At 71.1% G+C, this 46,757-nt stretch carries 44 protein-coding genes and 1 pseudogene; 31 read left to right on the forward strand and 14 right to left on the reverse strand.

Annotated elements, in window-relative coordinates; translation table 11 throughout:
- From ABZZ04_RS35210 to ABZZ04_RS35220, 3 genes are all read left to right on the forward strand, one after another.
- On the forward strand, positions 1 to 1,017 hold a 1,017-nt coding region (locus tag ABZZ04_RS35210), incomplete at its 5' end, for a vitamin B12 dependent-methionine synthase activation domain-containing protein (RefSeq protein ID WP_356936306.1).
- A 116-nt stretch (positions 1,018 to 1,133) separates the two neighbouring features.
- Entirely contained in the window at positions 1,134 to 1,835 is a 702-nt protein-coding gene (locus tag ABZZ04_RS35215; RefSeq protein ID WP_356936307.1) for an HAD family phosphatase, read from the forward strand.
- Positions 1,836 to 2,197: 362 nt separating this feature from the next.
- Positions 2,198 to 3,796 (forward strand): ABC transporter substrate-binding protein, encoded by a 1,599-nt coding sequence (locus tag ABZZ04_RS35220; protein WP_356936308.1) that lies wholly within the window; start codon positions 2,198 to 2,200, stop codon positions 3,794 to 3,796.
- A gap of 81 nt (positions 3,797 to 3,877) precedes the next feature.
- Here the strand turns inward: ABZZ04_RS35220 and ABZZ04_RS35225 are convergent, their stop codons facing one another.
- Positions 3,878 to 4,549: a response regulator transcription factor gene (locus ABZZ04_RS35225; RefSeq protein ID WP_148833656.1), complete on the reverse strand. Its 672-nt coding sequence runs from the start codon at positions 4,547 to 4,549 to the stop codon at positions 3,878 to 3,880.
- Positions 4,550 to 4,559: 10 nt separating this feature from the next.
- Positions 4,560 to 5,405 carry a PD-(D/E)XK nuclease family protein gene (locus tag ABZZ04_RS35230; protein WP_356936339.1) on the reverse strand — a complete coding sequence of 282 codons (846 nt, stop codon included), beginning with the start codon at positions 5,403 to 5,405 and terminating at the stop codon, positions 4,560 to 4,562.
- Positions 5,406 to 5,576: 171 nt separating this feature from the next.
- Here ABZZ04_RS35230 and ABZZ04_RS35235 point away from each other — a divergent pair, with 171 nt between their 5' ends.
- The 3 genes from ABZZ04_RS35235 (at position 5,577) to ABZZ04_RS35245 (ending at position 8,658) form a co-directional block, all read left to right on the forward strand.
- Entirely contained in the window at positions 5,577 to 6,827 is a 1,251-nt protein-coding gene (locus ABZZ04_RS35235; RefSeq protein WP_356936340.1) for a site-2 protease family protein, read from the forward strand.
- Between the two features lie 62 nt (positions 6,828 to 6,889).
- Positions 6,890 to 7,798 (forward strand): tRNA (adenine-N1)-methyltransferase, encoded by a 909-nt coding sequence (locus ABZZ04_RS35240; RefSeq protein WP_148833652.1) that lies wholly within the window; start codon positions 6,890 to 6,892, stop codon positions 7,796 to 7,798.
- A gap of 275 nt (positions 7,799 to 8,073) precedes the next feature.
- Positions 8,074 to 8,658 carry a hypothetical protein gene (locus tag ABZZ04_RS35245; protein WP_356936309.1) on the forward strand — a complete coding sequence of 195 codons (585 nt, stop codon included), beginning with the start codon at positions 8,074 to 8,076 and terminating at the stop codon, positions 8,656 to 8,658.
- 39 nt (positions 8,659 to 8,697) lie between these two features.
- Here ABZZ04_RS35245 and ABZZ04_RS35250 read toward each other — a convergent pair whose 3' ends face one another.
- Positions 8,698 to 9,009 carry a ferredoxin gene (locus tag ABZZ04_RS35250; protein WP_356936310.1) on the reverse strand — a complete coding sequence of 104 codons (312 nt, stop codon included), beginning with the start codon at positions 9,007 to 9,009 and terminating at the stop codon, positions 8,698 to 8,700.
- A 242-nt stretch (positions 9,010 to 9,251) separates the two neighbouring features.
- On the opposite strand from ABZZ04_RS35250, the gene arc reads away from it, so the two are divergent.
- The 6 genes and pseudogenes from arc to prcA all read left to right on the forward strand — a co-directional run bounded on the left by arc (position 9,252) and on the right by prcA (position 15,070).
- Positions 9,252 to 11,018 (forward strand): proteasome ATPase, encoded by a 1,767-nt coding sequence (arc, locus tag ABZZ04_RS35255; RefSeq protein WP_356936311.1) that lies wholly within the window; start codon positions 9,252 to 9,254, stop codon positions 11,016 to 11,018.
- Positions 11,019 to 11,255: 237 nt separating this feature from the next.
- Complete coding sequence (dop, locus tag ABZZ04_RS35260; RefSeq protein ID WP_356936312.1) at positions 11,256 to 12,767, forward strand: depupylase/deamidase Dop; 1,512 nt, start codon at positions 11,256 to 11,258, stop codon at positions 12,765 to 12,767.
- 121 nt (positions 12,768 to 12,888) lie between these two features.
- Positions 12,889 to 13,107 carry a ubiquitin-like protein Pup gene (locus tag ABZZ04_RS35265; RefSeq protein ID WP_016325855.1) on the forward strand — a complete coding sequence of 73 codons (219 nt, stop codon included), beginning with the start codon at positions 12,889 to 12,891 and terminating at the stop codon, positions 13,105 to 13,107.
- Positions 13,108 to 13,208: 101 nt separating this feature from the next.
- A pseudogene (locus ABZZ04_RS35270) lies at positions 13,209 to 13,399 on the forward strand (endonuclease domain-containing protein); the annotation flags it as partial.
- Positions 13,351 to 14,196 (forward strand): proteasome subunit beta, encoded by an 846-nt coding sequence (gene prcB / locus ABZZ04_RS35275; RefSeq protein ID WP_356936313.1) that lies wholly within the window; start codon positions 13,351 to 13,353, stop codon positions 14,194 to 14,196. The pseudogene ABZZ04_RS35270 and the gene prcB, both read left to right, overlap by 49 nt.
- 58 nt (positions 14,197 to 14,254) lie before the next feature.
- Positions 14,255 to 15,070 carry a proteasome subunit alpha gene (gene prcA, locus ABZZ04_RS35280; protein WP_148833640.1) on the forward strand — a complete coding sequence of 272 codons (816 nt, stop codon included), beginning with the start codon at positions 14,255 to 14,257 and terminating at the stop codon, positions 15,068 to 15,070.
- A gap of 52 nt (positions 15,071 to 15,122) precedes the next feature.
- Here prcA and ABZZ04_RS35285 read toward each other — a convergent pair whose 3' ends face one another.
- Positions 15,123 to 16,148, reverse strand: a complete 1,026-nt coding sequence (locus ABZZ04_RS35285; RefSeq protein WP_356936314.1) for a LacI family DNA-binding transcriptional regulator — start codon at positions 16,146 to 16,148, stop codon at positions 15,123 to 15,125.
- Positions 16,149 to 16,283: 135 nt separating this feature from the next.
- Here ABZZ04_RS35285 and ABZZ04_RS35290 point away from each other — a divergent pair, with 135 nt between their 5' ends.
- From ABZZ04_RS35290 to ABZZ04_RS35345, 12 genes are all read left to right on the forward strand, one after another.
- A complete protein-coding gene (locus ABZZ04_RS35290) occupies positions 16,284 to 17,543 on the forward strand; it encodes an MFS transporter (protein ID WP_356936315.1) in 1,260 nt (419 codons plus the stop codon).
- 9 nt (positions 17,544 to 17,552) lie between these two features.
- Positions 17,553 to 18,914, forward strand: coding sequence for a Pup--protein ligase (gene pafA, locus ABZZ04_RS35295; protein ID WP_093894153.1), 1,362 nt, complete (start codon positions 17,553 to 17,555; stop codon positions 18,912 to 18,914).
- 127 nt (positions 18,915 to 19,041) lie between these two features.
- Positions 19,042 to 19,995, forward strand: a complete 954-nt coding sequence (locus tag ABZZ04_RS35300; protein ID WP_356936316.1) for an FKBP-type peptidyl-prolyl cis-trans isomerase — start codon at positions 19,042 to 19,044, stop codon at positions 19,993 to 19,995.
- Positions 19,996 to 20,038: 43 nt separating this feature from the next.
- Positions 20,039 to 20,413, forward strand: coding sequence for an FKBP-type peptidyl-prolyl cis-trans isomerase (locus ABZZ04_RS35305; protein ID WP_356936317.1), 375 nt, complete (start codon positions 20,039 to 20,041; stop codon positions 20,411 to 20,413).
- Positions 20,414 to 20,526: 113 nt separating this feature from the next.
- Positions 20,527 to 21,480, forward strand: a complete 954-nt coding sequence (locus ABZZ04_RS35310) for a WYL domain-containing protein (RefSeq protein ID WP_356936318.1) — start codon at positions 20,527 to 20,529, stop codon at positions 21,478 to 21,480.
- Positions 21,481 to 21,497: 17 nt separating this feature from the next.
- The gene (locus ABZZ04_RS35315; protein WP_356936319.1) at positions 21,498 to 22,454 is read left to right on the forward strand and encodes a WYL domain-containing protein; all 957 of its coding nucleotides are present in this window, start codon (positions 21,498 to 21,500) and stop codon (positions 22,452 to 22,454) included.
- Positions 22,455 to 22,472: 18 nt separating this feature from the next.
- Positions 22,473 to 22,748: a hypothetical protein gene (locus ABZZ04_RS35320; protein ID WP_356936320.1), complete on the forward strand. Its 276-nt coding sequence runs from the start codon at positions 22,473 to 22,475 to the stop codon at positions 22,746 to 22,748.
- Between the two features lie 84 nt (positions 22,749 to 22,832).
- Complete coding sequence (locus tag ABZZ04_RS35325; protein ID WP_148833624.1) at positions 22,833 to 23,030, forward strand: hypothetical protein; 198 nt, start codon at positions 22,833 to 22,835, stop codon at positions 23,028 to 23,030.
- Positions 23,031 to 23,303: 273 nt separating this feature from the next.
- Complete coding sequence (gene tatA, locus ABZZ04_RS35330; RefSeq protein WP_356936321.1) at positions 23,304 to 23,597, forward strand: Sec-independent protein translocase subunit TatA; 294 nt, start codon at positions 23,304 to 23,306, stop codon at positions 23,595 to 23,597.
- Positions 23,598 to 23,661: 64 nt separating this feature from the next.
- Positions 23,662 to 24,612 (forward strand): twin-arginine translocase subunit TatC, encoded by a 951-nt coding sequence (tatC, locus tag ABZZ04_RS35335; RefSeq protein ID WP_356936322.1) that lies wholly within the window; start codon positions 23,662 to 23,664, stop codon positions 24,610 to 24,612.
- Between the two features lie 17 nt (positions 24,613 to 24,629).
- A complete protein-coding gene (locus ABZZ04_RS35340) occupies positions 24,630 to 25,538 on the forward strand; it encodes a diacylglycerol kinase (protein ID WP_356936323.1) in 909 nt (302 codons plus the stop codon).
- A 45-nt stretch (positions 25,539 to 25,583) separates the two neighbouring features.
- The gene (locus ABZZ04_RS35345) at positions 25,584 to 28,418 is read left to right on the forward strand and encodes a DEAD/DEAH box helicase (protein ID WP_356936324.1); all 2,835 of its coding nucleotides are present in this window, start codon (positions 25,584 to 25,586) and stop codon (positions 28,416 to 28,418) included.
- A 198-nt stretch (positions 28,419 to 28,616) separates the two neighbouring features.
- On the opposite strand, the gene ABZZ04_RS35350 is transcribed toward ABZZ04_RS35345, so the two are convergent.
- The 4 genes from ABZZ04_RS35350 to ABZZ04_RS35365 form a co-directional block, all read right to left on the reverse strand.
- Positions 28,617 to 29,060, reverse strand: coding sequence for an SPW repeat protein (locus tag ABZZ04_RS35350; RefSeq protein ID WP_356936325.1), 444 nt, complete (start codon positions 29,058 to 29,060; stop codon positions 28,617 to 28,619).
- Between the two features lie 76 nt (positions 29,061 to 29,136).
- Positions 29,137 to 30,138, reverse strand: coding sequence for an ADP-ribosylglycohydrolase family protein (locus ABZZ04_RS35355; protein ID WP_356936326.1), 1,002 nt, complete (start codon positions 30,136 to 30,138; stop codon positions 29,137 to 29,139).
- Positions 30,135 to 30,608, reverse strand: a complete 474-nt coding sequence (locus ABZZ04_RS35360; protein WP_356936327.1) for an ABA4-like family protein — start codon at positions 30,606 to 30,608, stop codon at positions 30,135 to 30,137. The genes ABZZ04_RS35355 and ABZZ04_RS35360 overlap by 4 nt, the downstream gene beginning before the upstream one ends.
- Positions 30,605 to 31,603, reverse strand: a complete 999-nt coding sequence (locus ABZZ04_RS35365) for a hypothetical protein (RefSeq protein ID WP_356936341.1) — start codon at positions 31,601 to 31,603, stop codon at positions 30,605 to 30,607. Before ABZZ04_RS35365 ends, ABZZ04_RS35360 begins: the two co-directional genes overlap by 4 nt.
- Before the next feature lie 184 nt (positions 31,604 to 31,787).
- On the opposite strand from ABZZ04_RS35365, the gene ABZZ04_RS35370 reads away from it, so the two are divergent.
- Positions 31,788 to 32,618: a MerR family transcriptional regulator gene (locus ABZZ04_RS35370; RefSeq protein WP_356936328.1), complete on the forward strand. Its 831-nt coding sequence runs from the start codon at positions 31,788 to 31,790 to the stop codon at positions 32,616 to 32,618.
- Between the two features lie 103 nt (positions 32,619 to 32,721).
- On the opposite strand, the gene ABZZ04_RS35375 is transcribed toward ABZZ04_RS35370, so the two are convergent.
- Positions 32,722 to 33,564 (reverse strand): siderophore-interacting protein, encoded by an 843-nt coding sequence (locus tag ABZZ04_RS35375; protein ID WP_356936329.1) that lies wholly within the window; start codon positions 33,562 to 33,564, stop codon positions 32,722 to 32,724.
- A 47-nt stretch (positions 33,565 to 33,611) separates the two neighbouring features.
- Positions 33,612 to 34,520: a 5'-3' exonuclease gene (locus tag ABZZ04_RS35380; RefSeq protein ID WP_356936342.1), complete on the reverse strand. Its 909-nt coding sequence runs from the start codon at positions 34,518 to 34,520 to the stop codon at positions 33,612 to 33,614.
- Positions 34,521 to 34,850: 330 nt separating this feature from the next.
- Here ABZZ04_RS35380 and ABZZ04_RS35385 point away from each other — a divergent pair, with 330 nt between their 5' ends.
- The 4 genes from ABZZ04_RS35385 (at position 34,851) to ABZZ04_RS35400 (ending at position 39,982) form a co-directional block, all read left to right on the forward strand.
- Positions 34,851 to 35,924 carry a glycine betaine/L-proline ABC transporter ATP-binding protein gene (locus ABZZ04_RS35385; RefSeq protein ID WP_356936330.1) on the forward strand — a complete coding sequence of 358 codons (1,074 nt, stop codon included), beginning with the start codon at positions 34,851 to 34,853 and terminating at the stop codon, positions 35,922 to 35,924.
- A complete protein-coding gene (locus ABZZ04_RS35390) occupies positions 35,917 to 38,550 on the forward strand; it encodes an ABC transporter permease/substrate binding protein (RefSeq protein ID WP_356936331.1) in 2,634 nt (877 codons plus the stop codon). The genes ABZZ04_RS35385 and ABZZ04_RS35390 overlap by 8 nt, the downstream gene beginning before the upstream one ends.
- A 149-nt stretch (positions 38,551 to 38,699) precedes the next feature.
- Positions 38,700 to 39,245 carry an XRE family transcriptional regulator gene (locus tag ABZZ04_RS35395; RefSeq protein WP_356936332.1) on the forward strand — a complete coding sequence of 182 codons (546 nt, stop codon included), beginning with the start codon at positions 38,700 to 38,702 and terminating at the stop codon, positions 39,243 to 39,245.
- 11 nt (positions 39,246 to 39,256) lie between these two features.
- A complete protein-coding gene (locus ABZZ04_RS35400) occupies positions 39,257 to 39,982 on the forward strand; it encodes a helical backbone metal receptor (protein WP_356936333.1) in 726 nt (241 codons plus the stop codon).
- Here ABZZ04_RS35400 and ABZZ04_RS35405 read toward each other — a convergent pair.
- Complete coding sequence (locus ABZZ04_RS35405; protein ID WP_356936334.1) at positions 39,900 to 41,051, reverse strand: TDT family transporter; 1,152 nt, start codon at positions 41,049 to 41,051, stop codon at positions 39,900 to 39,902. The two genes, ABZZ04_RS35400 and ABZZ04_RS35405, sit on opposite strands and share 83 nt — an antisense overlap.
- Positions 41,052 to 41,123: 72 nt before the next feature.
- Between ABZZ04_RS35405 and ABZZ04_RS35410 the strand changes: the two genes are divergently transcribed.
- Positions 41,124 to 42,053 carry a LysR family transcriptional regulator gene (locus ABZZ04_RS35410; protein WP_356936335.1) on the forward strand — a complete coding sequence of 310 codons (930 nt, stop codon included), beginning with the start codon at positions 41,124 to 41,126 and terminating at the stop codon, positions 42,051 to 42,053.
- Positions 42,054 to 42,225: 172 nt separating this feature from the next.
- Here the strand turns inward: ABZZ04_RS35410 and ABZZ04_RS35415 are convergent, their stop codons facing one another.
- The gene (locus ABZZ04_RS35415; protein WP_356936343.1) at positions 42,226 to 42,945 is read right to left on the reverse strand and encodes a gamma-glutamyl-gamma-aminobutyrate hydrolase family protein; all 720 of its coding nucleotides are present in this window, start codon (positions 42,943 to 42,945) and stop codon (positions 42,226 to 42,228) included.
- A gap of 152 nt (positions 42,946 to 43,097) precedes the next feature.
- A complete protein-coding gene (locus ABZZ04_RS35420) occupies positions 43,098 to 43,826 on the reverse strand; it encodes an FCD domain-containing protein (protein ID WP_356936336.1) in 729 nt (242 codons plus the stop codon).
- Between the two features lie 120 nt (positions 43,827 to 43,946).
- On the opposite strand from ABZZ04_RS35420, the gene ABZZ04_RS35425 reads away from it, so the two are divergent.
- A complete protein-coding gene (locus ABZZ04_RS35425; protein WP_356936337.1) occupies positions 43,947 to 44,915 on the forward strand; it encodes a DUF2510 domain-containing protein in 969 nt (322 codons plus the stop codon).
- Between the two features lie 58 nt (positions 44,916 to 44,973).
- Here ABZZ04_RS35425 and ABZZ04_RS35430 read toward each other — a convergent pair whose 3' ends face one another.
- Positions 44,974 to 46,176 (reverse strand): amino acid deaminase/aldolase, encoded by a 1,203-nt coding sequence (locus ABZZ04_RS35430; protein WP_356936338.1) that lies wholly within the window; start codon positions 46,174 to 46,176, stop codon positions 44,974 to 44,976.
- Positions 46,177 to 46,757 lie beyond the last annotated feature (581 nt).

The raw sequence follows: 46,757 nt of genomic DNA on the forward strand, positions 1-46,757 counted from the left end.
GAACAGGACCTCCACGAACTCTACGAGGGCGAGGTCCGCTACGCCCGCGACGCCTTCGAGGGACTGCGCCTGATGGACGCACTGGTCGCGGTCAAGCGCGGCGTCCCGGGCGCGGTGCTGCCCGAGCTGAAGCAGCGCCGGGTGCCCAAGCGGGACACCGCGGTACTGGAGGTGGACGAGCCGCAGGAGGGCGTCCGCTCCGACGTCGCGGTCGACAACCCCGTCCCCACGCCCCCCTTCTGGGGCACCCGGGTCATCAAGGGCATCCAGCTCAAGGAGTACGCCTCCTGGCTCGACGAGGGCGCCCTCTTCAAGGGGCAGTGGGGACTCAAGCAGGCCCGCGCCGGCGACGGACCGACGTACGAGGAGCTGGTGGAGACCGAGGGCCGCCCCCACCTGCGCGGCTGGCTCGACAAGCTCCACACCGAAAACCTCCTGGAAGCGGCCGTGGTCCACGGCTACTTCCCCTGCGTCTCCAAGGGCGACGACCTGATCCTGCTCCACGAGGACGGCTCCGAACGCACCCGCTTCACCTTCCCCCGCCAGCGCCGGGGCCGCCGCCTGTGCCTCGCCGACTTCTTCCGCCCAGAGGAATCCGGACAGACCGACGTCGTCGGCCTCCAGGTCGTCACCATCGGCTCCCGCATCGGCGAGGAAACCGCCAAACTCTTCGAGGCCAACTCCTACCGCGACTACCTCGAACTCCACGGACTGTCCGTCCAGCTCGCCGAAGCCCTCGCCGAGTACTGGCACGCCCGAGTCCGCGCCGAACTGGGCTTCGGCGGCGAGGACCCCGACGACGTCGAGGACATGTTCGCGCTGAAGTACCGCGGCGCGCGCTTCTCCCTGGGCTACGGGGCCTGCCCCGACCTGGAGGACCGGGCGAAGATCGCCGAACTGCTCCGGCCGGAGCGGATCGGGGTGCACCTCTCCGAGGAGTTCCAGCTGCACCCCGAGCAGTCCACCGACGCGATCGTCATCCACCACCCCGAGGCCAAATACTTCAACGCGCGGTAAGACGATGTTCGACGCGCGGTAGCAGGACAAGTCGTACACTTGTCGGCCCAGTGCAGGCCGGTCGCCTTTCCCACGGGAAAGGCGACCGGCCTCTCGTCCCTCACGGAGGTGTGCCGATGACCAGTACGGTCCCCGCGTCCTTGACCCGCACGGCCGAAGACGCCGCGCTCCAGGCCGTTCTGCTCGACATGGACGGCACCCTCGTCGACACCGAGGGCTTCTGGTGGGACGCCGAGGTGGAGGTCTTCGCCGAACTCGGGCACCGGCTCGACGAGGCGTGGCGGGACGTGGTGGTCGGCGGGCCGATGACCCGCAGCGCCGGCTACCTCATCGACGTCACCGGCGCGGACGTCACCCTCGACGAACTCACCGTGCTGCTCAACGACCGCTTCGAGAAGCGCATCGGCCGGGGCGTACCGCTGATGCCGGGCGCGGCACGGCTCCTGGACGAGCTGGCCAGGCACGAGGTCCCCACCGCCCTGGTCTCCGCCTCGCACCGGCGGATCATCGACCGGGTGCTCGACTCGGTGGGGCACCACCACTTCGCCCTCACCGTCGCGGGCGACGAGGTCTCCCGCACGAAGCCGCACCCGGAGCCCTACCTCACCGCCGCCTCCGGCTTCGGCGCCGCCCCCGAGCGCTGCGCCGTCATCGAGGACACCGCGACCGGTGTCGCCGCCGCGGAGGCCGCCGGCTGCCGGGTGGTCGCCGTGCCGTCCGTCGCCCCCATCGCCCCCGCTTCCGGCCGGGTGGTCGTGAACTCGCTGGAGGAAGTCGACCTCGCTTTCCTCCGGGAACTGGTCACGGGAATGCAGTGATTCATGCACCGAGAGTGTTTCTGTGAATGAAAGGAAAAGCTCTCGGTGATGATTGTGTGCTTTCTGTCGCGCGCACGTGTGCGGGGGCGTGCGTGTGACAGGGATTGCAAATACAGGAAATCGTGAGCTTTGTCACTCGATAAATCCTGAAAATTGTTCAGGATCCACCCGCGTGCCCGTTTTGTGGTAGTGAAAAGTCCTGATTGGTGACGATTCGAACGAACCCTTCCGGGCGCAGGGAAACGGTGCGTGGTTATTCCCTTCCGCCGCCCGATCGCGCGGCGGAACTTCTCTGCACGGCATTGCCGACAGTGCCTACTAATGTCGCTCTCTCGATACCGGGATGAGGGAGAGCGTCCAAGATGAACCGCAAGACTCTGGTGCTGCCGGCCGTCGTCGGCCTGCTCGCACCCGTACTCGCCGCCTGCGGCGCGTCGGGCGGGGGCGGCGGCGGGGACGCCGTCGTCGTCGGCACCACGGACCAGTTCGTCGCCTCGAAGGACAACCCCGCGCCGTTCGACCCCGCCGTCGCCTATGAGGCCGGTGCGTGGAACGTGCTCCGGCAGACCGTGCAGACCCTGATGCACGTGCCGCGCGGCGGTGGCCTGCCGGTGCCCGAGGCGGCCGAGAGCTGCTCCTTCACGGACACCCAGAACGAGAGCTACCGCTGCGAACTGCGCAGCGACCTCAAGTTCACCAACGGCAGGAGGATCACGTCCGACGACGTGAAGTACTCCGTCGACCGGGTCATCCGCATCGACACCCCCAACGGGCCCGGCGCCCTGCTCGCCAACGTCGACACGGTCGAGACGCCGAACGAGCGGGAGGTCGTCTTCCACCTCCGCACACCGGACGCCACGTTCCCGTACAAGCTCTCCACCCCCGTCGCGGGGATCGTGCCGCGGACCGAGTACGACGCGAAGTCCGCACGGACCGGGTTCCAGGTGAACGGCTCCGGCCCGTACACCATGAAACCGGAGGTCGAGCACGACAAGGTCGTCAAGGTCGTCTTCACCAGGAACCCCCTCTACAGGGGAGACCTGAAGGTGCGGAACGAGGAGGTCGAGCTGGCCCTCCTCCCCGACGCGAAGGCGATGGAGAAGGCCTTCGACAGCAAGAAGATCGACATGATGACCCGCACCATGACGCCCGAGCAGGCCCGGCGGATGCTGGAGAAGCCGAAGGAGGACGTCAAGCTCACCGAGATGCCCGGGCTCGCCATCCGCTACCTCGGCTTCGACACCGACGACGAGACCGTGAAGAGCCGGGCGGTCCGCCAGGCCATGGCGCAGGTCGTCGACCGCGGCGAGATCGCGAGCGAGGTGTACGGCGCCACGGCCGAGCCGCTGTACTCGCTGATCCCGTCCAGCATCACCGGACACGCCAACTCGTTCTACAACAAGTACGGCGAGCCCAGCACCGCCAAGGCGGAGAAGATCCTGCGGGCCGGGCGCATCGACACCCCGGTGAAGCTCACCCTGCACTACACGACCGACCACTTCGGCACCGGGACGGCCGAGGAGTTCCGGACGCTGAAGAAGCAGCTCGACGACACCGGGCTGTTCGACGTCACCGTCAAGGGCACCCCCTGGGCGAAGTTCCGCCCCGCCCAGGTGCGCGGCGACTACGCCGTCTACGGCATGGGGTGGTTCCCCGACTTCCCGGACCCGGACAACTACACGGCGCCGTTCCTCGACAAGAACAACTTCCTCAACTCGCCCTACAAGTCGACCCTGGCGCAGAAGAAGCTCATCCCGGAGTCCCGGCGCGTGACCGACCGCAGTGCCGCGGCCGGAACCTTCGAGAAGCTCCAGGACCTCGTCGCCACCGACGTCCCCGTACTGCCGATCTGGCAGGGCAAGCAGTACGCCGCCTCCCGCGAGGGCCTCGTCGGGGTCGAATGGGCGCTCAACTCCTCCGGCGAACTCCAGCTCTGGGAACTGGAGGAGGGCACCACCTGACCGCCCCGCCGCCCGGGCGCCCCGCGAGGGCGTCCGGGCGGCGGCACGTCACCGCAGGCCGGGCCCGTGCCCGGCACCGCCTCACTGGGCCCCGGGGCGCACCAGGCCGCTCTCGTACGCGTACACGGCGGCCTGCACCCGGTCGCGCAGCCCGAGCTTGGTCAGCACGTGCCCGACGTGCGTCTTCACCGTCGTCTCGCTGACGAACAGATCCGCGGCGATCTCCGCGTTCGACAGGCCGCGGGCCACCAGCTTCAGCACCTCGACCTCGCGGTCGGTCAGCGTGTGCAGCGTGTCGGGCACGGGATCCTCGCCGGACGGCAGGTGGTCCGCGTACTTGTCGAGCAGCCTGCGGGTGATGCTCGGGGCGAGCATCGCCTCACCCGCCGCGACCACCCGGATGGCCTGCACCAGCTCATTGGCCGGGGCGTCCTTCAGCAGGAAGCCGCTGGCGCCCGCGCGCAGCGCCTCCACCACGTACTCGTCGAGGTCGAACGTGGTCAGCACCAGCACCTTCGCCGGACCGTCCCGGCCGGGACCGGTGATCTGGCGCGTCGCCTCCACACCGTCCATCCGCGGCATGCGGATGTCCATCAGCACCACATCGGGCTGCAGCGCCCGCACCTGGTCGAGAGCTTGGAGACCGTCACCGGCCTCGCCCACCACCGCGAGATCCCCCTCCGCCTCCAGAATCATCCGGAAGCCGGTGCGCAGCAGCGGTTGATCGTCGACCAGTAGGACGCGGATAGCCACAGGGTCTCCTTCAGGGTCCTTCGGGGGCCACAGGCCGGCCGGCCTCAGTGCGGACCGGGTCCATTCTGCCCTGCTCCTCCGGCTCGGACCCGGCCGGGCGGACCGACAGCGGATACACCGGGGGAGTGCCACCGAATTCGGGACAGACCGACTGGTGGTCGCACCAGCCGCAGAGCTTCGTCGGCCGGGGCCGCCACTCGCCCGTCTCCGTGGCCAGCCGGATCGCGTCCCAGAGGGCCAGCAGCTTGCGCTCCACCCGCTCCAGGTCCGCCACCACCGGGTCGTACGTCAGGATGTCCCCGCTGCCGAGGTAGACGAGCTGGAGCCGGCGCGGCACCACGCCCTTCAGCCGCCAGATCACCAGGGCGTAGAACTTCATCTGGAACAGCGCACCCTCCGCGTACTCCGGACGCGGGGCCTTGCCCGTCTTGTAGTCGACGATCCGGACCTCACCCGTCGGCGCGACGTCGATCCGGTCGATCACCCCGCGCAGCCGCAGCCCGGACTCCAGCTCCGTCTCGACGAACAGCTCACGCTCGGCGGGCTCCAGCCGCGTCGGGTCCTCCAACGAGAACCACCGCTCCACCAGGTCCTCCGCCTGGGAGAGCCAGCGCGCGAGCCGCTCGCCCCCGGTGTCCCCGGCGAACAGCTCGGCCAGCTCCGGCCTCGACTCCAGCAACCGGTCCCACTGGCCGGGCACCAGCGCCGTGGCCCGGCCGGCCGTGCGCTCCGCCGCGGGATTGTCGAAGAGCCGCTCCAGCACGGCGTGCACCAGCGTGCCCCGGGTGGCCGCCTCGCTGGGCTTCTCCGGCAGCTTGTCGATGACCCGGAAGCGGTACAGCAGCGGACACTGCATGAAATCGCTCGCCCGCGACGGCGACAGGGACGAGGGCGGCTGGGGGGACCGCGACAGGGAGGTCATGTCGCAGACCCTACGGCCCGCCACCGACAGTCGGCGGCATACCATCGACCACACACCCTCGAACACTGCATGATCGTGCCGCAGGGCACCGACCGAAGGGACCTCGTGGACGAGAGCGGCGACAGCGGGCGGTCGCAGCCCGGTGCCGGGGGAACGGCACCAGGGACCGGCCCCGACGGAGGCCGGCCGCAGCGCCCCGAAGAGCCCGGAGGCGGCCTCCTCATGGGCCGCCCCTTCGGCGTGCCCGTGTACGTGGCACCCAGCTGGTTCCTCGTGGCCGCACTGATCACCTGGGTCTTCGGCGGGCAGCTCGACCGGGTGCTGCCGGAGCTCGGCGCGGCGCGCTACCTGGTCGCCCTCTTCTTCGCCATCGCCTTCTACGCCTCCGTGCTCGTCCACGAACTCGCGCACACGGTCATGGCGTTGCGCTACAAGCTGCCGGTGCGCCGCATCCAGCTCCAGTTCTTCGGCGGCGTCTCCGAGATCGAGAAGGAGTCCGAGACCCCCGGCCGGGAGTTCCTGCTCGCCTTCGTCGGTCCGCTGCTCTCCCTGGTGCTCGCCGGCCTGTTCTACCTCGGGATGATGTTCGTCGAGCCCGGCACCGTGCCCGGTGTCCTGCTCGCCGGCCTGATGATCTCCAACCTCCTGGTGGCCGCCTTCAACCTCCTGCCCGGCCTCCCGCTCGACGGCGGACGCATGCTCCGGGCCGTCGTCTGGAAGATCACCGGACGCCCGATGAGCGGCACCGTCGCCGCCGCCTGGGTCGGCCGCGCCCTCGCCGTCGTCACCCTGATCGGCCTGCCGCTGCTCACCCACAGCGGATCCTTCGGCAACGACCCCGCCGAGCTCAGCGGCATGGACACCGTCACCGACGCGCTGCTCGCCGCCATCCTCGCCGCGATCATCTGGACCGGGGCGGGCAACAGCCTGCGCATGGCCCGGCTGCGCGAACACCTCCCCGAACTGCGCGCCCGCACCCTCACCCGCCGAGCCGTTCCGGTGGAGGCCGACACCCCGCTCTCCGAGGCCCTGCGCAGGGCCAACGAGGCGGGTGCCCGCGCCCTGGTCGTCGTCGACGGCCACGGCGAGCCGAAGGGCCTCGTCCGCGAGACCGCCATCGTCTCCGTGCCGGAACACCGCCGCCCCTGGGTCGCCGTCGGCGGCCTCGCCCAGGACCTCACCGACGGCATGCGGGTCTCCGCCGAACTGTCCGGCGAGGCACTCCTGGACCGGCTCAAGGCCACCCCGGCGACCGAGTACCTCGTCGTCGAGGAGACCGGCGAGATCTACGGAGTGCTCTCCACGGCCGACGTGGAGCGGGCCTTCGTCGCAGCCCTGGCCCGGCCCGCCGCCTGAACGCCCGCCGTCCGCCCCGGGCTCGCGGTCGGAGGCCGGGGAATCACCGGTACGCTGGTCACATGTCTGAACCGACCGGTGCCGCCCGCCGACGCGGGCCCTTCAAGGTCGGGGACCAGGTCCAGCTCACCGATCCCAAGGGACGCCACTACACCTTCACGCTCGAAGCAGGGAAGAACTTCCACACCCACAAGGGTTCTTTCCCGCACGACGAGCTGATCGGTGCCCCCGAGGGCAGTGTGGTCCGAACCACGGGAAACGTCGCCTACCTCGCGCTGCGTCCCCTGCTCCCCGACTACGTCCTGTCCATGCCCCGCGGCGCCGCCGTGGTCTACCCCAAGGACGCGGGGCAGATCCTGGCCTTCGCCGACATCTTCCCCGGCGCCCGCGTCGTGGAGGCCGGTGTCGGCTCCGGCTCGCTCTCCACCTTCCTGCTGCGCGCCATCGGCGACCAGGGCATGCTGCACTCCTACGAGCGCCGCGAGGACTTCGCCGAGATCGCCCAGCAGAACGTGGAGCGCTACTTCGGCGAGCCGCACCCCGCCTGGCAGCTCACCGTCGGCGACCTCCAGGACAACCTCTCGGACACCGACGTCGACCGGGTCATCCTCGACATGCTCGCCCCCTGGGAGTGCCTGGAGGCCGTCTCCAAGGCGCTGGTGCCCGGCGGCATCCTCTGCGCCTACGTCGCCACCACCACCCAGCTCGCGCGGACCGTCGAGTCCATCCGTGAGATCGGCTGCTTCGCCGAACCGCAGCCCTGGGAATCGATGATCCGCAACTGGCACGTCGAGGGCCTGGCCGTCCGTCCGGACCACCGCATGATCGGCCACACCGGCTTCCTCGTCACCGCCCGCCGCCTGGCCGACGGTGTGGAGCCCCCGCTGCGCCGCCGCCGGCCCGCCAAGGGCGCCTACGGCGAGGACTACGACGGCCCCGGCAGCCAGAGCGGCTCCTCGTCGCGCGGCTGACCCGTACGCGGCCGACCCGCTGCAACGCACCGGCGCCGCCGCCGAGTTCCCGGAGCGACCCGGGAACCGGACGGCGGCGCCTCTTCGTTGTCCGTGGGGGAAACCGCCCGTGGGGGAAACCGCCCCCGCGGGCCCGGATCCGTACCGACCCCACCGTTCCTCCGCCCTGTGAGGTGTGGCACGATGCTGGCCCACCCACGCCACCGCAGAAGACCCACCGGCGCACCGCCCGTCCAGGCATCCTCGAACCACAGGAACCACAGGAGACATCCCGCGTGCAGACCTCCGAGCTCCCGGACCTCGCGCACACCGACACCAAGCCGCTGCACTGGCTCGCCACCGCGACGGCCATGGCCGCCGTCATCGCGGCCGCCGGCGCGCTCCAGCCGGACCCCGTGGCCTCGGCGTCGGCCTCGACCCCGCACCGCACGGCGACGCAGCACGGCACACCGGCCGCCACCGCCCCCGATCCGGCACGGGCGACCTTCCCCCTGGACTGCGCGGGGCGGGACAGCACCGTGGCCAAGCAGGCCACCGGCGACCTCGACGGCGACGCACGCCCCGAGACCGTCGCCGTGGTCCACTGCGCGGCCGGCTCGGGCACCCCGCCCAGCGGCGTCTACGTCCTCACCAACGGGACCGGGACCACACCCCGGGTCGTGGCGACCCTGGTGGACCCTTCCCAGAAGATGAGCATCGGTGATTTCGGGGTGCGTGACGGAATCATTTCCGCCACTCTGCTCGGCTATTCCTCGATGGAGGTGCCGAGCTGCTGCCCGGACCAGCGGGAAGAGGTCACGTGGCAGTGGCGGGGCGGCGCGTTCGTCCGCGCCACCGCCCCGGCCCCGGCCGGTGTCTGAGCGATCACCGCACGTGCCCCCGGGGCCCGGTCCGCCGGATCAGGCGGCCTCGGGGCCGTACACCTCGACCCTGTCCGAAACGCGACGCACATGGATGCAGTCGCCCGGGCACTCCTTGGCCGAGTCGACGACGTCCTGGAGGAGCGGCAGCGGCACCGGCGTCGTCGCGCCCCTGTCCTGCAGCAACTCGTCGTCGGCGCTCTTCACGTACGCCAGGCCGTCGATGTCCAGCTCGAACACCTCGGGGGCGTACTGGACGCAGATGCCGTCTCCCGTGCAGAGGTCCTGATCGATCCAGACCTCCAGATCCTGTGCGTCGCCACCGTTGGGCGCGTCCTGCTGCACGGTCATTTCTCCTGCCGTTCCCTGCGTATACGAACCAAAAGAAGCCAGCCCCGACGGGTGTTGGACGGTCCGACGATACAACTGGCCGCTTTCCGATGTTGAAGGGTGGGTATTCCCCCTGACACGAGGGGGAACGCAAGGGTGAAGATCGGACACGCCCCGCAGTCTTTGTGATCTAGGGGTTTCAATCATCACCCACCCAGGTAGGGTCAGGAAGCGTCCAGCTCCCCTTGGAGGAGGTGAGGACCGTGGCAGCCCACGACGACGACATCAACCGCGGCATCCGGCCCGGACGGGGGTCCGAAGACCCAGCCGGCCAGGTCGCCTATCTCGAGCAGGAAATCGCCGTCCTGCGACGTAAGCTCGCCGACTCTCCGCGCCATACGAGGATTCTCGAAGAGCGGATCGTCGAGTTGCAGACCAACCTGGCGGGCGTGTCCGCGCAGAACGAGCGGCTCGCCAACACACTCCGTGAGGCCCGCGACCAGATCGTGGCCCTCAAGGAAGAAGTCGACCGGCTCGCACAGCCGCCGGCCGGATTCGGTGTGTTTCTGCAGGGCAATGAGGACGGCACCTGCGACATCTTCACCGGAGGCCGGAAACTCCGGGTGAACGTCAGTCCCAGTGTTGAGCTCGAAGACCTCCGGCGCGGCCAGGAAGTCATGCTCAACGAAGCGCTCAACGTGGTCGACGCCATGGAATTCGAGCGGGCCGGGGACATCGTCACCCTCAAGGAAGTCCTCGAGGACGGCGAGCGGGCCCTGGTCATCGGGCACACCGACGAGGAGCGGGTGGTGCGGCTCGCCGAGCCGCTGCTGGACATCACCATCCGCCCCGGCGACGCCCTGCTGCTCGAACCCAGGTCCGGCTACGTCTACGAAGTGGTCCCCAAGAGCGAGGTCGAGGAACTCGTCCTCGAAGAAGTGCCGGACATCGACTACGACAAGATCGGTGGCCTGGGCGACCAGATCGAACTGATCCGGGACGCGGTCGAACTCCCCTATCTCCACCCCGACCTCTTCAAGGAACACGAACTGCGGCCGCCGAAGGGCATTCTGCTCTACGGTCCGCCCGGTTGCGGCAAGACGCTCATCGCCAAGGCCGTCGCCAATTCCCTCGCCAAGAAGGTCGCCGAAGTCACCGGCCAGCCGGCGGGCAAGAGCTACTTCCTCAACATCAAGGGTCCGGAACTCCTCAACAAGTACGTCGGCGAGACCGAGCGGCACATCCGACTGGTCTTCCAGCGTGCTCGTGAGAAGGCGAGCGAGGGCACTCCCGTCATCGTCTTCTTCGACGAGATGGAATCCCTCTTCCGCACCCGGGGATCCGGTGTCAGCTCGGACGTGGAGAACACCATCGTCCCCCAGCTGCTCGCCGAGATCGACGGTGTCGAGGGCCTGGAGAACGTCATCGTCATCGGCGCCTCCAACCGCGAGGACATGATCGACCCCGCGATCCTGCGCCCCGGCCGCCTCGACGTGAAGATCAAGATCGAGCGTCCGGACGCGGAGGCCGCGAAGGACATCTTCGCGAAGTACCTCACGCCTTCGCTGCCGCTGCACGCGGACGACCTCGCGGAGCACACCGGCTCCAAGGAGGCGGCGGCCCAGGCCATGATCCAGTCCGTCGTCGAGCGGATGTACACCGAGTCCGAGGAGAACCGCTTCCTCGAAGTCACGTACGCCAACGGCGACAAGGAAGTCCTGTACTTCAAGGACTTCAACTCCGGCGCGATGATCCAGAACATCGTCGACCGGGCCAAGAAGATGGCCATCAAGGCCTTCCTCGAGCAGGGTCAGAAGGGCCTTCGCGTCTCCCATCTCCTCCAGGCCTGCGTGGACGAGTTCAAGGAGAACGAGGACCTGCCGAACACCACCAACCCGGACGACTGGGCCCGTATCTCCGGCAAGAAGGGCGAGCGGATCGTCTTCATCCGTACGCTCGTCACCGGAAAGCAGGGCGCGGACACCGGCCGTTCCATCGACACGGTGGCGAATACCGGCCAGTACCTGTAGAGCGCGGTCCGGCTGCGGATGCCCGGCCCGGGCATCCGCAGCCGGTTGCTTTTCCGGACAGCTCGCGCGACACCGCGGCAATGACGTAATTGATCTCCCCGTCGGCACAGAGGCGCTCTAGGCTCTTGCGTACCGCCCGGTCGCGCAGTGCGTGGACGGGCCGTGCACGCGCACCGACAAGCAGCGGTATTTGAGCGCCGCCCCCCGAGGGGAGCGCCGCCGGGCAAGGAGGGCCGCATGACCGTACGTCGAGTAATGGGCATCGAGACGGAGTACGGGATCTCCGTCCCCGGCCACCCCAACGCCAATGCCATGCTCACCTCGTCCCAGATCGTCAATGCCTACGCGGCGGCGATGCACCGGGCGCGCCGCGCCCGCTGGGACTTCGAGGAGGAGAACCCGCTGCGGGACGCGCGGGGCTTCGACCTCGCGCGCGAGTCCGCCGACTCCAGCCAGCTCACCGACGAGGACATCGGCCTCGCCAACGTCATCCTCACCAACGGCGCCCGTCTCTACGTGGACCACGCGCACCCGGAGTACAGCTCCCCGGAGGTCACCAATCCGCGGGACGCCGTCCTCTGGGACAAGGCCGGCGAACGGATCATGGCCGAGGCGGCCGAACGGGCGGCCCAGCTGCCCGGCGCCCAGCCGATCCACCTCTACAAGAACAACACCGACAACAAGGGCGCCTCGTACGGCACGCACGAGAACTACCTGATGAAGCGGGAGACGCCGTTCTCCGACATCGTGCGCCACCTGACCCCGTTCTTCGTCTCCCGCCAGGTGGTCACCGGGGCGGGGCGCGTGGGAATCGGCCAGGACGGCCACGAGCACGGCTTCCAGATCAGTCAGCGCGCCGACTACTTCGAGGTCGAGGTCGGCCTGGAGACCACCCTCAAGCGCCCCATCATCAACACCCGGGACGAGCCCCACTCCGACGCGGAGAAGTACCGCCGGCTCCATGTGATCATCGGCGACGCGAACCTCTCGGAGATCTCCACCTATCTCAAGCTCGGCACCACCGCCCTGGTCCTGTCCATGATCGAGGACGGCTTCATCAACGTGGACCTCGCGGTGGACCAGCCGGTGCGCACCCTGCACCACGTCTCCCACGACCCGACCCTGCAATACCTCGTCACGCTGCGCAGCGGCCGCACCCTCACGGCGGTCCAGTTGCAGATGGAGTACTTCGAGCTGGGCCGCAAGTACGTCGAGGAGCGGTACGGGGCGGACGCCGACGAGCAGACCAAGGACGTCCTGGTCCGCTGGGAGGACACTCTCAACCGGCTGGAGAACGACCCGATGAGCCTGTCCGGCGAGCTCGACTGGGTCGCCAAGCGGGAGCTCATGGAGGGCTACCGCCGCCGGGACGGCCTGGACTGGGACGCGGCGCGCCTGCACCTGGTGGACCTCCAGTACGCCGACGTGAGGGCCGAGAAGGGGCTCTACAACCGTCTGGCGGCCCGCGGGAAGATGAAGCGCCTGCTGGACGAGGGCGAGGTCGAGAAGGCCCGTACGAAGCCTCCGGAGGACACCAGGGCCTATTTCCGGGGCCGCTGCCTGGAGCAGTACGCCGACGACGTGGCCGCGGCCTCCTGGGACTCGGTCATCTTCGACCTCCAGGGACACGACTCGTTGCAGCGGGTGCCCACCCTGGAGCCGCTGCGCGGGACCCGTGAACACGTCAAGGACCTCCTGGACCGCTGCCGCACGGCGGAGGAGCTGGTCCAGGTGCTGTCCGGCGGCTGAAAGGGCCGGGATCGGGGAATCATCGGGATGACCCCCGGACGTTGAGGGAAAGTACCGGGCCGATGTCGGAGCCCGTGGGTAGGGTCTGATCAAGTGCTTCGAACCGAGCGGGGTGAGCTATATGGCGACCAAGGACACCGGCGGCGGACAGCAGAAGGCGACGCGTTCCACCGAGGAGGTCGAGGAGCAGGCGCAGGACGCGCAGGCGTCCGAGGACCTCAAGGAGCGCCAGGAGAAGCTGAGCGACGACGTCGACTCGGTCCTGGACGAGATCGATGACGTGCTCGAGGAGAACGCCGAGGACTTCGTGCGTTCGTTCGTCCAAAAGGGCGGACAGTAATTCACAAGTGTGAACGCGGGGGAGTGGGAAGCGGTACGCGCGGTACGGGCCCGGTCGGCCCGTACCGCGCGGCCACAAGCGGCACCGCGAGCCGTGCAGCTGCCCCCGCGGTTCATGTGGATCACCGCCACGGGACGGGTAGGGTCCGTGGCGTAACCGCATCAACTGCAATTCGGCCGTCGGCGAGTTGGGAGACGATCCCGACATCCGGTTCGGGGCCGTCGCTTACCTGGAGGGAAACGCGTGGAAGCCAACACTCGTAGCACCGGGCGTCTACCAGCTGCCTTCCTGACGCCGGGATCCTCTTCGTTCATGGACTTCCTGTCCGACCAGTCCCCGGAGCTGCTCCCGGGCAACCGCAGCCTGCCGCCCCTCCAGGGGGCCGTCGAGGCGCCGCACGGGACGACCATCGTCGCGGTGACCTTCCCCGGCGGGGTGGTCCTGGCCGGTGACCGGCGGGCGACCATGGGCAACGTGATCGCGCAGCGCGACATCGAGAAGGTCTTCCCGGCCGACGAGTACTCCTCGGTGGGCATCGCCGGCACGGCCGGGCTGGCCGTGGAGATGGTCAAGCTGTTCCAGCTGGAGCTGGAGCACTTCGAGAAGGTCGAGGGCGCCCAGCTCTCGCTGGAGGGCAAGGCGAACCGGCTCTCCACGATGATCCGCAGCAATCTGGGGATGGCCATGCAGGGCCTCGCCGTCGTGCCGCTCTTCGCGGGCTTCGACATCGACCGCGAGAAGGGACGGATCTTCTCGTACGACGTGACCGGCGGCCGTTCGGAGGAGCACGGGTACGCGGCCACCGGCTCGGGATCGGTCTTCGCCCGCAGCTCGATGAAGAAGCTCTACCGCGACGACCTGACGGAGCAGGAGGCGCTCACCCTGGTCGTACAGGCGCTGTACGACGCGGCCGACGACGACTCGGCGACCGGCGGTCCGGACGTGGGCCGGCGGATCTATCCGATCGTCACCGTCATCACCGACGAGGGCTACCGGAGGCTGGACGACACGGAATCCTCCGAGATCGCCCGCTCGGTCCTCGAACGCCGGATGGAACAGCCCGACGGCCCGCGCGCCGCGCTGCTCTGACCGCCGTTCCGCTGCCTCTCCGATGCTCTCGTCACTGACAGAAAGGGACGGATAACCGGTGTCGACGCCGTTCTATGTCTCACCCCAGCAGGCCATGGCCGACCGGGCGGAATACGCCCGGAAGGGCATCGCCCGTGGTCGCAGCCTGGTTGTGCTGCAGTATGCCGACGGCATTGTGTTCGTCGGCGAGAACCCGTCCCGCGCGCTGCACAAGTTCAGCGAGATCTACGACCGGATCGGCTTCGCCGCCGCCGGCAAGTACAACGAGTACGAGAACCTCCGCATCGGCGGCGTGCGCTACGCCGATCTGCGCGGATACACCTACGACCGCGACGACGTGACGGCCCGTGGGCTGGCCAACGTCTACGCGCAGACGCTGGGCACCATCTTCTCCAGCGCGGCCGAGAAGCCGTACGAGGTGGAGCTGGTGGTCGCCGAGGTGGGCACCGAGCCCGAGGGCGACCAGATCTACCGGCTGCCGCACGACGGTTCGATCGTCGACGAGCACGGCTCGGTCGCGGTCGGTGGCAACGCCGAGCAGATCAGCACCTTCCTGGACCAGCGGCACCGGGACGGGATGACGCTCGCCGAGGCGCTCAAGCTGGCGGTGCAGGCGCTGTCGCGCGACCCCAACGGCAGCGAGCGGGAGATCCCCGCAGAGCGGCTGGAGGTCGCGGTCCTGGACCGTACGCGACCGCAGCAGCGGAAGTTCAAGCGGATCGTCGGGCGGCAGCTGGCGCGGCTGCTGGAGGCGGACGGCGGCTCCGCGCCGACGGACGCCCCCTCCGACACCGAGGACGGGGCCGCCGCGGCCCCGACGGACACCACCGGGTCGGCCGACTCCGGCGGGGACGTGGAGTCCTCCGAGAAGTAGCCCGTCGCGGTGACGCACGCCCCGGTCCGCCTCCCGGCGGGCCGGGGCGCGGTCATGGGCGGGCGGCCGCCGAGGAACCGCGGGCGACCAGGCGCACCGGCAGGCTGCCGGGCTCGACCGGGCGGTCGTCCAGGACCGCCAGCAGGGCCGCCATGCCGCGCTCGCCGACCTGCTCGGCGGGCAGCCGCACGGTGGTGAGCTCCGGCTCGACGGCCGTGGCCAGGGACAGGTCGTCGAAGCCGGTGACCGAGAGGTCGCCGGGCACCCGCAGGCCCAGCCTGCGGGCGGCCTTGCAGGCACCCGCGGCGAGGATGTCGTCGTCGCAGACGATGGCGGTGGGCCGGGGGCCGGGGGCGGCGAGGGCCTGCTCGGCCGCCGTGCGGCCCGCGTGTACGTCGAGCGCCGCGGTGACGGTCCGCACACAGGTGCCGGGAGCCGCCCGCAGCGTCTCGTGCAGGGCCCGGCCGCGCACCACGAAGGTCCAGGAGTCGACCGCCGACGCGAGGTGGACGAAGCGGCGGTGGCCGAGGGCGAGCAGGTGCTCCGCCACCTGCCGCATGCCGTCGGCGACGTCGAGATTGACGTGGGCAGCGACCCCGCCGTCCGCCGGGTCGCTGTCGAGCATGACCAGCGGCAGGGCCGCACCGCGCAGCGCGTCCAGGGCGCCGGCGGCCATGGAGGAGGCGATCACGCCGTCCAGGGAGGCGCTCGCCGAGGCGAAGGGGTCCCGGGCCGGCCCGGTGCCCTCGGGGGACGGGTAGAGGACGACCCCGAAGTCGTGTTCGGCGGCTACCGCGGCGGCCCCCGTGTAGACGCGCGCGAAGAATTCGTTGGTGAGCGCGGGGACGACCAGCAGCGCGGTCCTGGTACGGCCGAGGCGGAGATTGCGGGCGGCGAGATTGGGCCGGTAGCCGAGCCCGTGGGCGGTGTGCCGGACGCGCTCCGCGGTGGCCGCGGAGACCCGGCCCCGCCACTTGTCGCCGAGCACGAGGGAGACGGTGGCCTGGGAGACGCCCGCGGCCCGGGCGACGTCGCGGCTGGTGGGCCGGGTCGGTACGGGCTGTGGTGCGCTGGTCACTCGGGCCTCCGGGCCGATCGGGGCAGGCGCTGCGAGGTGGACCTGCGGACTGGGCACATGGTACGTATGAGCCTCGACGTTATACGTAAAACCTCTGGGTGGCCGAAGAGCGCCCGAGGGAGAGGGGCGACGGACATGGCCGCGGGATATCTGGACATCCTCCGGGCGAAACACGCCGCGCGGCTGCTGGCGGGCACCCTGCTGGGGCGACTGCCGAGCGGTACCGGCCACATCGCGATCGTGCTCTTCACCCGGGCCGAGGGCGGCAGCTACACCCTCGCCGGCGCGCTCGCGGCCGTGTACGGGCTGTCCACCGCCGTCGGCCAGCCGCTGCTGGGCCGCGCCGTGGACCTGTACGGCCAGCCGCGCGTCCAGCTCCCGGCCTCGGTGGTCTCGGCGCTGGGCATGGTCCTGCTGGCCGCGGTGGGCCTCGGCTCGCTGCCCCTGGCCTACGGGGCGGTCGTCGTGGCCGGGCTCTTCACGCCGCCGCTGGAGGGCGGCCTGCGGGCCCTGTGGCCGAGCGTCCTGGGCGGCGAGGACCGGGTGCACCGGGCGTACGCCATGGACGCCGTCGCCCAGGAGGTCATGTTCACCCTGGGCCCGCTCCTGGTCACGGTGCTCGTCTCGCTCTGGTCGCCCGCCGCGGCCCTGCTCGTCATCAATGTGCTGGGGGTGCTGGGGGCGCTCTCCGTCGTCCTCTCCGAACCGTCCCGCACCTGGCGCTCCGCGCCCCGCGAGGCGCACTGGCTGGGCGCGCTGCGCTCGCCGGGGCTGCTGGTGCTGCTCGGCTCGTTCTTCTTCGTCGGACTGGCACTGGGCTCGATCACGGTGGCCGGCGTGGCCTACGCCGACGACCACGGCCGCGAGTCGGTGTACGGCTGGCTGATGGCCGCGCTCGGGCTGGGCGCGCTGATCGGCGGCGCGGTGTACGGGGCGCGGCAGTGGGCCGGGGCCCCGGAGCGCCGGCTGCGGGTCATCGTCGCCCTGCTGGCGCTGGGCTACCTGCCGCTGATGCTGACGCCGGGCGTGGCCGCCATGACCGCGCTGGCGGCACTGGCCGGGGTCTTCCTGGCCCCCGCGATCGCCTGCTCGTTCATCGTGGTCGACCGGCACGCCCCGAGGGGCACCGTGACCGAGGCGTTCTCCTGGCTGGTGACGACGTTCGGGGTGGGCGCCGCGGTCGGAACGGCCGTGGCGGGCCCGGCCGTCGAGCTGGGCGGCACGGCGTGGAGTTTCGCCGTCGCTGCGGCCGGTGGAGTGGCGGCACTCCTCGTTCTGCTGACCACCGGACGGGTACTGGCAGTTCCCGTCCGCACCGCCGTTGCAGTACGGGGATCGGAAAATGATCGAAACGGTGCTGTCGAACCCGGTTTCAGCTCAGGCCATCAGGCGTAATGTTCAGTCATGGACCGCCGCATTTTCGGGCTGGAGAACGAGTACGGCGTCACGTGCACGTTCAGGGGACAGCGCCGACTGTCCCCTGACGAAGTGGCGCGCTACCTCTTCCGCCGTGTTGTGTCATGGGGCCGCAGCAGCAATGTCTTTCTGCGGAACGGCGCCCGCCTCTACCTCGACGTGGGATCGCATCCGGAATATGCAACCCCCGAATGCGACAACCTGACCGAACTGGTCACCCACGACAAGGCCGGTGAGCGCATTCTCGAAGGTCTGCTCGTCGACGCCGAACGCCGCCTGCACGAGGAGGGAATCGCGGGCGACGTCTATCTCTTCAAGAACAACACCGACTCCGCGGGGAATTCCTACGGCTGCCACGAGAACTACCTGGTGGCACGACACGGTGAATTCTCCCGGCTCGCGGACATCCTCATTCCCTTCCTCGTCACGAGGCAACTGATCTGCGGCGCGGGCAAGGTGCTGCAGACCCCCCGGGGCGCCGTCTACTGCGTCAGCCAGCGTGCCGAGCACATCTGGGAGGGCGTCAGTTCCGCGACGACGCGTTCCCGTCCGATCATCAACACGCGAGACGAACCGCACGCGGACGCGGAGCGGTACCGCCGCCTCCACGTCATCGTCGGCGACTCCAACATGTCCGAGACGACCATGCTGCTCAAGGTCGGCGCGACCGACCTGGTGCTCCGCATGATCGAGGCGGGCACGGTGATGCGGGACCTGACGCTGGAGAACCCGATCCGGGCGATCCGCGAGGTCAGCCACGACACCACCGGGCAGCGCAAGGTGCGCCTGGCCAGCGGCCGCGAGGCGTCGGCCATCGAGGTGCAGCGCGAGTACTACGAGAAGGCCGTCGACTTCGTCGACCGCCGCGGCATCCGCACCGGGACGGTCGCCCAGGTGCTGGAGCTCTGGGGCCGTACGCTCGACGCGGTCGAGGCCGAGGACCTCGACCGGATCGAGACCGAGATCGACTGGGTGATGAAGTACAAGCTCATCGAGCGGTACCGGGCCAAGCACAACATGACCATGTCGCACCCGCGGGTCGCCCAGATAGACCTCGCGTACCACGACATCCACCGTCGTCGCGGTCTGTACTACCTGCTGGAACGCAAGGGGCAGGCCGCCCGCGTCTGCAACGACCTGAAGATCTTCGAGGGCAAGTCCGTGCCCCCGCAGACGACCAGGGCGCGGCTGCGCGGCGACTTCATCCGCAGGGCGCAGGAACAGCGGCGGGACTTCACCGTCGACTGGGTGCATCTCAAGCTCAACGACCAGGCGCAGCGCACCGTGTTGTGCAAGGACCCGTTCCGTTCGGTGGACGACCGTGTCGAGAAGCTGATCGCGGGTATGTGACCCGGCACGGGAGAAGCCCGGCCGACGACGCGACGCAGGGCCCCGTACGTTCCTCGTACGGGGCCCCGCGTACGCCCTAGAGTGTCGGGGACCCAATCAATCGTGCCGTCTGAGATCTGAGGAACCAGTGCGCCGACTCGCCGGCCTTCTCGTCGTACCCCTGTTGCTGCTGGCAACGGGCTGCGGCGACGAGAAGGGCTCCGCTTCCGATTCCGTTTCCGCCTCCGCCCCGTCGAAGGACGGCTTCCCCGCGATCACCGCGGGCGCGAAGTTCGGGGAGAAGCCCACCCTGGCCAAGGGCACGGGCAACCCGCCCAAGGAGCTGAAGACCAGAGTCGTCAGCGAGGGCGACGGCGCCACGCTCAAGAACGGCGACGCGATCCAGGTCAACTACCTCGGCCAGTCCTGGGACTCCGACAAGCCGTTCGACAACAGCTTCGACCGCAAGCAGCCGTTCGACCTGACCCTCGGCGCCGGCATGGTCATCCAGGGCTGGGACAAGGGCCTCGTCGGCCAGAAGGTCGGCAGCCGGGTCCAGCTGGTCATCCCGCCGGACCTCGGTTACGGCGCCCAGGGGCAGGGCGACATCAAGCCCAACGCCACGCTCGTCTTCGTCGTCGACGTCCTGAAGGCGACGCAGATCCCGTCCTCCGCCAAGGGCACCGAGGTCGCCCAGGACAACATCGACCTCCCGAAGGTCGGCACCAACACGGACGGCAAGGCGCCCAAGGTCACCATCCCGGCCAAGAGCGACCCGCCGAAGAAGCTGGTCTCCAACTACATCCTGGAGTCCAAGGGCGAGGTCGTGAAGGACACCGACAGCGTCGTCGTGAGCTACGTCGGACTGACGTGGAAGGACGGCAAGACCTTCGACAGCACCTACGCGGCGGGCAAGACGCAGACCTTCCCGCTCGCCCAGGTCACCCTGAAGGGCCTGAAGAACGGGCTGGTCGGCAAGAAGATCGGCAGCCGGGTGCTGCTCGTCATCCCGCCGGACCAGGGCTTCGGCGACAAGGCCCAGCAGACCATCCCCGCCAAGTCCACGCTGGTCTTCTCGGTGGACCTGCTGGCGAAGATGTAAGACTGTCCCGGTTGCCCAGTTCATCATCAAGAGGAGCAAGTCAGTGAGCATCGAGAAGCCCGAGATCGACTTCCCGGGTGGCGAGCCGCCGGCCGAGCTGGAGATCAAGGACATCTGGGAGGGCGACGGCGCGGTTGCCAAGGCGGGCGCCACCGTCTCCGTCCACTACGTGGGTGTGGCCTTCTCCACCGGCGAGGAATTCGACGCCTCCTGGAACCGCGGCGGCCCGCTGGAGTTCCAGCTCGGTGCCGGTCAGGTCATCGCCGGCTGGGACCAGGGCGTGCAGGGCATGAAGGTCGGCGGCCGTCGCCAGCTGATCATCCCCGCGCACCTCGCGTACGGCGACCGCGGCGCCGGTGGCGGCCGCATCGCGCCCGGCGAGACGCTGATCTTCGTCTGCGACCTGGTCGCCGTCTGATCCGCATCCGTGCGACGCGAGGGCCCGTGCCGCGAGGCACGGGCCCTCGCTTTTGCCCGGACAGCGCGGAGCGGTACGGTCGACCGTCGTAGAGCGAAACAGAAAGGGCGCCGATGGCGATTGCCAAGGCCGAGCGGCTGATGAACCTGGCGCTGTGCCTGCTGGGGACCCGCCGCCCGCTCAGCAAGCGCGAGCTGCGCGGATCCATCGAGGCCTACCTGGAAGCGGGCTCCGACGACGCCTTCAACCGGATGTTCGAGCGCGACAAGGACGATCTGCGCGAGCTCGGTCTGGTCATCGAGACCGTGGAGAACCTGGACGGAGACATCGGCTACCTCGCCCGCCGCGACAGCAACCGACTGCCCCCGATCACGCTGGACGCCGAGGAGGCCGCCGCGCTCGGACTGGCCGCCAAGGTCTGGCAGCAGGCCCGGCTGGCCGGTGCCGCCAGCGGCGCGCTGCAGAAGCTGCGGGCCGCCGGCATGCCGGAGACCGAGGAAACGTACGAGGTGCACAGCGCCCTCGAACCGCGCATCCCCGTCCACGAGGCCGCCTTCGAACCGCTGATGCTGGCCTGCCGGGACCGCCGCCCGGTGATCTTCGACTACCGCAAGGGCAACGCGGCCCGCTCCGAACAGCGCCACGTCGAACCGTGGACGCTGGAGTGCTGGCGCGGCCACTGGTACCTGGCCGGCTGGGACCGCGAACGCGGGGCCGAGCGGGTGTTCCGGCTCTCCCGGATCACCGGCCGGGTCCGCTCCCGGGCCGGGGCGTTCACCAGGGAGGTGCCCGACGTGGTGACCGTCCGCGAGACCGTCGAGAGCTGGGCGGGGGAGACGGCGACCAGGACCGCGCTGATCAGGCTGCGCACCGGAGCCGGCTACCCGCTGCGCTCGCGCGCCGTGTCGGTCCGGGAACTCGGGAACGGGTGGGACGAGTTGGAGATTCCGTACGGACACGGCCTGGACGCCTGGCTCGTCGAGTTCGGCCCGGACGTGGTCGTGGAGGCGCCCGCCGATCTGCGGGCCGACGTGGTGGAGCGGCTGCGCGCCGTGGCCAAGGACTGAAGGGGAGGAGCGTACTCATGGCGACGAACGCGATCGACCAGACCCGCCGGATGCTCTCCCTGGTGACGTACCTGCGCGAGCGCCCCGGTGCCCATGTCCAGGACGTGGCCCGCGCCTTCGGGATCACCGAGGACGAGCTGATCTCGGACCTCGATGTGCTGCCCATGTGCGGGACGAGCTTCCGCGGCGGGGACCTGCTGGACATCGACACCGACGGCGAGCGCATCTGGTGGCACAACCCGGACGACGTCGCCGCGCCGCTGCGGCTCGCCGCCGACGAGGCGACGGCGCTCCTGGTGGCCGCCCGCGCCGTGGCCACGCTGCCCGGACTGCGCGAGAGCGACCGGCAGGCGCTGCTGCGGGCCACCGCGAAGCTGGAGACCGCGGCCGGTGAGACGGGCGCGGCGAGCTCCCGGCTCTCGGTCACCTTCGAGTCGGAGGGCGGCGTCTTCGCCGACGTCGACCGGGCGATCTCCGAGCGCCGCCGGCTCTGGCTGCGCTACTACTCGCCCGCCCGCGACGAACTCACCGAGCGCGAGGTGGACCCGATCCGGCTGTTCGCCGTGGGGCACACGTACATGGAGGCGTGGTGCCGCTCCTCCGAGGACCGGCGCACCTTCCGGCTCGACCGGGTGGCCGAGATCCGGCTCCTCGACGAACCGGCCGCCCCGCCCGAGCTGGAACTGCGGGACCTGTCCGAGGGGCTCGTCCACCCGGCGGCCGAGGACCCCGAGGTCGTGGTCGAGGTGGGCCCCGGCGGACGGTGGGTCGCCGAGTACTACCCGCACGACAGCGCGCAGGAGCTGCCCGACGGCGGGCTGCGCATCACCCTGCGCACCCCCGACCCGGCCTCGCTGCGCAGGCTCGCGCTGCGGCTGGGCGGGGAGGGCCGCATCGTCTCCCCGCCGGAGCTCGCGCAGAGCGCGCGGGAGGCGGCCCGTGCGGCGCTCGCCGCGTACGACGGCCCGGTCTGAGCGGATACCGAGGGAGACATGGGTCATATGTCCGTGGTGTCAAACGTTCCGACCGTGGTGGTGCCCGAGTCCGTGCGGTTCAGGGCCGCCTGCCCGGACTGCCGCGAACGGTTCGAGCTGGCGGCGGGCGCCCTGCGCCTCGCCGTCGGCGCCAGCCGGCGCACGACGTTCTACTCCTTCACCTGCCCGCGGTGCGGCGCGGCCGTGCGCAAGCCCGCGGGGGAGCGGATAGTCGAACTCCTCACCGGCGGCGGGGTCCGGACGCTGCGCCTCCACACCGGTCTCCGGGCCTGAGGGCTGTCCCGTATCCGTCACCGGAACGCCTCCCGCCGCACCGGCTCCGAGGCTCCGCCCCCTAGACACATCGAGGCTCTGCGCATGTTCTGGCCCATGCTCGCCATCGCCCTGGGATTTCTCGGCATCGCCGTCCTCGGCGTGCTGGCCGTCAAGGTCTTCGTCGAGGCCCAGCGTCTCGGGCGTCAGGTGACGCTGACCACCCAGCGCATCAACCGGGCCGCGGAGGACCTCGAAAGGGCGGCGACCGACCTCGCCGCCACCGGCGAGGCACTGCGCTGACGGACCCCTCGTCCCGGCGCTCCTCCGGCTCCCGATCGCCCCGTGAGCAGGGCGAATGGATCGGAGCGGGCGCGGCCTCCAGTTTCTCGGGCCGGAGGGGTACGCTGCTGAAGCGGCCCGGAGAGCGAGGCATGGGCCGTAACCGCAAGGATGCGTGGGTATTGCCCTGTGTTTACTCCTGCGGGATACGATCGCTGACAGTACGAAGGTCGGACGTCCGGTCCGAGGTTCGATCCGCCCGCCCCTGCTGCCTCGGTGAGAAGGTACACGCATATGTTCGGAAAGCTTGGCGCTCCCGAGATCATCCTGATCCTCGTCGTCATCATTCTGCTGTTCGGCGCGAAGAAGCTTCCTGACATGGCTCGCTCGCTCGGCAAGTCGGCCCGCATCCTCAAGAGCGAGGCCAAGGCGATGAAGTCCGAGAGCGCCCCGTCGGCGACCCCGGCCGAGCCGGCCGCCAACGACGCGGCCCAGGACCAGACCGCCCAGCGCACGATCAAGGCCGCCCCCGGCGACGTGACCAGCTCGCGTCCGGTCGCGGAGCCGACCGACTCGACCAAGCGCTGACAAGAAACGGGCCGACGCAGGCGCCCTGATCGTGAGTGCCTGCTGCACGAGATGAGGACGTGGGTTGCTCAAGTCTGCCCGCAAGCAGGAGACGGACCCAGAGGGCCGCATGCCCCTGGTGGAGCACCTGCGTGAGCTGCGTAACCGGCTGGCCAAGGGGCTGCTCGGGATCGTCGTCGTCACGATCGTCGCCGCGTTCTTCTACAAGGAGATCATCGAGGTCTTCACCGACCCCGTGCTGAAGGCGGTCGGTTGTGAGTCCAGCTTCGCCGAACTCTCGAAGAAGGAGGACGGTACCTGCGCGCGTATCGTCCTGAACGGTCTGATCACCCCGTTCACCCTCGCCCTCAAGGTCTCCTTGATGGCGGGTCTCGCCCTGTCCTCGCCGCTCTGGCTCTACCAGCTGTGGGCGTTCGTGGCACCGGGGCTGCACAAGCACGAGAAGAAGTACTCCCTCGCCTTCGTCGGCGCGGGCTTCCCGCTCTTCCTCGCGGGTGGCTTCTTCGCGTACAAGACCCTGCCCACGATGTCCCGGGTGCTGCTGGAGTTCTCGCCCGCCGACCTCGACAACCAGCTGCCGCTGGACGAACTGCTGGACCTGATCACACGCATGGTCGTGGTCTTCGGTCTCTCCTTCGAACTGCCCCTGCTGCTCGTCATGCTGAACCTGGGCGGGGTCATCACCGGCAAGCGGATGCTGGGTTGGTGGCGGGGCATGATCATGGGCATCACGCTCTTCGCCGCGCTGGCCACTCCCAGCACGGACCCGGTGAGCATGCTGATGCTCGCCGTACCGATCTGGGCGCTCTACTTCGTGGCCACGGCGATCGCGCTCCTCAACGACCGCCGCAAGGCGCGGATCGCGGCGGCGGGCCCGGCCGACGACGAGGCGTCGGACCTGGACCTCACGCCCGAGGACATCGGTGAGATCGAACCGGTCTCGTCCACCCGGTCGTTGCCCTCGCAGGCGAACTCGGACCGTGACCGACTGAACGGTTACGACGACATCACCTGACCTTGTAGGGTCCCCGGGTGACCAGCGAGATCACCCTTTTCGTCAATCCCACCGCGGGGAGCGGCCGGGGCGCGCATGCCGCGCAGCCGGCCGCTTCCGCGTTGCGGGACGCCGGATTCTCCGTCCGCACGGTTCTCGGCGAGGACGCCGACGACGCCCTGCGAAGGGCCCGCCGGGCCGTCGCGGACGGGACCGGCGCGCTGGTCGCGGTGGGCGGGGACGGCATGATGTCCCTCGCCCTGCAGGCCGTCGCCGGGACGCGGACCCCGCTCGGGATCGTCGCCGTCGGCACCGGGAACGACTTCGCCCGCGCGCTCGGGACTCCGATACGGGACCCGTTCGCCGCCGGACGGCTGGCCGCCGAACTGCTCAAGGGCGGTGCCGCGCGCGAGATCGACCTCGGCCGGGTCGGCGAGCGGTGGTTCGGCTCCGTGCTCGCCTCCGGCTTCGACTCCCGGGTCAACGACCGCGGCAACCGGATGCGCTGGGTCGGCGGACGGTTCAAGTACGACCTCGCGATCCTCGCCGAGCTCGCCGCGTTCAGGCCCATCCCGTACGAGATCGCGCTGGACGGCGGCCCGGTGCGGGAGATCGAGGCCACCCTCATCGCCGTGGGCAACGGCTCGACGTACGGCGGGGGCATGCGGATCTGCGCGGACGCCGTCATGGACGACGGGCTGTTCGACGTGACCGTCGTCGGGAACTGCAGCCGCACCACCCTGCTCAAGGTCTTTCCCCGCGTCTACAAGGGAACGCACCTCGACCACCCCGCGGTCACCGTGCACCGGGTCTCCTCCGTCGAACTGGCCGCGGCCGGTGTTACCGCGTACGCGGACGGTGAACAGCTCGGGGCGCTGCCGCTCACCGCGCACTGCGTGCCGGGCGCGGTACGGGTGCTCGCACCGGGTCCCTCCGGCGGGATTTAAAGATCGCGCCTGCTGTCAGAGGTGGCGGGTAGGCTCGAAAGCACGATGACAGAGGACCTCTCACCAGCTGAGCGATACCAGGCTTCTCGGATCCGTGCCGCCGAGCAGGCCACCGCACTCGCGCCCTTCCGTGAGCTGTACGAATTCGATCTGGACGCCTACCAGATCGAGGCCTGTGAGGCCCTGGAGGCCGGCAAGGGCGTACTCGTCGCCGCCCCGACGGGGTCGGGCAAGACGATCGTCGGTGAATTCGCCGTGCACCTCGCCCTCTCGCAGGGCCGGAAGTGCTTCTACACCACACCCATCAAGGCCCTGTCCAACCAGAAGTTCACCGATCTGGTCAAGCGGTACGGACCGGACAAGGTCGGCCTGCTGACGGGCGACAACAGCGTCAACGCCGATGCCCCGGTGGTCGTCATGACCACCGAGGTGCTGCGGAACATGCTGTACGCGGGCTCGCAGGCGCTGCGCGGCCTGGGCTACGTGGTGATGGACGAGGTGCACTACCTCTCCGACCGCTTCCGGGGCGCCGTCTGGGAGGAAGTGATCATTCACCTCCCGGACTCCGTGACCCTGGTGTCGCTGTCGGCGACGGTGTCCAACGCCGAGGAGTTCGGCGACTGGCTGGACACCGTCCGCGGCGACACCCAGGTGATCGTCTCCGAGCACCGGCCCGTGCCGCTCTGGCAGCACGTGCTGGCGGGCCGCCGGATGTACGACCTCTTCGAGGAGGAGACCGACCACGGCGGCCGGGGCACCGGACGCCGCGAGGTCAATCCCGATCTCGTCCGGCTGGCCCGGATGGAGAACCAGCGGGGGTACAACCCGCGCGAGCGCCGCCGCGGCAAGATGGTGCGCGAGGCGGACCGGGAGCGCGAGCGGCGCCAGCGCAGCCGGATCTGGACCCCGGCCAGGCCCGAGGTCATCGACCGGCTGGACGCCGAAGGGCTGCTCCCCGCCATCACGTTCATCTTCAGCCGGGCCGGCTGCGAGGCCGCCGTCCAGCAGTGCCTGCACGCCGGACTGCGGCTCAACGACGAGGAGAAGCGGCGGCTGGTCCGCGAGATCGTCGAGGAGCGCACGGCGGCCATCCCCGGCGAGGACCTCCACGTCCTGGGCTACTACGAGTGGCTCGAAGGACTGGAACGGGGCATCGCGGCCCACCACGCGGGCATGCTGCCGACGTTCAAGGAAGTCGTCGAGGAGCTCTTCGTGCGAGGGCTGGTCAAGGCCGTCTTCGCCACGGAGACCCTCGCCCTCGGCATCAACATGCCCGCGCGTTCGGTGGTGCTGGAGAAGCTCGTCAAGTGGAACGGCGAGCAGCACGCCGACATCACCCCCGGCGAGTACACCCAGCTGACCGGGCGGGCCGGGCGCCGCGGCATCGACGTCGAGGGCCACGCCGTGGTGCTCTGGCAGCGCGGCATGGACCCGGGGGCGCTGGCCGGACTGGCGGGCACCCGCACGTACCCGCTGCGTTCCAGCTTCCGGCCCTCGTACAACATGGCCGTCAACCTGGTGCAGCAGTTCGGGCGGCACCGCTCGCGCGAGCTGCTGGAGACCTCCTTCGCGCAGTTCCAGGCGGACCGGTCGGTGGTCGGCATCTCCCGCCAGGTCCAGCGGAACGAGGAGGGGCTGGCGGGCTACCGGGAGGGCATGACCTGCCACCTCGGCGACTTCGAGGAGTACGCGCGGCTGCGCCGCGACCTCAAGGACCGGGAGACGGAACTGGCCAAGCAGGGCGCGGTGCAGCGGCGGGCGGCCGCGGCGGCGTCCCTGGAGAAGCTCAAGCCCGGTGACATCATCCACGTGCCCACGGGCAAGTTCGCCGGGCTGGCACTGGTCCTCGACCCGGGGCTGCCCGCCGGGCGGACCAACGGGCACGGCCATCGCGGGCTCGAATACCACGACGGGCCGAGGCCGTTGGTGCTGACGGCCGAGCGGCAGGTCAAGCGGCTCGCCTCGATCGACTTCCCGGTGCCGGTGGAGGCGCTGGAGCGGATGCGGGTGCCGAAGTCGTTCAACCCGCGCTCGCCGCAGTCGCGCCGCGATCTGGCCTCCGCGCTGCGGACCAAGGCCGGGCACATCGTGCCGGAGCGGCACCGCAAGGGGCGGTCCGTCGCGGCCGACGACCGGGAGATCGCCCGCTACCGGGCGGAGCTGCGGGCGCACCCCTGCCACGGCTGCGACGAGCGCGAGGACCACGCGCGGTGGGCCGAGCGCTACCACCGACTGCAGCGCGACACGAGGCAGTTGGAGCGGCGGATCGAGGGGCGGACGAACACCATCGCCCGCACCTTCGACCGGATCGTCGCCCTGCTCACCGAGCTCGACTACCTGCGGGGCAACGAGGTCACCGAGCACGGGCGCCGCCTCGCGCGGCTCTACGGCGAACTGGACCTGCTGGCGAGCGAATGCCTGCGGGCCGGGGTGTGGGAGGGCCTGAACCCCGCCGAACTCGCGGCGTGCGTATCGGCGTTGGTGTTCGAGGCGCGGCAGGCCGACGACGCGGTGGCGCCCAAGCTGCCGTCGGGACCGGCGAAGACCGCGCTGGGCGAGATGGTCCGGATCTGGGGCAGGCTCGACGCCCTGGAGGAGGAATTCAAGATCAACCAGGCGGAGGGGGTCGGGCAGCGCGAGCCCGACCTGGGGTTCGCCTGGGCGGTCTACATGTGGGCGTCGGGGCGGACGCTGGACGAGGTGCTCGGCGAGGCGGACATGCCGGCCGGGGACTTCGTGCGGTGGTGCAAGCAGGTGATCGACGTGCTGGGGCAGATCGCGGCCGCCGCGCCGAGGGAGGGGAGCTCCGTGGCGCGCAGCGCGCACAAGGCGGTGGACGCGGTGCTGCGGGGGGTCGTGGCGTACAGCTCCGTGGGGTGAGGTCTCCCCACGGGGCGGGCCCCGTCCCGCGGGCGCCGGACGGGGAGTGCCGGACGGGCCGGGTGTTCCGCGGGACCCCGGTGCCGTACGGCCGTCGACCGGTCCGCTCCGCGCGGACCGGTCGACGGTCCCTGCTCCGGCCGGTTGCCGCTCCGGCCGGTTCCCATTTCGGCTTTCGGCTCCCGGGCGAATCCCGCTTCAGGCGGCGCGGCTGCCGCTCTTCATGGACACGCCCGCACAGACCAGTCCCAGCAGCACGGTCAGACCGCCGATGATGACGTTGTTGAGGACGATGCCGAGGTCGGGACTGCTGCCGACGATCCACGTCGAGAGGATCATCCAGGCCCCCATGGCGCAGATGGCCCAGCTCAGGCCGTACATGCGCTCGGGCATGACGGTGAATCCGAGGCCCAGGGCGGCGATCGCGAGACCCATGATCAGGTTGTGCGTCGCGAGCGTGGGCTGACTCGCCGTGAAGTGGAGCACCCACGGCGATATGGCGCAGTAGAGACCGACGAGGAACACCGGCGCGTCCACCAGGGCCACATCGCGGCCACCGAGCATGCGGGCATAACGATCGCGCATTTCGGAGACATCGGGGTGACTGGCCATGTCACGGCCGGTGTGCGAGAGGTTTGACATGGGGTTCGTCTCCTTCCCTCGTGCAGCACCGCCACCACGTGCCGTGTGATGAACAGCCTGCTCTGCCATTCTGCTCTTATATGCCCCTTATGTGTAGATTCGGGGTCGGTGAATGTCTGCGGGAACCATGCGGGGCGGCCCCGTCCAGCCGCCGGGCCAGGTCCACCAGGTCGGCGGTCCCCAGCACCCGGCCCCCGAACCCCGGCAGCGGTACGTGCAGGGGTTCCGTCCAGCGGGACGGGATCGCGCCGAAGCCGTGCACGGCACCCGCCAGGCCGCCGGTCACCGCCGCGACCGTGTCGGTGTCGCCGCCCACGTCGACGGCGACGGCCACGGCCTCCTCGTACGTGCGGGTGGTGCGCAGCGCCCAGAGCGCGGTGCCCAGGCAGGGCCACACCGCGCCGTTGAACTCCGTCGCCGCGCCCGGGTGCCAGTCCGGCGCCAGGACGACGGCCCAGCGCCCGCGGTGGTCCTCGTGCACCAGGTCCAGGGCGGCGGGGACGGCCCCGAGCGGATCGCCCCCGTCGAGCGCCACCCGGATCAGCTCGTGGAGCACGGCGGTGCCCTCCCAGGCGGCCCGGTCGCCATGGGGCAGCGCGGCGATCCGGCGCGCCGCCTCCATGGTCGCCGTCTGTCCCCGGGGCGCGAAGTACACGGCGGAACCGGCCGCCCGCATCAGTGAACCGTTGCCCGCCGCACGCCCGTTGACCTGGAAGTGCAGCGCGGCGGCGAGGTCCCAGGGCGCACCGTCCGTCAGGACCTGCTCGGTCTGCAGCCCGATGTCCTTCGGGTCGGCCGCCGCCCACCGGCGGAACCGGTCGAACATGTCGGGGAGGTCGAGCCCGCCGCGCTCCAGCAGGGACTCCGCGACCAGAACGGCCATCTGGGTGTCGTCCGTGGCCTCGCCCGGCTCCCAGCCGCCGCCCCCGCACATCGTGCCGACGCCGTCCGGGAAACGGGCCGTGTACACGCCGGCGGGGCCGAACTCGAACGGCGCCCCGAGCGCGTCGCCCACCGCCGAGCCGACGACGGCGCCCGCCACCCGGTCGTGCCGTTCCGTGTCGCTCGCAGGACTCATCCGGCCAGGGTACGGACGGTGGTCCGGTCCGGGGCCCCGTTCCCGGCACGGGCCCTCGGTCCCCGTACCGCCCGCAGGACCAGGAAGACCAGCAGCCCGAACGGCGACAGCAGGATCGTCAGCACCAGCAGCGGACCCATCACCCACGGGGAGATGCCCAGCCGGCGCCCCTCCAGGAACATCCACTGGCCCAGCAGCAGATCCCAGGCGATCACCTGGGCCCAGATCGCCCCGGCCCCGTTCGCCAGGGCCGTCAGGTCGCGGAAGGTGTCGATGTCGGGGCTGCGCACCGCGTCCCAGAGTTCGGGGAGGACGGGCACCGCCATGAGCAGGTAGACCGCCAGCACCGGCAGCACGGTGAACGGGGAGGCGGCGACGCGGGCCGTGAGGCGCAGGCCGGGCGCCAGGATCATGAGCAGCCAGAAGGGGGCCGCCAGGAGGAACGAGATCTCGAAGAGTGCACCGGTCATGCCACGAGCTCCTTCGTTTCCGTGGGATCGGACTTCGGGTCGGGGTCGGACCTGGGGTCGGGATCGGGATTCGAGTCGGGGCCGTGCTCCGGGCCGGGGCCGGACCGCGGCCCCGGCCGGCGGTCCGTGCGGGGCGTCCGCAGGGCCAGCAGGCCGCCGACGGCGGTCACCGCCAGGAGCAGGGCGGCGGCGCCGAGCGTCGCGCCGTCCGGGTGGATCAGCGACTGGCCGCGCAGCGCCTGCCAGGTGACGAGTGCGACGAGTGCCGCGTACGCCCCCGAGGCCACCAGCACCAGCCGCAGCCGGACCCGTGGATCGCGCAGCCGCGCGAAACGCGGGGCGAGGGACATCAGGGCGAGCAGGAGCAGTGGCAGCAGCTGGAGCGCGTGCATCCCGACGAAGTGCGGTATGCGCAGGTCGCCGCCGGTGGCGGACCAGCCGGTGAGCGGCATCGACGGGCCGCCGTCCGGTACGCCCACGGCGTGGGCGCCGATCACGTCGGCGGTGTCCAGGTTCCCGGCCGCCCGCTGCTCGGAGGTGGGCTGTGTCATCAGGAAACCGAACGCGGCGCCCACCAGGGCGAGCAGCACGCCCGAACGTATCGCCCAGGCGGCGGCGCGGTCGGATATGCGGGCGCGCAGCAGCAGGACCGCGATGACCAGCGTGCCGGTCCACAGGACGACGACCGTGACGGCCATCGCGTTGAACAGCGCCTCGTCGAACGGGGTGGCGTGGTTGAAGTGGCTGCGCTTCCCGCGGACCACCTGGCCGGTGATGATCGCCATCTCGGCCAGGCAGGCCGCCGCGACCACCGTGCCCGCCCACCAGCCGATCCGCCGGCCGCGGGTGACCAGCGTCAGCATCCAGGCGAGCGCGAGCGCGTACACGACGAACGAGACCGCGAACTTGAACGGTTTGAACCATATCGCCGCGCCCGAGAGGACCCGGTCGTCGACCACCAGCCCCACGGCCGAGACGGCCGCCATGACGGTCATCGCGGCGGCGAAGAGCACCAACGGCCGGTGCCAGGAACGCCAGGAGGGCAGGAGCGGGGCGGATAAGAGCCGGGAAGACATGGAACCCCCAGAGAATTATGGATAGCAGTACTCTCCGCTATCCGATAGTGGAACTATCTATGATGGCTCCGGTGGTTGGCAAGCGCGGAAGGATGAACACGCGGTGCGCATCGGAGAGTTGAGCCGCAGGTCCGGGGTCCCGGTACCGACGATCAAGTTCTACGTACGGGAAGGGCTGCTCCCGGCCGGGCAGTTGACCAGCCCGAACCAGGCCAGTTACGGCGACGGGCACGAGCGCAGGCTGCGGCTGATCCGCGCCCTGCTGGACGTCGGCGGGCTCCCGCTGGCGACCATCGGCGAGGTGCTGCAGGTGGTCGACGACCCCGAGCAGCCGGTGCACAAGGTGCTGGGATTCGCGGCGAAGCGCCTCGCCCAGCCGACAGGCGACGATCCCGGGCCCGAACTGGACGACGCCCGCGACGAGGTGGCGGAACTGGTGGAGCGGCGCGGCTGGCGGGCGGACGCGGACGGCCCGGCCGGCGAGTCCCTGGCCGAGGTGATCGTCGCGTTGCGGCGGGCCGGGCACGGCGGCTTCGTCGAACTGCTCGACGCCTACGCAGCGGCCGCCGAACCGGTCGCGCGGGCCGACCTCGACTACGTGGGGCGCCGGGTCGCGCGCGAGGACCTGGTGGAGAGCGTGGTCGTGGGCACGGTGCTGGGGGAGGCGATGTTCGGTGCGCTGCGGCGGCTCGCGCACGTGGACGCCTCGGCGCGCGCGTACGAGTACGGGAGCGGCGCGGACGGGAGCGCGGACGCCGGGGACGTCGGTGCGGGTGATGTCAGTGATGCAGATGGTGCAAGTGGCGCAGATGGCGCAGGTGGCATGGGTGATGCCGGTGGTGCGGGGGGCGGGGGCGGTACGAGTGGCGCGGCGGACAGGAGCGGTGCAGGTGGTGCGAGCGGCGCGGTGACGGGGGCGGCTGCCGGGGGCTGACCGCTCGTCCGGCGGTCGCCCCTGCGCACGTGTGCCCCGGCCGGGGCCGGGGCACACGGGGTGGCGGGCCGGGACCTGTCCGGTTCCGGTCCGGCGGAGGGGCCTACGCGGCGCCCTCCTGCTCGCGCTCCACCTGCTCGTTCCACTCGCGCTTGACCGAGCGCCAGGCGTCGTCGTTCTGGCCGAGCCGCCAGTAGCCCGATATCGACAGCCGGGAGAGCGGGATCTCGCGGTCCAGGCGCAGGTGACGCCGGATCTCCTTCACGAAACCGGCCTCGCCGTGGACGAACGCCTGGACGTCGCCCGCCGGGAACTCCAGCTCCTGCACGGCCGTGACCAGCGCCTCGCCGACCGGTCGCTCCCCGCGGTGCAGCCAGGTCACCCCGACGCCCTCGGGCGTCACGATCTTCTGCTCCTCCGCGGCGTCCGCCACCTCGACGAAGGCGTGCACCACCGCACCCGGGGGCATCTGCTCCAGCGCCGCCGCGACGGCCGGCAGGGCGCTCTCGTCGCCCACCAGGAGATGCCAGTCCGCCGAGGCGTCCGGGGCGTAACCCCCGCCGGGCCCCAGGAAGGTCACCTGCTCGCCCGGCGTGGCCCGCACCGCCCAGGGCCCGGCGAGCCCCTCGTCGCCGTGGACCACGAAGTCGATCGCCAGCTCGCGGGCGGCCGGGTCCCAGGACCGCACCGTGTACGTGCGGGTCGTGGGCCACAGCTCCCGCGGTTGCTCCTCGCGGATGCGGGCCATGTCGAAGGGGTGCGGGTAGTCGGCGCCATCGGGGGCGAAGCAGATCTTGACGTAATGGTCGGTGCACCCGGAGAGCTCGAAGCCGGCGAGGCCCTCGCCGCCGAACACCACGCGCACCATGTGCGGTGTGATCCGCTCGGTGCGCAGCACCTGGGCCCCCTGCGCCTTGGGTGCCTGCCGCGCCGGTCGCTCTGCCACGAGGTTCTCCCTGCTCCGAATTACTTAGGTTTACCTAAGCTAGCACCTCATCCGTGCAGAGTGGAGAGGAGGCGCTGCAGCGAACCGCCCAGCCCCCACCGCTTCGCGAGATCCTCCAGTGCGGCGGGATCGCGCGGCGCGGCGGGCAGCGCGGGGTCGAACTGCGGCAGGGGCACGTCGCCCGCGACCCGGACCACCTTCGGCGCGACGGCCACGTAGTCCCGCGCCTCGTCGAGCCGCCTGCGCTGCGACGGCGTCAGCGCCGACCCCGGGTCGTCGACGGCGGCCATGATCCCGGCAAGGTCGCCGAAGGCGTCCAGCAGCTTCGCCGCGGTCTTCTCGCCGATGCCCGGGACGCCCGGCAGCCCGTCGCTCGGGTCGCCGCGCAGCAGGGCCAGGTCCGCGTAACCGGAGCCGTCCACCCCGTACTTCTCCCGCAGCCACGTCCCGTCCGTCAGCTGGAGCGAGCCGACCCCCTTCAGCGGGTAGAGCACCCGCACCCCGCGGGCGTCGTCGACCAACTGGTAGAGGTCCCGGTCGCCGGTGACGATGTCCACGGGGCCGGCGGCCCGGCCGGTGAGCGTGCCGATCACGTCGTCCGCCTCGTAGTCCGCGACGCCGACCCGGGCGATGCCCAGGGCGTCGAGCACGTCCTCGATCACCGGCACCTGCGGGGCCAGGGTGTCGGGGGTCTCCTCCTCGTCGGGCAGCCCGTCGGCGGTCTCCGTCGCGACCCGGTGCGCCTTGTACGAGGGGATCAGCTCGACCCGCCAGTGCGGCCGCCAGTCGGCGTCCATGCAGGCGACCAGGTCGTCCGGGCGGTGGTCCTGCACCAGGCGGGCGATGAAGTCGAGCAGACCGCGCACGGCGTTGACCGGCGTGCCGTCCGGGGCGCGCACCGAGTCGGGGACCCCGAAGTAGGCGCGGTAGTAGAGGGAGGCGGTGTCGAGGAGCATCAGGCGTCGCGTCACACCCCGATGATGCCGCACCCCACCGACACCGCCCGTCGCGGACACCGGGGGAGGGCGGACCGCGGTACCGATCGCGGAAACGTGACCTGGGTCACTCTTGTGTTTGGGTCGGATAAGCGGGGGCAGGCGCGCAGCCGGAGCGGATCACGTAGCGATTTCAACCAATGCGCGTGCCGTGCGGACCGGATCCGCGCCGCTCCACGGTCTGCCGGAGGGGGTGGCAGACCGTTTTTCGGTTCAACCCGCGAGGTGTATGTGTCAAGGCTGCAGGCCGAGCACTTGTACAAGGTGTTCGGCAGACGACCCGATCAAGCAGTGCGAAGGCTCGAGGACGGTGCCGACCGCGACGAGCTGCGCGCCGACGGAACGACCGCAGCGGTGATCGACGCCTCGTTCACCGTCGAGCCGGGTCAGATCTTCGTCGTGATGGGTCTGTCCGGGTCCGGCAAGTCCACGCTGCTGCGCATGCTCAACGGACTTCTGGAGCCCACGGCCGGGCGCGTGCTGTTCGACGGACAGGACCTGACCGCCCTGACCCCCGCCGAGCTGCGCCATGTCCGGTCCTCGAAGATCAGCATGGTGTTCCAGCACTTCGCGCTCTTCCCCCACCGCAGTGTGCTGGAGAACGCCGCGTACGGCCTGGAAGTGCAGGGCGTACCGCGTGCCGAGCGCGAGAAGCGCGCCGTCGAGGCGCTGGAGCTGACCGGTCTCGCCGGCTGGGAGAAGTCCTGGCCCGACGAGCTCTCCGGTGGCATGCAGCAGCGCGTCGGCCTGGCCCGCGCCCTGGCCACCGACGCCGACCTGCTGCTGATGGACGAGTCCTTCAGCGCGCTCGACCCGCTGATCCGCCGTGACATGCAGGACCAGCTGCTCGAACTGCAGAAGCGGCTGAAGAAGACCATCGTCTTCATCACCCACGACCTCAACGAGGCCATGCGCCTGGGCGACCGCATCGCCGTGATGCGCGACGGGCGGATAGTCCAGCTCGGCACCGCCGAGGACATCCTGGTCACCCCGGCCAACGACTACGTCGCCTCCTTCACCCAGGACGTCGACCGGACCCGGGTGCTGACCGCGGGCGCCATCATGGCCGAACCGCACACCGTCATGGGCACCAGCACGGACGACGGCAAGGAGCTGCGCACCGCCGCCGACGTGATCGCGGCCGCCCCGGCCACCGTCACCGAGTCCACGCCGATCGCCGAGCTCTTCACGCCCTGCTCGCAGAGCGGGGTCGCGGTCGCCGTGACCGATACCGGCGGCAAGCTCGTCGGCGTCGTCCCGCGGGCCCGGCTGCTCGCCGTCCTCGGCGAGCCGATGACCCCCGCCGAGGCCCCGAAGGACGTTTCGGCGGGCACGACCGGCACGAAGAAGGTGGCCAGTGTTTAGGCTCCCTCTCGGTGACTGGGTCGACTCGGCCGTCGACTGGCTGCAGACCCACCTGGCCTGGCTGTTCGACGCGATCAGCTCCGTCGTCAGCGGCATGTTCGACGGCATAGCCGCCGTGCTCTCCGCCCCCGCCCCGCTGCTCTTCGCGGGCATCGTCGCCGTCATCGCCTGGTGGCTGCGCGGGCTGCTCGCGGGCGCGCTCGCCTTCGTCGGATTCGCCCTCATCGACTCCGTCGAGCTGTGGGACGAGGCGATGGACACCGTCACCCTGGTGCTCGTCGCCACCATCATCGCGCTGGTGCTGTCCGTACCGCTGGGCATCTGGGCATCCCGTTCCAAGGCCGTCAGCGCGGTCACCCGCCCGGTCCTGGACTTCATGCAGACCATGCCCGCCATGGTCTACCTGATCCCCGGCGTCATCTTCTTCGGCGTCGGCGTGGTCCCCGGCATCATCGCCACCATCATCTTCTCGCTGCCCCCGGGCGTCCGGATGACCGAACTCGGCATCCGCCAGGTCGACGGCGAGCTCGTCGAGGCGGCCGAGGCGTTCGGCACCACCCGGCGCAACACCCTGCTGCGGGTCCAGCTCCCGCTCGCCCTGCCCACGATCATGGCGGGCATCAACCAGGTGATCATGCTGGGCCTGTCCATGGTGGTCATCGCCGGCATGGTCGGCGGCGGCGGCCTCGGCGGCGCCGTCTACCGCGCCATCGGCAACGTGGACGTCGGCCTCGGCTTCGAGGCGGGCATCTCCATCGTCATCGTGGCGATGTACCTGGACCGGATGACCGGCGCGCTCGGCCGCGAGGTCTCCCCGCTGGCCCGCCGCGCGCTCGCCAGGGCGCGGTCGATGGCCGGCGGCCCGAAGCTCTGGAACCACCGCCCGCAGCCCGTGGTCGCGGTCGTCGGCATCGTCGTCCTCGCGCTCGTCGCGGGCGGCATGGGGATCTTCGGCTCGTCCGACCAGGACAAGGACACCGCCGCCGACGGTTCGGACGTCGGCGCCGGCAAGAAGATCAGCATGGGCTACATCCCGTGGGACGAGGGCATCGCCTCCACCTTCCTCTGGAAGGAGATGCTGGAGCGGCGCGGCTTCGAGGTCGACGTCAAGCAGTACGAGGCCGGCGCGCTCTACACCGGCATGGCCAACGGCCAGATCGACTTCGAGACCGACTCCTGGCTCCCGGTCACGCACGCCAGCTACTGGAAGAAGTACCAGGACAAGCTGGAGGACATGGGTTCCTGGTACGGCCCCACCTCGCTGGAGCTGGCCGTCCCCGCGTACCTGGAGGACGTCAAGTCCCTGGAGGACCTCAAGGGCAAGGGCTCGAAGTTCAAGAACCGGATCGTCGGCATCGAGCCGAGCGCCGGTGAGACGGGCCTGCTCAAGGACAAGATCCTGCCGGGCTACGGCCTGGACGAGGAGTACAAGGTCATCGACGGCTCCACGCCCTCGATGCTGGCCGAGCTGAAGCGCGCGTACGCCAAGAAGGAACCCATCGTCGTCCCGCTCTGGTCGCCGCACTGGGCGTACAACCAGTTCGAGCTCACCAAGCTCAAGGACCCCAAGAACCTCTGGGGCAAGGGCGACGGCATCCACACCCTGGCCCGCAAGGGCTTCTCCGCCGACAACCCCGAGGTCGGCCGCTGGCTCAAGAACTTCAAGATGAGCGAGGACCAGCTCACCGGCCTGGAGGCGGAGATCCAGAAGGCCGGCTCCGGCAAGGAGCAGGAGGCCGTCCGCACCTGGCTGAAGGCCAACCCGGGCGTCGCCGACAAGTGGACCCCGGTCACCGGGGCGGGCGCCGCGAAGGGCAAGGGCGGCAAGGACGAGCGCGACCGTCCCGTCGAGATGGCCTGGTTCCCCTGGGAGGAGGACATCGCCGCCACGTACCTGTGGAAGGCGGTCCTGGAGGAGCGCGGCTACAGGATCAACCTCAAGCAGTTCGAGGTCGGCCCGATGTACACCGCGATGTCGCGCGGCCAGATCGACGTGCAGTTCGACGGCTGGCTGCCGTACACCCAGAAGAACTACTGGGACAAGTACGGTTCCCGGCTGACCGACCTCGGCTCGTGGTACGGCCCGACGTCGATCGAGGTCGCGGTGCCCTCGTACGTGAAGGACGTCAAGTCCCTCGCCGACCTCAAGGGCAAGGGCTCGCGGTTCAAGAACCGGATCATCGGCATCGAGCCGGGCACCGCCACGATGGAGAACCTCAAGAAGAACGTGCTGCCGACGTACGGCCTCGACGAGGAGTACGAGGTCCTCGACTCCTCGACGCCCGGCATGCTGGCCGAGCTGAAGCGCGCGTACGCCAAGAAGGAGCCCGTCGCGGTACTGCTCTGGACGCCGCACTGGGCGTACAGCGAGTACGGCATGACCAAGCTGAAGGACCCCGAGAAGGCCTTCGGCGACGGCGACCGGCTGCACACCATCGCGTCCAAGGACTTCCCGGCGCAGTACCCGCGGCTGACGGAGTGGTTCAAGGCATTCGAGCTGAGCGAGGACCAGCTCGCCGGCCTGGAGAACCAGATCCAGAAGCTCGGTACGGGCCACGAGGAGGAGGCCGTGAAGGCCTGGATGGCGAAGAACCCGGGCATCGTGGACAAGATGGCCCCGCAGTAGGGCCCGGAAGCACCTGAAGGGGTGGATACCGCAGATGGCGGTATCCACCCCTTCCCGCTGCCTCGGTGTTCATCGACGGGCCGACTTGTGCAACCGTGTGCGTAACGCGTCGGCAACCGGAAGGATGGCGAGTCGGGAGGGAGCCGGACATGGACGAGAAGGAAGCACTCCGCGTGGGTGCCGCGGTCCGCCGCAGACGCAGGTCACTGGGGCTCACGCTGGCCGCGGTCGCCGGGCGCAGCGGCCTGTCCGTGCCGTTCCTCAGCCAGATCGAGAACGAGCGGGCCCGGCCCAGTGCCCGGTCCCTGGATCTGGTCGCCGAAGCCCTGGAGACCACCACGGCACGGCTGCGTGCCGCCGCGGACTCGGCGCGCGCCGTCGACGTGGTGCGCGCGGGCGGGGACGACGGGGTGCGCCGGGTGGTGCGCGGACGCCACCAGCTCAGCGCCCTGGAGTTCAGCGGGGAGATCGACCTCGGGCGCGAGTTCCAGCACCGCAACGACGAGGTGATGTACGTGACCCGGGGTGGCGTCGAGGTGGAGGCCGAGGGGCAGGCGTACCGGCTGGAGGAGGGCGACACGCTGTTCCTGTCCGGCGGGGTGCGGCACCGCTGGCGGGCCACGGAGCCCGGCACGCGGCTGCTGGTCGTCTCGGTCGCCGAGCACATCGACGCCACCTTCGACCCGCGCCGCTGACCGGGGGCCCCGTGCGCGTCGTCTCACTGGTGCCCTCGCTCACCGAGGCCGTGGCCACCACCGACCCCGGCCCGGTGGTCGGCGTCACCGACTGGTGCACCCACCCGGCCGGCCTGACCGCCGCCCGGATCGGCGGGACCAAGAACCCCGACGTGGCGGCGGTCCTCGCGCTCCGGCCCGACCTCGTCCTCGCCAACGAGGAGGAGAACCGGGCCGCCGACATCGCCGCGCTCCGGGCCGCCGGTACCGAGGTGCTCGTCACGGAGATCCGTACCCTCGACCACGCCTTCGCGGAACTCGCGCGCGTCCTGGCCGCCTGCGGCCGGTCCCGGCCGCGCTGGCTGGACGAGGCGGAGGCGGCCTGGGCCGCGCTCCCGTCCCCATCGGCCCCGCGCCGCGCGGTGGTGCCCGTCTGGCGCAGGCCGTGGATGGTGCTGGGCCGCGACACCTTCGCCGGGGACCTGCTGGCCCGGCTCGGTGTGGAGAACGTCCACGCGGACCACGCCGAGCGCTATCCCCGCATCCCCCTCGACGAGCTCAACGCGGCGGGCGCCGACCTGGTGGTGCTGCCCGACGAGCCGTACCGCTTCACCGCGACCGACGGACCAGAGGCATTCCCCGGGCTGCCCGCCGCGCTCGTCGACGGGCGGTACCTCACGTGGTACGGGCCGTCACTGGTGCGGGCCCCTGCGGTGCTGCGAGCAGCGCTCCGTCGAACAGTCCGCGCAGCGTCCTGAACCCGGCCACCGCCCACGCGGTCACCAGCAGCACGTACAGGGCGACGGCCAGCCAGGTGAACGCCGTGAGACCGGTGTGCCGGGCCAGGCCCGCGGCGCCCGTGACACAGGTGCCGACGGGGAAGGTGAAGCCCCACCAGGTCATGGCGAAGGTCATGCCGTTGCGCAGGGCCCGCACCACCAGCGCCGCGGACAGGGCCAGCCACAGCAGCGCGAACCCCATCACCGGCACCCCGTACAGCACGGCGAACATCTCGAACCCGGCGACGTACGGCTCCGGGACCGCGCCCGGCGCCGCGTCGGCGATCTGGCCGACCGCGGTCGTCGACTGCCCCAGCGGACCGAGGACCAGGAACAGGGTGGGCGTCAGCACGAGCGGCAGCGGCCCCCGGTGGACGAGCCGGGCGAAGACCAGCGGCAGCATCACCAGCGTGGCCAGCAGACTCAGGCCGAACATCGCGTAACAGGCCAGCAGCATCGCCTCCCGCCACTGCCCGGCGGGCAGATGGGGCACCAGCAGCGGGCCGAGCGCCGCGGAGACCATCGGCGCCACCACCGGGAGCAGCCACACCGGAGAGGCGTTCCCCGGCTCGATCCGGTGGCGCACGACCATCAGGTACGGGATCGCGGCCGCGGCGACGAGACCGATCACCGTGCCCGCCGTGTACAGCACCACGTCCAGCGCCAGGGCCGCCGACTCCCCGATGAGATCCCGGCCCACCACGAGCGAGGAGCCGCCGACGGCCAGCAGAGCCATCGAGAGGCAGCCGTAGAACGGGGCGACGGCGGGGTCGAGGAGATGACTGCGGGCCTGGTCGCGATGGGCGATCCAGTGCCCGGCGCGGGCCGTGAGCAGGACGGCGAGGGCGAGGGCCGAGAGCACCCACACGAACGTGCAGAAGGTCCGCAGCCCCGGTATGTGCACGGGCAGCGCGACCCCCGCGCTCGCGACGATCGAGGTGCCCATGACGGCGGCGTACCAGTTGGGGCCGAGATACCGCAGGGAGGACAGGCGGGGGGCGGTCGGGTACGGGGCGGGGGACTGCTGCGTCCGCGGAATGGTGGCCATGCCAACGATTTTTGCCCGCGGGGGCACGACCCCACCAGGGAGTCCGCTTCTATGAGGTCATAAGCTGGCTTTATGACCGGTGAAGCACGCGTTCCGCCCCCTCTGTCCCACCGGGTCCCCGACCTCGGGGCGCTGGAACTCCTGCTCGCCGTCGCCCGGCACGGCAGCCTGGGGCGCGCGGCGCGGGACGTCGGCGTCACCCAGCCCGCCGCCAGCAGCCGCATCCGGGCCATGGAGCGGCAGCTCGGCGTGGCCCTGCTGGACCGTTCCCCGCGCGGCTCCCGGCTCACCGACGCGGGAGCCCTGGTCACGGACTGGGCGCGCAGGATCGTCGAGGCGGCCGAGGCGTTCGACGCGGGAGCCCAGGCGCTGCGCGACCGGCGGGACTCGCGGCTGCGGGTCGCCGCCTCCATGACCATCGCCGAGTACCTGCTGCCGGGCTGGCTGATAGCGCTGCGCGCCGAACGGCCGGACACCGCCGTCTCGCTGCTCGCCGGGAACTCGGCGGCCGTCGCGGGGCGGCTGCTCGTCGGCGAGGCCGACCTCGGATTCGTGGAGGGCCTGTCGGTGCCGGAAGGACTCGACGGCACGGTCGTCGCCCACGACCGCCTCGTCGTCGTGGTCGCCCCGTCCCATCCATGGGCCCGCCGCCGCGCCCCCCTGACGCCGGGGGAGCTCGCCGCGACCCCGCTGATCCTGCGCGAACACGGCTCCGGCACCCGCCAGGTGCTGGGCGCGGCCCTCGCCGTGCACGGCGGCCTCGCCCAGCCGCTGCTCGAACTCTCCTCCACCACGGCGGTGAAGGGCGCGGCGGAGAGCGGTGCCGGGCCGTGCGTCCTGAGCGAACTCGCCCTGGGCGAGGAGCTGTCCTCGCGGCGCCTGGTCAAGATCCCGGTCGCCGGAGTACGCCTGCGGCGCCAGCTGCGCGCGGTGTGGCCCTCGGGCCACCGCCCGACGGGCCCCGCCCGCGACCTGCTGTCCCTGACGGCACGGGACGGCTGACGGGTCGGGACGGTTGAGGCACGGGACGGCTGACGGGTCGGGACGGTTGAGGCACGGGACGGCTGACGGGTCGGCAGGACGGGAGAACGGTCGGCGGGGCGGGGCTGCCGGCGGCGAGGGACGGCCGACGGGCCGCCGCCGGATTCCCGGCCGCCGTCCGGGCCGCCGCCGGTCACGGCACCCGGTCCCCGGCCGCCGTCCGGGCCGCCGCGGCGGCGACCAGCGCCTCCAGCAGTCGCGGGTCGTCCCCCATCTCGGGATGCCACTGCACCCCCAGCACCCACGGGGATCCCGGGAGTTCGACCGCCTCGACCGTGCCGTCCGCCGCATGGGCGCCGACCACCAGGCCCGGCGCCGGCCGCTCCACGCACTGGTGGTGGTAGGTGGGCACGTCGCACGGCTCGGGCGCCACCGACGCGTAGCGCGTGCCCGGCACCGGCACCACCCGGTGCGTGCCGAAGACGCCGGTCGTGCCCGGCGGGCCGGTGTGGCCGTCGAGGTGCTGGACCAGGGTGCCGCCGAGCGCCACGTTGAGCAGCTGCATGCCGCGGCAGATGCCGAGCAGCGGGGTGCCGGACTCCAGGGCCGCCCGGATCAGGGCCAGTTCCCAGGCGTCGCGCTCCGGCGCGGGCGGACCGGACCTGGGGTCGCGCTCCGCGCCGTACCTGCCGGGGTCCACGTCGGCCCCGCCCGCGATCACGAGCCCGTCCAGCCTGGCCACCGTCGCCCCGGCCCGGCCGGGATCGTCCGGCGGGAGCATCGCGGCCAGGCCGCCGGCCCGCTGGACGATGCGCGGGTACCCGGCCGGCAGGAGGGCGGCGGGCAGCTCCCAGACCCCCCAACGGGCGGCGGGCTCCAGATAGGTGGTGATGCCGATGAGGGGTTCGGGCACGGGGTGGTCGAGAGGTTCGGGCACGGCGGTCCCTCCGGTCGGCCGCCCGCGGGGGCGGAGGCGGTCCCAAGGATTCAATGGTCGACATGAATACCTTTGCGTTCCCCGGGGCTCCGCACAAGGGCCCGGGGCGAACCGGCCGCCGCTCCGGATCAGGCCAGGAACCCGCGCAGGAGCGCGGCCGTGCCCGCGCAGTGCTCGCGCATCACCGCGCGCGCGGCCTCCGCGTCCCCGTCCAGGATCGCCTCGACGAGACTCGTGTGCTGGCGCTGTGAATGCTCCAGGTTCCGCACGAGCAGCGGTATGCAGTCCAGCAGGTCGTTCAGGGCGGCCCGGACGGCCGCGTACTGCGTGGTCAGCGACGCGGAACCGGAGAGCTCGGCCAGGGTCAGGTGCAGCAGGGTGTCGCGCCTGCGGTAGTCGGACAGGGGTGCCTCGTGAGTCGCCGTCAGGGCCGCGCGCAACCGGTCCGCGCCATCGTCGCCGAGCCCCTGCGCGGCGCACAGTTCGGCCGCCCCGGCGTCCAGCACCTCGCGGAAGCGCAGCACGTCCTCGATGTCGACGGCGGCCCCCCTCCGGCGCAGCTCGTCCTCGCCGGCACTGCCGGTGCGCGCCAGCACGAACGTGCCGCCGTACCGGCCGCGCCTGCTCTCCACCAGGCCCTGGTCCTGGAGGACCTTCAGCACCTCGCGCAGGGTGACCCGGCTGATCCCCAGCAGCTCGGCGAGGTCGCGCTCGGCAGGCAGCCGCCCGCCGCCGGGCACCAGCTCCAGCCTGACCACCTGGAGGATCTGCTCCAGCGCCTCCTCGAAGCCGTTCCCGGCGCGGACGGGTCGCAGCACCGGCAACAGACGGTCGATGAACTCGCTCTCCCCGGCCACGCCCCGCCTCCCTTTCGATCAATGGTCAGCCACCACACCTTAAGTCCCGCGGCTGAACGGAGAAATGGCGGACCGGCGATCGGCGGACTTCCGCCGATGGCCGAACCCTAGAGTGGAGGGATGAGCAACGCGACACCGCCCGGCTGGTATCCGGACGCCGCGATACCGGGCACCGAACGCTGGTGGGACGGCGCGGCATGGACCGCGCACACCCGCCCGACCGCTCCCGCTCCGCAGCAGTTCGGGCCGCCCGCACCGCAGTTCGGGCCGCCCGCGCCGCCCGACGGGACGGTCGCGCGGACCGGCGGGGCCTCCGGCGGCTCCGGCTCCGGCGCCACCCGGGTCGTCGCCCTCGCCGTCGCCGCACTGGTCGTCGTCGGCGCTGCCGTCACCGGGGCGCTCCTGCTGCGCGGGGGAGGCGGCACCCCGGAGGCCGGCCCGAGCGGTTCCGCGCCGAAGCCCACCACGACCGCGACCGCGACGGACAGCCCGTCCCCCGACGGCTCACCGGCCGAGGACGACCCGAAGGTCCTCGTCGACCAGCTCAACGGCATCACCCTGCCGATCCCCGACGGCTGGGAGAAGCCCGAGCGGACCGTCGACAAGGTCCTCACGATGCGCACCGTCGACTCCTACCGGTGCCCCGGCGACTCCGGCCGCTACTGCTACCACGGCACGGTGACCAGCCGCACCGCGAGCGCCACGGACATCACCTCCGCCGAGGAACTCGCCAAGCAGGACATCACCGCCGCGGCCGACAGCGCCTACGAGAAGGACCTCATCGGCAACCGGATCCATGGCGGCATCACCTCCCACGAGGAGCTCGTCTCCGAGTCCGTGAGCGTCGCCGGACGCACCGGCTACCGGGTGCGCTGGCGGGTCGAGACGGGCAAGGGGCCCGGCGGTTACGTGCAGTCGCTCGTCTTCCCGTCCACGGTCGGCAGCGAGACGCTGGTCATCGTGCGCTACGCGTTCGACGCGGGCCCCGGCGGGCCGTCGCTCCCGCTCATGGACACCATCACCAAGGGCATCCGGCCGATCGGCGACAGCGCGACCAGCGGCGGTGTGGGCAGTTCGATCGGCCCCTGACCCGCCACCGGCCGGTCCGACGGCGGGTCGGGGACCGGTGCGCGCACCGGTCCCCGGATCAGAGGAACGTACGGCCCTCGCCCCGGTACGTCGGCACGGTCGCGGTCACCCGGTCGCCCTCGATCAGCTGCAACTCGTCGAAGCGCTCGCACAGTTCACCGGCCTTCGCGTGCCGGAACCACACCTTGTCGCCGATCAGCAGGTCGTCGGCCGGGGCGCCGAGCAGCGGGGTCTGCACCTCGCCCGGCCCCTCCTGCGGGTCGTAGCGCAGCCCCTCCGGCAGATACGGGACGGGCAGCCGGTCCGGCCCCGCGGGCCCGGACGCCGGGTAGCCGCCGCCGAGCACCGTCACCACGCCCACCCCGGGCCTGCGCACCACGGGGTGGGCGAACAACGCCGCCGGACGGGCCGTGAACGACGTGTAGTTGTCGAACAGCCGCGGCACGTAGAGCCCCGACCCGGCCGCGATCTCGGTCACCGCGCGCTCGGCCGCCGTGTGCTGCACACTGCCGGTGCCGCCGCCGTTCACGAACTCCAGGTCCGGGGCCACCGCCCGTACCGCACGCACCACCTCGGCCCGCCGCGCGGCGAGTTCCCGGCGGCCCGCGGCCTGCATCAGCCGGATCGCCCGGGAACGCAGCGGCCGGCCCGCGAGCGAGTCCCCGACCCCGGCGATGTGCCCCTCGTACGCCATCAGGCCGACCAGCCGGAAACCCGGCCTGCGCGCCACCGAGCGTGCCAGATCGGCCAGTTGGGCGGGGGAGCGAAGCGGGGAGCGCAGGGCGCCGACCCTGACCCGGCCGCCGAGCAGCCGGAGCGAGGTGTCCAGTTCCAGGCAGACCCGGATCTCCTCGCGGCCACCCGCCCGCGCCGCGTCGATCAGCTCCAACTGCGCGTGGTCGTCCACCATCACCGTCACCGCGGCGGCCAGCTTCGGGTCGGCGGCCAGTTCCGCGAGGGCGGCCCGGTCGGCCGTCGGATAGGCCAGCAGCACGTCGTCGAACCCGGCCCGCGCCAGCCACAGCGACTCGGCGAGCGTGAACGACATGATCCCGGCGAAACCGGGCCGCGCGAGCACCCGTTCCAGCAGCGCCCGGCAGCGCACCGACTTGCTGGCCACCCGGATCGGCTTTCCGGCGGCCCGCCGGACGAGGTCATCGGCATTGGCGTCGAACGCCTCGAGATCGACGACGGCGATCGGGGCGTCCAGATGGGCAGTGGCCCGGTTGTACCGGGTCCGGTCAGCGGCACGGGCAGTCATGGCCGCAGCTTGCCAGACGTCCGTACCGATGGGTAAGGGCTGTTCCGCATCCCGGTCGGACCGGTGCCAACGAACGGCCCGGCCCGGGGACGGGTCGGGCCCCGGGGATGATCTGCGCAGATCATCCGGGGTCGGGCGGCCTGCTCCCGCCAGGGGTGTCCCACCCCGTAGAGTGACGGACACGCGGCAATCAGCGGCAACCGAACGGGCCTGCCCGTGATGCCGGTCCGCGCGCGGTACGGAACGGGATCAGGGGGGCGGATGAGTACCGAGGCGCAGCGGGCCCCTGTCCCACCCCGCCCCACGCCCCCGGCACAGGACACGAACCCGGTGCCCCCGACTCCCGCCGCCCGCGAACCGGAGGCGGCACCCCCGACAGGGGCGGCGAACACGGCACCCCCGGTACGGGGAACGGGCCCCGCGACCCCGGTACGGGAGACGGCCCCCGCGACCCCCGCCCCTGCTCCCGCGTCTGCTCCAGCCCCCGCGGCGCCGCCCCCCGCGCCCGGAAGCCAGGGGCCGGTACCGGCCGCGGCGCAGAGGATGACGACGTCGTCGCCCGACTCGGCGGCGTCGCGGAC

The sequence above is a fragment of the Streptomyces sp. NPDC006435 genome, assembly GCF_040612315.1.
Taxonomy (GTDB): Bacteria; Actinomycetota; Actinomycetes; order Streptomycetales; family Streptomycetaceae; genus Streptomyces.

Bases quoted from the DNA above. Each gene is read 5' to 3' on its own strand.
- ABZZ04_RS35230 (WP_356936339.1), bottom strand. From the start codon at position 5,405: ATGCAGTGTCCGCTGCTGTACCGCTTCCGGGTCATCGACAAGCTGCCG.
- ABZZ04_RS35365 (WP_356936341.1), bottom strand. From the start codon at position 31,603: ATGACCGTCATGGCGGCCGTCTCGGCCGTGGGGCTGGTGGTCGACGAC.
- pafA (WP_093894153.1), top strand. From the start codon at position 17,553: ATGGACCGCCGCATTTTCGGGCTGGAGAACGAGTACGGCGTCACGTGC.
- ABZZ04_RS35355 (WP_356936326.1), bottom strand. From the start codon at position 30,138: ATGAGTCCTGCGAGCGACACGGAACGGCACGACCGGGTGGCGGGCGCC.
- ABZZ04_RS35380 (WP_356936342.1), bottom strand. From the start codon at position 34,520: ATGCTCCTCGACACCGCCTCCCTCTACTACCGCGCCTACTTCGGGGTC.
- ABZZ04_RS35350 (WP_356936325.1), bottom strand. From the start codon at position 29,060: ATGTCAAACCTCTCGCACACCGGCCGTGACATGGCCAGTCACCCCGAT.
- ABZZ04_RS35240 (WP_148833652.1), top strand. From the start codon at position 6,890: ATGTCTGAACCGACCGGTGCCGCCCGCCGACGCGGGCCCTTCAAGGTC.
- ABZZ04_RS35265 (WP_016325855.1), top strand. From the start codon at position 12,889: ATGGCGACCAAGGACACCGGCGGCGGACAGCAGAAGGCGACGCGTTCC.
- ABZZ04_RS35425 (WP_356936337.1), top strand. From the start codon at position 43,947: ATGAGCAACGCGACACCGCCCGGCTGGTATCCGGACGCCGCGATACCG.
- ABZZ04_RS35250 (WP_356936310.1), bottom strand. From the start codon at position 9,009: ATGACCGTGCAGCAGGACGCGCCCAACGGTGGCGACGCACAGGATCTG.
- ABZZ04_RS35310 (WP_356936318.1), top strand. From the start codon at position 20,527: ATGGCGATTGCCAAGGCCGAGCGGCTGATGAACCTGGCGCTGTGCCTG.
- ABZZ04_RS35395 (WP_356936332.1), top strand. From the start codon at position 38,700: ATGGACGAGAAGGAAGCACTCCGCGTGGGTGCCGCGGTCCGCCGCAGA.
- ABZZ04_RS35360 (WP_356936327.1), bottom strand. From the start codon at position 30,608: ATGACCGGTGCACTCTTCGAGATCTCGTTCCTCCTGGCGGCCCCCTTC.
- ABZZ04_RS35410 (WP_356936335.1), top strand. From the start codon at position 41,124: ATGACCGGTGAAGCACGCGTTCCGCCCCCTCTGTCCCACCGGGTCCCC.
- ABZZ04_RS35220 (WP_356936308.1), top strand. From the start codon at position 2,198: ATGAACCGCAAGACTCTGGTGCTGCCGGCCGTCGTCGGCCTGCTCGCA.
- ABZZ04_RS35405 (WP_356936334.1), bottom strand. From the start codon at position 41,051: ATGGCCACCATTCCGCGGACGCAGCAGTCCCCCGCCCCGTACCCGACC.
- ABZZ04_RS35215 (WP_356936307.1), top strand. From the start codon at position 1,134: ATGACCAGTACGGTCCCCGCGTCCTTGACCCGCACGGCCGAAGACGCC.
- ABZZ04_RS35325 (WP_148833624.1), top strand. From the start codon at position 22,833: ATGTTCTGGCCCATGCTCGCCATCGCCCTGGGATTTCTCGGCATCGCC.
- ABZZ04_RS35430 (WP_356936338.1), bottom strand. From the start codon at position 46,176: ATGACTGCCCGTGCCGCTGACCGGACCCGGTACAACCGGGCCACTGCC.
- ABZZ04_RS35290 (WP_356936315.1), top strand. From the start codon at position 16,284: ATGGCCGCGGGATATCTGGACATCCTCCGGGCGAAACACGCCGCGCGG.
- ABZZ04_RS35315 (WP_356936319.1), top strand. From the start codon at position 21,498: ATGGCGACGAACGCGATCGACCAGACCCGCCGGATGCTCTCCCTGGTG.
- ABZZ04_RS35345 (WP_356936324.1), top strand. From the start codon at position 25,584: ATGACAGAGGACCTCTCACCAGCTGAGCGATACCAGGCTTCTCGGATC.
- tatA (WP_356936321.1), top strand. From the start codon at position 23,304: ATGTTCGGAAAGCTTGGCGCTCCCGAGATCATCCTGATCCTCGTCGTC.
- ABZZ04_RS35320 (WP_356936320.1), top strand. From the start codon at position 22,473: ATGGGTCATATGTCCGTGGTGTCAAACGTTCCGACCGTGGTGGTGCCC.
- dop (WP_356936312.1), top strand. From the start codon at position 11,256: ATGACCGTACGTCGAGTAATGGGCATCGAGACGGAGTACGGGATCTCC.